The 56,044-nt window shown below is 62.9% G+C and carries 54 protein-coding genes and 1 pseudogene (1 of these 55 cut by a window edge); 36 read left to right on the top strand and 19 right to left on the bottom strand.

Annotated elements, in window-relative coordinates; genetic code table 11:
• The 3 genes from NKJ17_RS18395 to NKJ17_RS18385 form a co-directional block, all read right to left on the bottom strand.
• Positions 1 to 231: the start of an NADP-dependent oxidoreductase gene (locus NKJ17_RS18395; RefSeq protein WP_352507193.1), read on the bottom strand. Its footprint begins 696 nt before the window's first position; only the first 231 of its 927 coding nucleotides appear in the window; its start codon is at positions 229 to 231; its stop codon lies off the left edge, out of view.
• A 113-nt stretch (positions 232 to 344) separates the two neighbouring features.
• On the bottom strand, positions 345 to 782 hold the full coding sequence (locus tag NKJ17_RS18390) for a CBS domain-containing protein (RefSeq protein ID WP_352472517.1): 438 nt from the start codon (positions 780 to 782) through the stop codon (positions 345 to 347).
• A 495-nt stretch (positions 783 to 1,277) separates the two neighbouring features.
• Positions 1,278 to 2,075 carry an AraC family transcriptional regulator gene (locus tag NKJ17_RS18385; RefSeq protein WP_352507249.1) on the bottom strand — a complete coding sequence of 266 codons (798 nt, stop codon included), beginning with the start codon at positions 2,073 to 2,075 and terminating at the stop codon, positions 1,278 to 1,280.
• A gap of 277 nt (positions 2,076 to 2,352) precedes the next feature.
• Here NKJ17_RS18385 and NKJ17_RS18380 point away from each other — a divergent pair, with 277 nt between their 5' ends.
• The 6 genes from NKJ17_RS18380 to NKJ17_RS18355 all read left to right on the top strand — a co-directional run bounded on the left by NKJ17_RS18380 (position 2,353) and on the right by NKJ17_RS18355 (position 11,347).
• Complete coding sequence (locus NKJ17_RS18380) at positions 2,353 to 3,819, top strand: alpha-glucosidase/alpha-galactosidase (protein ID WP_352507192.1); 1,467 nt, start codon at positions 2,353 to 2,355, stop codon at positions 3,817 to 3,819.
• Between the two features lie 125 nt (positions 3,820 to 3,944).
• Positions 3,945 to 6,029, top strand: coding sequence for an ABC transporter substrate-binding protein (locus NKJ17_RS18375; RefSeq protein ID WP_352689621.1), 2,085 nt, complete (start codon positions 3,945 to 3,947; stop codon positions 6,027 to 6,029).
• Positions 6,030 to 6,134: 105 nt separating this feature from the next.
• On the top strand, positions 6,135 to 7,142 hold the full coding sequence (locus NKJ17_RS18370) for an ABC transporter permease (protein ID WP_352507190.1): 1,008 nt from the start codon (positions 6,135 to 6,137) through the stop codon (positions 7,140 to 7,142).
• A 1-nt stretch (position 7,143) separates the two neighbouring features.
• Positions 7,144 to 8,277 (top strand): ABC transporter permease, encoded by a 1,134-nt coding sequence (locus NKJ17_RS18365; protein ID WP_352507189.1) that lies wholly within the window; start codon positions 7,144 to 7,146, stop codon positions 8,275 to 8,277.
• 10 nt (positions 8,278 to 8,287) lie between these two features.
• Entirely contained in the window at positions 8,288 to 9,955 is a 1,668-nt protein-coding gene (locus NKJ17_RS18360) for an ABC transporter ATP-binding protein (RefSeq protein WP_352689631.1), read from the top strand.
• Positions 9,956 to 9,976: 21 nt separating this feature from the next.
• Positions 9,977 to 11,347 (top strand): alpha-glucosidase/alpha-galactosidase, encoded by a 1,371-nt coding sequence (locus NKJ17_RS18355; RefSeq protein ID WP_352507188.1) that lies wholly within the window; start codon positions 9,977 to 9,979, stop codon positions 11,345 to 11,347.
• A 112-nt stretch (positions 11,348 to 11,459) separates the two neighbouring features.
• On the opposite strand, the gene ftsZ is transcribed toward NKJ17_RS18355, so the two are convergent.
• Both ftsZ and NKJ17_RS18345 read right to left on the bottom strand, forming a co-directional pair.
• Entirely contained in the window at positions 11,460 to 12,467 is a 1,008-nt protein-coding gene (gene ftsZ / locus NKJ17_RS18350; protein ID WP_023677189.1) for a cell division protein FtsZ, read from the bottom strand.
• Positions 12,468 to 12,687: 220 nt separating this feature from the next.
• Entirely contained in the window at positions 12,688 to 13,806 is a 1,119-nt protein-coding gene (locus tag NKJ17_RS18345; RefSeq protein WP_352507187.1) for an NAD(P)/FAD-dependent oxidoreductase, read from the bottom strand.
• A gap of 166 nt (positions 13,807 to 13,972) precedes the next feature.
• On the opposite strand from NKJ17_RS18345, the gene NKJ17_RS18340 reads away from it, so the two are divergent.
• Complete coding sequence (locus NKJ17_RS18340) at positions 13,973 to 15,349, top strand: aspartate aminotransferase family protein (RefSeq protein WP_352507186.1); 1,377 nt, start codon at positions 13,973 to 13,975, stop codon at positions 15,347 to 15,349.
• 9 nt (positions 15,350 to 15,358) lie between these two features.
• Here the strand turns inward: NKJ17_RS18340 and NKJ17_RS18335 are convergent, their stop codons facing one another.
• The 4 genes from NKJ17_RS18335 to NKJ17_RS18320 all read right to left on the bottom strand — a co-directional run bounded on the left by NKJ17_RS18335 (position 15,359) and on the right by NKJ17_RS18320 (position 19,989).
• Positions 15,359 to 16,453 carry an alcohol dehydrogenase family protein gene (locus NKJ17_RS18335; protein WP_352689620.1) on the bottom strand — a complete coding sequence of 365 codons (1,095 nt, stop codon included), beginning with the start codon at positions 16,451 to 16,453 and terminating at the stop codon, positions 15,359 to 15,361.
• 9 nt (positions 16,454 to 16,462) lie between these two features.
• Positions 16,463 to 17,842, bottom strand: a complete 1,380-nt coding sequence (locus NKJ17_RS18330; protein ID WP_352689619.1) for an aspartate aminotransferase family protein — start codon at positions 17,840 to 17,842, stop codon at positions 16,463 to 16,465.
• A gap of 34 nt (positions 17,843 to 17,876) precedes the next feature.
• Positions 17,877 to 19,370 carry an NAD-dependent succinate-semialdehyde dehydrogenase gene (locus NKJ17_RS18325; protein ID WP_352689618.1) on the bottom strand — a complete coding sequence of 498 codons (1,494 nt, stop codon included), beginning with the start codon at positions 19,368 to 19,370 and terminating at the stop codon, positions 17,877 to 17,879.
• A gap of 127 nt (positions 19,371 to 19,497) precedes the next feature.
• Positions 19,498 to 19,989 carry an Lrp/AsnC family transcriptional regulator gene (locus tag NKJ17_RS18320; protein ID WP_352507182.1) on the bottom strand — a complete coding sequence of 164 codons (492 nt, stop codon included), beginning with the start codon at positions 19,987 to 19,989 and terminating at the stop codon, positions 19,498 to 19,500.
• 81 nt (positions 19,990 to 20,070) lie between these two features.
• On the opposite strand from NKJ17_RS18320, the gene ehuR reads away from it, so the two are divergent.
• The 10 genes from ehuR to doeB all read left to right on the top strand — a co-directional run bounded on the left by ehuR (position 20,071) and on the right by doeB (position 29,790).
• Positions 20,071 to 21,456, top strand: a complete 1,386-nt coding sequence (gene ehuR, locus NKJ17_RS18315; protein ID WP_352507181.1) for a MocR-like ectoine utilization transcription factor EhuR — start codon at positions 20,071 to 20,073, stop codon at positions 21,454 to 21,456.
• Between the two features lie 122 nt (positions 21,457 to 21,578).
• Positions 21,579 to 22,364 carry an ectoine/hydroxyectoine ABC transporter ATP-binding protein EhuA gene (gene ehuA, locus NKJ17_RS18310; RefSeq protein ID WP_023677199.1) on the top strand — a complete coding sequence of 262 codons (786 nt, stop codon included), beginning with the start codon at positions 21,579 to 21,581 and terminating at the stop codon, positions 22,362 to 22,364.
• Positions 22,365 to 22,429: 65 nt separating this feature from the next.
• A complete protein-coding gene (ehuB, locus tag NKJ17_RS18305; RefSeq protein WP_254819482.1) occupies positions 22,430 to 23,281 on the top strand; it encodes an ectoine/hydroxyectoine ABC transporter substrate-binding protein EhuB in 852 nt (283 codons plus the stop codon).
• A gap of 187 nt (positions 23,282 to 23,468) precedes the next feature.
• Complete coding sequence (ehuC, locus tag NKJ17_RS18300) at positions 23,469 to 24,128, top strand: ectoine/hydroxyectoine ABC transporter permease subunit EhuC (protein WP_352507092.1); 660 nt, start codon at positions 23,469 to 23,471, stop codon at positions 24,126 to 24,128.
• A gap of 16 nt (positions 24,129 to 24,144) precedes the next feature.
• Complete coding sequence (gene ehuD / locus NKJ17_RS18295) at positions 24,145 to 24,804, top strand: ectoine/hydroxyectoine ABC transporter permease subunit EhuD (RefSeq protein WP_254819480.1); 660 nt, start codon at positions 24,145 to 24,147, stop codon at positions 24,802 to 24,804.
• A complete protein-coding gene (gene eutA, locus NKJ17_RS18290; protein ID WP_352507093.1) occupies positions 24,801 to 25,574 on the top strand; it encodes an ectoine utilization protein EutA in 774 nt (257 codons plus the stop codon). Before ehuD ends, eutA begins: the two co-directional genes overlap by 4 nt.
• 10 nt (positions 25,575 to 25,584) lie before the next feature.
• The gene (eutB, locus tag NKJ17_RS18285; RefSeq protein ID WP_352507094.1) at positions 25,585 to 26,577 is read left to right on the top strand and encodes a hydroxyectoine utilization dehydratase EutB; all 993 of its coding nucleotides are present in this window, start codon (positions 25,585 to 25,587) and stop codon (positions 26,575 to 26,577) included.
• Positions 26,574 to 27,566 carry an ectoine utilization protein EutC gene (gene eutC / locus NKJ17_RS18280; RefSeq protein WP_352689617.1) on the top strand — a complete coding sequence of 331 codons (993 nt, stop codon included), beginning with the start codon at positions 26,574 to 26,576 and terminating at the stop codon, positions 27,564 to 27,566. The genes eutB and eutC overlap by 4 nt, the downstream gene beginning before the upstream one ends.
• Positions 27,567 to 27,604: 38 nt before the next feature.
• Positions 27,605 to 28,783 carry an ectoine hydrolase DoeA gene (doeA, locus tag NKJ17_RS18275; protein WP_352507096.1) on the top strand — a complete coding sequence of 393 codons (1,179 nt, stop codon included), beginning with the start codon at positions 27,605 to 27,607 and terminating at the stop codon, positions 28,781 to 28,783.
• Positions 28,784 to 28,788: 5 nt separating this feature from the next.
• On the top strand, positions 28,789 to 29,790 hold the full coding sequence (doeB, locus tag NKJ17_RS18270; RefSeq protein WP_352507097.1) for a N(2)-acetyl-L-2,4-diaminobutanoate deacetylase DoeB: 1,002 nt from the start codon (positions 28,789 to 28,791) through the stop codon (positions 29,788 to 29,790).
• 97 nt (positions 29,791 to 29,887) lie between these two features.
• Here the strand turns inward: doeB and NKJ17_RS18265 are convergent, their stop codons facing one another.
• Complete coding sequence (locus tag NKJ17_RS18265) at positions 29,888 to 30,547, bottom strand: GntR family transcriptional regulator (protein ID WP_352507174.1); 660 nt, start codon at positions 30,545 to 30,547, stop codon at positions 29,888 to 29,890.
• A gap of 322 nt (positions 30,548 to 30,869) precedes the next feature.
• Between NKJ17_RS18265 and NKJ17_RS18260 the strand changes: the two genes are divergently transcribed.
• Genes NKJ17_RS18260 through atzF form a run of 8 tightly spaced genes read left to right on the top strand, consistent with a single transcriptional unit; the run spans position 30,870 to position 39,137 of the window.
• Positions 30,870 to 31,997 carry a BMP family ABC transporter substrate-binding protein gene (locus NKJ17_RS18260; protein ID WP_352507098.1) on the top strand — a complete coding sequence of 376 codons (1,128 nt, stop codon included), beginning with the start codon at positions 30,870 to 30,872 and terminating at the stop codon, positions 31,995 to 31,997.
• Between the two features lie 20 nt (positions 31,998 to 32,017).
• Positions 32,018 to 33,142: an ABC transporter permease gene (locus NKJ17_RS18255; RefSeq protein WP_352507099.1), complete on the top strand. Its 1,125-nt coding sequence runs from the start codon at positions 32,018 to 32,020 to the stop codon at positions 33,140 to 33,142.
• Entirely contained in the window at positions 33,142 to 34,068 is a 927-nt protein-coding gene (locus NKJ17_RS18250) for an ABC transporter permease (RefSeq protein ID WP_352507100.1), read from the top strand. Before NKJ17_RS18255 ends, NKJ17_RS18250 begins: the two co-directional genes overlap by 1 nt.
• A 14-nt stretch (positions 34,069 to 34,082) precedes the next feature.
• A complete protein-coding gene (gene biuH / locus NKJ17_RS18245; RefSeq protein WP_254819471.1) occupies positions 34,083 to 34,784 on the top strand; it encodes a biuret amidohydrolase in 702 nt (233 codons plus the stop codon).
• 52 nt (positions 34,785 to 34,836) lie between these two features.
• Positions 34,837 to 36,321 (top strand): ABC transporter ATP-binding protein, encoded by a 1,485-nt coding sequence (locus NKJ17_RS18240; RefSeq protein WP_352689630.1) that lies wholly within the window; start codon positions 34,837 to 34,839, stop codon positions 36,319 to 36,321.
• The gene (locus NKJ17_RS18235; RefSeq protein WP_352507101.1) at positions 36,321 to 36,989 is read left to right on the top strand and encodes a cysteine hydrolase family protein; all 669 of its coding nucleotides are present in this window, start codon (positions 36,321 to 36,323) and stop codon (positions 36,987 to 36,989) included. The genes NKJ17_RS18240 and NKJ17_RS18235 overlap by 1 nt, the downstream gene beginning before the upstream one ends.
• Positions 36,982 to 37,332: a cupin domain-containing protein gene (locus NKJ17_RS18230; protein ID WP_352475666.1), complete on the top strand. Its 351-nt coding sequence runs from the start codon at positions 36,982 to 36,984 to the stop codon at positions 37,330 to 37,332. The genes NKJ17_RS18235 and NKJ17_RS18230 overlap by 8 nt, the downstream gene beginning before the upstream one ends.
• Positions 37,329 to 39,137 (top strand): allophanate hydrolase, encoded by a 1,809-nt coding sequence (atzF, locus tag NKJ17_RS18225; RefSeq protein ID WP_352507102.1) that lies wholly within the window; start codon positions 37,329 to 37,331, stop codon positions 39,135 to 39,137. Before NKJ17_RS18230 ends, atzF begins: the two co-directional genes overlap by 4 nt.
• Here atzF and NKJ17_RS18220 read toward each other — a convergent pair.
• Together NKJ17_RS18220 and NKJ17_RS18215 are read right to left on the bottom strand one after the other, a co-directional pair.
• Positions 39,109 to 39,699, bottom strand: coding sequence for a cytochrome c (locus NKJ17_RS18220; RefSeq protein WP_352689616.1), 591 nt, complete (start codon positions 39,697 to 39,699; stop codon positions 39,109 to 39,111). The genes atzF and NKJ17_RS18220 overlap by 29 nt on opposite strands.
• Before the next feature lie 17 nt (positions 39,700 to 39,716).
• Positions 39,717 to 40,259 (bottom strand): phosphatase PAP2 family protein, encoded by a 543-nt coding sequence (locus NKJ17_RS18215; RefSeq protein WP_352507104.1) that lies wholly within the window; start codon positions 40,257 to 40,259, stop codon positions 39,717 to 39,719.
• A gap of 41 nt (positions 40,260 to 40,300) precedes the next feature.
• On the opposite strand from NKJ17_RS18215, the gene NKJ17_RS18210 reads away from it, so the two are divergent.
• A complete protein-coding gene (locus tag NKJ17_RS18210; protein WP_352452336.1) occupies positions 40,301 to 40,783 on the top strand; it encodes a DUF2127 domain-containing protein in 483 nt (160 codons plus the stop codon).
• Between the two features lie 42 nt (positions 40,784 to 40,825).
• Here the strand turns inward: NKJ17_RS18210 and cueR are convergent, their stop codons facing one another.
• Entirely contained in the window at positions 40,826 to 41,224 is a 399-nt protein-coding gene (gene cueR, locus NKJ17_RS18205; RefSeq protein WP_352452335.1) for a Cu(I)-responsive transcriptional regulator, read from the bottom strand.
• Positions 41,225 to 41,478: 254 nt separating this feature from the next.
• Between cueR and NKJ17_RS18200 the strand changes: the two genes are divergently transcribed.
• The 4 genes from NKJ17_RS18200 (at position 41,479) to NKJ17_RS18185 (ending at position 45,249) form a co-directional block, all read left to right on the top strand.
• Entirely contained in the window at positions 41,479 to 42,546 is a 1,068-nt protein-coding gene (locus NKJ17_RS18200) for a type III polyketide synthase (RefSeq protein ID WP_352507106.1), read from the top strand.
• Entirely contained in the window at positions 42,543 to 43,256 is a 714-nt protein-coding gene (locus NKJ17_RS18195; RefSeq protein WP_352507107.1) for a methyltransferase domain-containing protein, read from the top strand. The genes NKJ17_RS18200 and NKJ17_RS18195 overlap by 4 nt, the downstream gene beginning before the upstream one ends.
• Positions 43,253 to 44,473, top strand: a complete 1,221-nt coding sequence (locus NKJ17_RS18190; protein ID WP_352689615.1) for an NAD(P)/FAD-dependent oxidoreductase — start codon at positions 43,253 to 43,255, stop codon at positions 44,471 to 44,473. The genes NKJ17_RS18195 and NKJ17_RS18190 overlap by 4 nt, the downstream gene beginning before the upstream one ends.
• A gap of 179 nt (positions 44,474 to 44,652) precedes the next feature.
• Entirely contained in the window at positions 44,653 to 45,249 is a 597-nt protein-coding gene (locus NKJ17_RS18185) for a cation efflux transmembrane domain-containing protein (protein WP_352507109.1), read from the top strand.
• Between the two features lie 301 nt (positions 45,250 to 45,550).
• On the opposite strand, the gene NKJ17_RS18180 is transcribed toward NKJ17_RS18185, so the two are convergent.
• Positions 45,551 to 45,973 carry a hypothetical protein gene (locus NKJ17_RS18180; protein WP_352507110.1) on the bottom strand — a complete coding sequence of 141 codons (423 nt, stop codon included), beginning with the start codon at positions 45,971 to 45,973 and terminating at the stop codon, positions 45,551 to 45,553.
• Between the two features lie 189 nt (positions 45,974 to 46,162).
• On the opposite strand from NKJ17_RS18180, the gene NKJ17_RS18175 reads away from it, so the two are divergent.
• The 6 genes from NKJ17_RS18175 (at position 46,163) to NKJ17_RS18150 (ending at position 52,563) form a co-directional block, all read left to right on the top strand.
• Positions 46,163 to 46,975 carry a class I SAM-dependent methyltransferase gene (locus tag NKJ17_RS18175; RefSeq protein ID WP_352507111.1) on the top strand — a complete coding sequence of 271 codons (813 nt, stop codon included), beginning with the start codon at positions 46,163 to 46,165 and terminating at the stop codon, positions 46,973 to 46,975.
• A 570-nt stretch (positions 46,976 to 47,545) separates the two neighbouring features.
• Positions 47,546 to 49,060: a tlde1 domain-containing protein gene (locus NKJ17_RS18170; protein ID WP_352507112.1), complete on the top strand. Its 1,515-nt coding sequence runs from the start codon at positions 47,546 to 47,548 to the stop codon at positions 49,058 to 49,060.
• A 363-nt stretch (positions 49,061 to 49,423) separates the two neighbouring features.
• Positions 49,424 to 50,209: a ThuA domain-containing protein gene (locus NKJ17_RS18165; RefSeq protein WP_352489914.1), complete on the top strand. Its 786-nt coding sequence runs from the start codon at positions 49,424 to 49,426 to the stop codon at positions 50,207 to 50,209.
• 53 nt (positions 50,210 to 50,262) lie between these two features.
• Positions 50,263 to 51,321: a Gfo/Idh/MocA family protein gene (locus NKJ17_RS18160; RefSeq protein WP_352507113.1), complete on the top strand. Its 1,059-nt coding sequence runs from the start codon at positions 50,263 to 50,265 to the stop codon at positions 51,319 to 51,321.
• Positions 51,322 to 51,528: 207 nt separating this feature from the next.
• Complete coding sequence (locus NKJ17_RS18155; RefSeq protein ID WP_352507114.1) at positions 51,529 to 51,885, top strand: hypothetical protein; 357 nt, start codon at positions 51,529 to 51,531, stop codon at positions 51,883 to 51,885.
• A 246-nt stretch (positions 51,886 to 52,131) separates the two neighbouring features.
• Positions 52,132 to 52,563 (top strand): DUF6841 family protein, encoded by a 432-nt coding sequence (locus tag NKJ17_RS18150; protein WP_352507115.1) that lies wholly within the window; start codon positions 52,132 to 52,134, stop codon positions 52,561 to 52,563.
• Positions 52,564 to 52,587: 24 nt separating this feature from the next.
• Here NKJ17_RS18150 and NKJ17_RS18145 read toward each other — a convergent pair whose 3' ends face one another.
• From NKJ17_RS18145 to NKJ17_RS18125, 5 genes and pseudogenes are all read right to left on the bottom strand, one after another.
• Entirely contained in the window at positions 52,588 to 53,316 is a 729-nt protein-coding gene (locus NKJ17_RS18145) for an amino acid ABC transporter ATP-binding protein (RefSeq protein ID WP_352507116.1), read from the bottom strand.
• Positions 53,317 to 53,345: 29 nt separating this feature from the next.
• Entirely contained in the window at positions 53,346 to 54,020 is a 675-nt protein-coding gene (locus tag NKJ17_RS18140; protein WP_352455417.1) for an amino acid ABC transporter permease, read from the bottom strand.
• The gene (locus tag NKJ17_RS18135; protein ID WP_352689629.1) at positions 54,017 to 54,688 is read right to left on the bottom strand and encodes an amino acid ABC transporter permease; all 672 of its coding nucleotides are present in this window, start codon (positions 54,686 to 54,688) and stop codon (positions 54,017 to 54,019) included. Before NKJ17_RS18135 ends, NKJ17_RS18140 begins: the two co-directional genes overlap by 4 nt.
• Before the next feature lie 152 nt (positions 54,689 to 54,840).
• The gene (locus NKJ17_RS18130) at positions 54,841 to 55,629 is read right to left on the bottom strand and encodes an ABC transporter substrate-binding protein (RefSeq protein ID WP_352507117.1); all 789 of its coding nucleotides are present in this window, start codon (positions 55,627 to 55,629) and stop codon (positions 54,841 to 54,843) included.
• Positions 55,630 to 55,738: 109 nt separating this feature from the next.
• Positions 55,739 to 56,044, bottom strand: a pseudogene (locus NKJ17_RS18125) (saccharopine dehydrogenase C-terminal domain-containing protein); the annotation flags it as partial.

Raw genomic sequence — 56,044 nt, 5'->3', positions numbered from 1 at the left:
GGCCCGCGTGCCGCACAGTTCCACCACGCCGGACACGTCGCGGCCGAGCGTGACGGGCAGATCCGCGCCCGAAGAGCCCTTGCGAACCTTGTAGTCGACGGGATTGACGCTTGCCGCGTAGACCTTGAGCGTGACCTCGTCGTCATGGGGCTGAGGCAACGGAACCGCGTCCAGCGAAAGAACCTCCGGTCCACCAAAATCGTGGATACGGACGGCCTTCATAGTAATCATGGCTTGCTCCTCGTCGGGTTGAGTCCAATTCGCCTCTGAACTGTTTCGCCGGCAGGCCGGCGTCTATCAAGCCGGCGGTTCGGTCGTGGCAAAGGCCGGCCGGTGGCGCGCCGTCAGTGTATCGTTTGCGAATGCTCGCCGCCGGGTTGCGAGATGCCGCTCAGCGCTTCACCTGCTGTCGCGGTCTCGCTGTTGGTGGCGAGGTCGCCCAGCGAAACGATGCCGACCAGGCGCTTGTCACGGTTTAGCACTGGCAAGCGGCGCACTTTCAGGTCAGCCATGTTGCGCAGAACATCCTCCGCGTCTTCGTCTTCGAAGCAATACCTGACCTCGGTGCTCATCACTTCCCGTACCTTGGCGTCAGGTGTCTTGCCTTGGGCGACGCCGCGGATTGCGATGTCGCGATCGGTTACCATGCCGACAAGCCGATCGTTCTCGCCCACCGGCATCGCGCCGGCGTCGAGGCGACCCATCATTTCTGCCGCATCGCGCAGGGTTTGCTGCGGACTGGCGATCTCGACGTCCTTTGTCATGCAGTTGCCAACTTTCATTTTAACCTCCGTTGGTTGCAGGGCCCGCCGCCGAATTGCGTGATGGAAGGGTGAATGAGCGCCAGCGCAAAACGTTCCATGGCAAGACCCGTTTCGAGCGCTCCGCCAAATCACCCTTGCCATCCCCCACTCCGACCGCCTTCAGGCGGTCGGCCCGGGAAAGGTCGGCTCCGAAGGAATTTCGGAAGGCGTGCCAGGAGGAACTCCAAGTGGCTCCTGGTCCGGCGTCGGAATTGGATCCGGCGAGGGCGGGGGTACGCCTGGAGGTTCTCCCGGCGGAGTCTCCGGCGGGGCAGGCGGCCGGGCCGGCTCCGGATTGGGATTGTCCGGCAGTGGATTCGGGTTATTCGGATCGGGGTTGTTCATCGATCACTCCCCTGACATCTGTGGCCTGATCTCCGCCAGAGCGGAGTGCGGCCGCGGCGAGCGGGCTCTCTTGTCCTAAACCGAGGGGAAGCAAAAGCGTTCCCTCACCTGGTGCCAAGCGGGGCCAATCTATCGGGCGGTTCCCAGGCTGGCATACATTCCGTTGGTGCGGAATTGCGTCGGGTTGATGCCGTAGAGGCGGCGGAAGACCTTGGAAAAATAATTGGCATCCTCGAAGCCGCACATGATGGCGACCTCCTTGACCGGCAGGAAATCGGCCTTGGTCAGCAACTTCGCCGCGCGCTGCAGTCGCTGCTGCAGCACGAATTCGGCGGGCGGAAGTCCCTCGCTCTCGGCGAAGCAGCGCGAGAAATGCGCGCGGCTCAGGCCGCTGATCTCGGCGAGATCGGCAACGCGGAGCGGCCCGTCGAGATTGGCCCTGACGTGGTCGATGACCGGCTGCATGGCGCTCTTGTCGTCGGTGACGGCATGCGAGCCGAAGACATCGTCGTAGAGCGCCATGGCGGCTTCATAGGCGACGGCCGAGGCGGCTCCCGGCGAGACCGCGCCCGTGATCAGGCGTACGCTGCAATCCGCGAGATGATCGATCGTCGAGGGCTGCAGCCGCAGCACCGGACCGACGGCGGCAAGGATCGACTTGTGGATGCGCAGTGCCTCCTCGCCGTTCATCGATATCCAGAAGAACTCCCAGCGTTCGCCCTTGGCCAGCCAGTAACGGTGGTTGTGCGGCACGAGAACCAGCAACGTATCGCCCTTTTGCAGACGGTAGTTCCGGTTCTCGTAGCGCAATCGGCCGGTGCCGCTGATCGTATGCTGGAGCACGGTAAACGGCGTCTGGCCGCGCTTGCGCCCATCCCAGTCGTAGACCTCGTTCTCGCGCACTTCATAGCCGGTGCTTGTCGGCATGGTGTGTAGGCGCTGGCGCCCGCGCGGCAGCGATACCGTCCTGCCCGCCGGCCCGATGTCGATCAAGTTCCGCAGCACAAAATTACCCCTAAAAGCATAATCCTTCTCTGGTCGCGTGCCGAATTAGGCGCATAATCCCTCGAGAAAAGCAAAAGAAACCGCGGTCAACGAGCGGATGGGAGGAAGTGCCGGATTCCAGCCTGCATAATGTGGCAGGCGGGCCAGGCCTCTTTTCGCCGCCTTTGCCCTAGCGTTCGATCAGGTCGAGGTGAGGCTGATGAGTTTCAAGATCGCTATTATCGGTGCGGGAAGCGTCGGGTTCACCAAGAAGCTCTTCACCGACATTTTGTGCGTTCCTGAATTCAGGGATGTCGAATTCGCACTGACCGATCTCAGCGAACGCAACCTCCAGATGATCAGGTCGATCCTCGACAGGGTCGTCGAATTCAACAGGCTGCCGACCAAGGTTACGGCAACGACCGACCGCCGTGCCGCCCTCGAGGGTGCCCGCTACATTATCAGCTGCGTTCGCGTCGGCGGTCTCGAAGCCTATGCGGACGACATCCGCATTCCCTTGAAGTATGGCATCGACCAGTGCGTCGGCGACACGATCTGCGCCGGCGGCATCCTCTATGGCCAGCGCAACATTCCGGTAATCCTCGATTTCTGCAAGGATATCCTCGAAGTCGCCGAGCCTGGGGCGAAATTCCTAAACTACGCCAATCCGATGGCCATGAACACCTGGGCGGCGATCGAATATGGCAAGGTCGATACCGTCGGCCTTTGCCACGGCGTCCAGCATGGCGCCGACCAGATCGCCGAAGTGCTCGGCGCCAAGTCGCGCACCGAGCTCGACTACATCTGCTCCGGCATCAATCATCAGACCTGGTTCATCGACCTGCGTCTCAACGGCCGCAAGATCGGTAAGGACGAACTGGTTGCCGCCTTCGAGGCGCATCCGGTCTATTCGCAGCAGGAAAAGCTGCGCATCGATGTCCTGAAGCGCTTCGGCGTCTATTCGACCGAAAGCAACGGCCATCTTTCCGAATACCTGCCCTGGTATCGCAAGCGGCCGGACGAAATCACCCGCTGGATAGACATGTCCGACTGGATCCACGGCGAGACCGGCGGCTACCTTCGTTATTCGACCGAAACACGCAACTGGTTCGAAACGGAGTTCCCGCAATTTCTGGAATCCGCCGCCAGGCCGATAGACCCCGCCAAGCGCTCCAACGAGCATGCCAGCCACATTCTCGAGGCGCTGGAGACGAACCGCGTTTATCGCGGCCATTTCAACGTCAAGAACAACGGCATCGTCACCAACCTGCCGCAGGACGCCATCATCGAGTCGCCCGGCTTCGTCGATCGCTTCGGCATCAACATGGCTGCAGGCATCACGCTGCCGGAGGCCTGCGCCGCCACTTGCACTTCCTCGATCAACGTCCAGCGCATGTCGGTTCATGCGGCGATCTCAGGCGATATCGACCTGCTGAAGCTCGCCGTCCTGCACGATCCGCTGGTCGGCGCGGTTTCGACGCCGGAAGAGGTTTGGCAGATGGTGGACGAAATGGTCGTCGCCCAGGCCCGCTGGCTGCCTCAATATGCCGATGCGGTGCCGGCCGCGAAGGAGCGGCTTTCCAAATCCAGGATCAAGACCCGTGAATGGGCCGGAGCGGCACGGCGCGACGTCCGTTCGATCGAGGAACTACGTGCGGAAAAAACAGCTCTCAAGCAGGCCGTCTGAATTTCGCCAGGACGGATCGCGGCAAGCTTTCGGGAGGAATTTTCGGCACCGCACCCGGAAGTACATTCGTTCGAGGAGAAATGGAGCGGCGTCAACGCGCTCCTGAACAACAGAGAGGAGAGACGATGAGGAATTTCCGAAACATTGGCATTCTCGCCGGGCTGGCGCTTAGCGTCTCGGCCTCGGCCCTGAACGCGTATGCATCCGAGCCGACCGTGCCGCCGGTGCCCGCGCAATTTCCGGCCGAGGGAAAGATCAAGTACGTCGCGCGCGACTCCATCCTGGAGTTCAAGGCACTTCCGGAATACCAGGAACCCGATTGGGTCACCGACAAATACGTCAAGGCAGGCAAGCTGCCGCCGGTCAAGGACCGGTTACCGAAGGAGCCGCTGGTCTTCAAGACCGGCAATATGCCGGACGGCGTCGGTGTCTACGGTGATACGATGCGTCATGTCATCGGCGGCCGGCCGGAGGGCTGGAACTATGGTGCCGGCCAGACGCAGGGCTGGGGCGGCATCGACATCGGCCTTTCCGAATGCCTGACGCGCACCGCGCCGCTGTTCCAGGTCGAGGCCAAGGACACGGAGCCGCTGCCGAACCTCGCCAGGAGCTGGGACTGGTCCAAGGACGGCCACACGCTGACGATGCATCTGGTCGAGGGCGCGAAATGGTCGGACGGCGTTCCGTTCAACGCCGACGATGTGATGTTCTACTGGGACGACGAGGTGATCGACCCTAATGTGTCGCCGCTGAACGGTGCCACGCAGGAGACCTTCGGCGCCGGCACGACGCTGAAGAAAATCGACGACTACACCGTCGAGTGGACGTTCAAGGACGCCTTTCCGAAACAATACCTTTACGCCATGGCTTACGGCACCTTCTGTCCGGGCCCGTCGCATATCCTCAAGCCGCAGCATCCGAAATATTCGAAGAACACCTACGAGCAGTTCAAGAACGCCTTCCCGCCGGAATATATGAACATGCCGGTGATGGGTGCCTGGGTGCCGGTGGCATACCGCCCCGACGACATCATCGTCATGCGTCGCAATCCGTACTATTGGAAGGTCGACGAGAAGGGCAACCAGCTGCCGTATCTCAACGAGTTGCACTACAAATTGTCGACCTGGGCCGACCGCGACGTTCAGGCGGTATCGGGGGCGGGAGACTTCTCCAATCTGGAGCAGCCGGAGAACTTCGTCGCCTCGCTGAAGCGCGCGGCACAAAAGGACGCGCCGGCACGGCTTGCGTTCGGTCCGCGGCTGATCGGCTATAATCTGCGCATGAATTTCTCAGCCAATGGCTGGGGTAACCCCGACGAGCGCGGACAGGCGATACGCGAGCTGAACCGCAACGAGGATTTCCGCAAGGGCGTCACCATGGCGCTCGACCGCAAGGCGCTCGGCGACTCGCTGGTCAAGGGTCCGTTCACTGCCATCTATCCCGGCGGCTTCTCCTCGGGCACGAGCTTCTACGACCGGAAGTCGACGGTCTACTACCCCTTCGATCTCGAAGGCGCCAAGGCGGAACTCGCCAAGGCAGGCCTAAAGGACACGGACGGCGACGGCTTCGTCAATTTTCCTGCCGGCACCGCCGGCGGCAAGAATGTCGAGATCGTGATGCTCGTCAACAACGATTACACCACCGACAAGAGCCTCGCGGAGGGCGTCGTCGGTCAGATGGAGAAGTTAGGTATTCGCGTTGTCCTGAACGGGTTGAACGGTACCCAGCGCGATCAGGCCAATTACTCCGGTCGCTTCGACTGGCTGATAAGGCGCAACGAAACGGAACTCACCTCGGTCGTGCAGAACACCGAGCAACTGGCGCCGGTCGGCCCACGCACCAGCTGGAACCACCGCGCTCCGGAAAACGGCCAGGTAGATCTGATGCCCTTCGAGAAGGACCTTGTCGATATCGTCAACAAGTTTGTCTCGGCGCAGGACAATGACCAGAGGGCCAGCCTGATGAAGCAGTTCCAGAAGATCTCGACGGAACACGTCTATACCGTCGGGCTCACCGAATATCCCGGCGCGCTGATCATCAACAAACGTTTCTCCAATATCCCGCAGGGAACGCCAATCTTCATGTTCAACTGGGCCGAGGACTCGATCGTCCGCGAGCGGGTCTGGGTGGCCGCCGACAAGCAGCAGAAATATGAGCTGTTTCCCGAACAGCTTCCCGGAAAGCCCGGGGACAAGGGTCCGACGAACTGAGTTTCCTCCCCTGACTTGAAAATTCCCGGCCGCGCTGCTGGCGCGGCCGGGACAAAGCCAGCGGTGAGGGATAACTGAGAATCTGAGCGAGGAGCAAAACGGTCGATGCTGCGATTTCTGCTTATGCGCATAGCATGCGCAATACCGGTTCTCGCCATTTTGAGCGTGGTTACCTTCGCGATCATCCAGGCACCGCCGGGTAACTATGCCGACTATATCCGCTTGCAGCTCATCAACCAGGGTGGAGCCTCCTTTGCCGAGGCCGATGCTCAGGCGAAGGCTTACAGCGTGGAGCACGGCCTCGATAAGCCGGTTCCGCTCCAATACCTGAACTGGATCGGCGGCATCATCACCCGCGGCGATTTCGGCCACAGCCTGTATTACAACAAGCCCGTCGCCGACGTGGTTGGCGAGCGGCTGCCGCGCACGCTGCTGCTTGCGCTTGTCTGCCACCTGTTGGCATCGGTGCTGGGCATCGGCTTCGGCATCTGGGCGGCGACCAGGCAGTACAGCTGGATCGACAGTACGCTGTCAGCGATTTCCTTCCTCGGAATGACGGTACCGCGCTTCCTGATGGCGCTGATCATCGTCTATCTGCTGGTCTTCCAGTTTAACGTCTCCGAGATCGGCAGCTTCTTTTCGCCGCAATTTGGCGGGGCGCCGTGGTCCTGGGCGAAGTTCGTCGATCTCGTCCGGCATGTCTGGCCGGTGGTCGCCATCGCGACCTTCGGCGGGCTCGCCTACAACATGCGGGTGATGCGCGGCAATCTGCTCGACACGCTGAACGCGCAATATGTCGAGACCGCTCGCGCCAAGGGCCTCAGCGGCGGTGCGGTCGTCATGCGCCATGCGGTGCCCAATGCGCTGCATCCGCTGGTTATGTATCAGGGCGTGGTGCTGCCCTATATGCTGACCGGCGAGATCGAGACGGCGATCATCTTTGCCCTGCCGACCGTTGGCCCGGCGATCGTCGGCTCGATGGCGGTCGGCGACGTCTATGTCACGGCGACCTTCATGATGGTGCTGTCGGCGACGCTGATCGTTGGCAACATCATCGCCGACATGCTGCTCGTTATGCTCGACCCGCGTGTGCGCCAATATGCAGGGTCCTGAGATGCTTGCCTTCGAGCCCTCGCTGCCGCCACTTGCCGAGGAACCGGCCAAGATCAAGCCGCGCGGCAATGAGAGCTACATCGCGCTCGTCTGGCGCCGCCTGAAACGGTCCTGGACCGGCATGGCCGGGCTCATCCTGGTCGCGTTTCTGGTGCTGCTGGCGGTGTTTGCCGACTTCTTCGCACCGATGGATCCCAAGGTGACCGATGTCGGCTTTGCCCCGCCGCAGATGATGAGCTTCCATGACAAGGATGGCAACTTCGTCTTCCAGCCACGCGTCTATGCCCTGGCGGATTCGGAAGACCTCGACCCGGTTACCTTCCAACCCGTCGTCGGGCCGGACTACGACCATCCGCGGCTGCTCGGCTTCTTCGTCAAGGGAGCGGAGTACAGACTGCTCGGCCTGCTTCCCGCAAACCGGCACTTTTTCGGCTCGACCGACGGCCAGCCGGTGCATTTCCTTGGCACCGACAAATTCGGCCGCGATGTGCTGGCTCGTGCGATCTATGGTTCGCGCATCTCGTTGATGATCGCATTGACGGTGGTCTTCATCGTCACCGTGATCGGTACGACAGTCGGCATGGTGTCGGGCTATTTCGGCGGCACATTCGATGTCTGGGTCCAGCGCTTCGTCGAACTGGTGCTCGCATTTCCGCAATTGCCGCTTTATCTGGCGCTGACGTCGCTTGTTCCGGTGACGGCGCCGACGAATGTCTTCCTGGCCTTCGTGATCGTCGTCATGTCGGCTCTCGGCTGGGCGCAGATGTCGCGCGAGGTGCGCGGCAAGACCTTGGCGCTGGCGCGGATCGACTACGTCCGTGCGGCGATGGCGGTCGGCGCCACCGACGGCCGCATCATCATGCAGCACATTTTCCCAAACGTGATGAGCCACGTCATCGTTGCCGTCACATTGGCGATCCCCAGCGTCGTCCTGCTCGAATCCTTCCTCGGTTTTCTCGGCTTCGCGGTGAAACCGCCGCTGATCTCCTGGGGCCTGATGCTGCAGGACACCGCGACCTATTCGGTCATCGGCACCTATCCCTGGATCCTCTCGCCGGTCGGCTTCGTGCTTATCACCGTCTTCGCGTTCAACGCGCTTGGCGATGGATTGCGCGATGCGGTCGATCCGTATTGAGCGTGACATGATGCAACACGCGCTCGTCAAATCCTTCGCACCTCCTGTCCGGCTCGACCATGACGGCCGTTCGGAAAAACCGGTCATCGATGCCCGCAACATCGCCGTCGATTTCAAGGTCGAGCACGGCATGGTCGAAGCCGTCAAGGACATCTCCTTCCAGCTCTATCGCGGCGAGACGATCGCCATAGTCGGCGAATCAGGATCGGGCAAGTCGGTGACGGCGCGCACCGTCATGGGACTGTTGTCGAAACGCGCGGTCGTGTCGCCGAAATCGACTGTCGAATACAACGGGGCGAACATCCTGAAATTTTCCGAGCGTGCGCGGCGCAAACTGCGCGGCGACCGCATCTCGATGATCTTTCAGGAGCCGATGAGTTCGCTCAACCCGATCTACACGATCGGCAGCCAGATCGTCGAGGCGATACGGGTGCATCGCAAGATGAGCCGCAGGCAGGCCGAAGCAAGAGCGCTCGAGCTGCTGCAGCAGGTACAGATTCCTGAGCCCCAGGCGCGGCTGAAGCAGTACCCGCACCAGCTTTCCGGAGGCCAGCGCCAGCGTGTGATGATCGCGATGGCGCTGGCCAACGATCCCGATGTGCTGATCGCCGATGAGCCGACGACGGCGCTCGACGTCACGGTTCAGGCGCAGATCCTCAATCTCATCCGAAACCTGCAGAAGAAACTGCGCATGGCGGTGATCCTGATCACGCACGACCTGACCGTGGTGCGGCAGTTCTCCGACTATGTCTACGTCATGCAGCATGGGGAGATGCGCGAGCACAATGTGACGGAGAGGCTGTTTGCCGATCCGCAGCATCCCTACACCTGTCACCTGCTTGCCTCCGAGCCGCGCGGCCAGGCAAATCCGTTGCCGGAAGGCGCCGACGTCATTCTTGAAGCCAAGGATGTGCGCGTCTCGTTCATGCTGCGGCATGGCACGTTCATGAGGCCGGATCTGCGCGAACTCGTCGCCGTCGACAGTCTCAGCCTGACCCTTCGGCGGCACGAGACGCTGGGTCTCGTCGGCGAATCCGGATCGGGCAAGACCACCTTCGGCGAGGCGTTGCTCAGGCTCAACACCACGGACAGCGGCGAGATCTATTTCGATGGCCAGCCGATCCATGGCTGTTCACGTTCGCAGATGCGGCCGTTGCGGTCGCGCATGCAGGTCGTCTTCCAGGATCCGTTCTCGTCGCTCAACCCACGCATGACGATCGGCCAGATCATCGAGGAAGGGCTGGTCGTCAACCGAATCGGCGCCACCAGGAACGATCGGATAGAGCGGGTGCGCGAGGCGCTGATCAGCGCCGGCATGCCCGGCGATATCCTGTCGCGCTTCCCGCACGAGTTTTCCGGCGGCCAGCGCCAGCGTATTGCGATTGCCCGCGCCGTCGCGCTCGAACCGGAATTCATCGTACTCGACGAGCCGACATCGGCACTGGATCTCTCCGTCCAGGCGCAGATCATCGAATTGCTGCGCAAGCTGCAGCGCGAACGGGGCCTGAGCTACATCTTCATCTCGCACGACCTCAAGGTCGTTCGGGCGCTGTGCCACCGCGTCATCGTCATGCAGCACGGCAAGATCGTCGAAGAGGGGCCGGTCGACGAAGTCCTGTCCCATCCCAAAACCGCTTACACCGAACGGCTGGTCAAGGCCGCTTTCGAGGTAGCCTGATTGCTTAAGCCGGAGGTCGTTGTGGCAAGAAATCCCAAGGTCGCTTTCATCGGAGCTGGCTCGACGGTGTTCATGAGGAACATCGTCGGCGACATATTGCAGCGTCCGGCCTTATCCGGCGCGACGATCGCACTGATGGACATCAATCCGCAACGGCTCGAGGAAAGCGCAATCGTGGTCGGCAAGCTGATCTCGACGCTCGGCGTGAGGGCCAAAGCCGAAACCTATTCGGACCAGCGCAAGGCGCTGGCGGGCGCCGATTTCGTCGTCGTCGCCTTCCAGATCGGCGGCTACGAGCCCTGCACCGTCACCGACTTCGAAGTTCCGAAGAAATACGGTCTGCGCCAGACCATCGCCGATACGCTCGGTGTCGGCGGCATCATGCGCGGCTTGAGAACCGTGCCGCATCTCTGGAAGATCTGCGAGGACATGCTTGCAGTCTGCCCGCAGGCGATCATGCTGCAATATGTCAACCCGATGGCGATCAACACCTGGGCGATCGCTGAGAAATACCCTGACATCAAGCAGGTGGGCCTCTGCCATTCGGTGCAAGGCACGGCGATGGAACTGGCGCATGACCTCGACATTCCCTACGAGGAGATTCGCTACCGCTCGGCCGGCATCAATCACATGGCCTTCTACCTGAAGTTCGAGCACCGCCAGCTGGATGGCTCCTATCGCAACCTCTACCCGGATCTGCTGCGCGCCTACAGCGAAGGGCGGGCGCCGAAGCCGGGATGGAATCCGCGCTGCCCGAACAGAGTGCGCTACGAGATGCTGAAGCGCCTCGGTTACTTCGTCACCGAGAGCTCCGAACATTTCGCGGAATACACGCCCTATTTCATCAAGGACGGGCGCGACGACCTGATCGAGAAATTCGGTATCCCGCTCGACGAATACCCGAAGCGCTGCATCGAGCAGATCGAACGCTGGAAGGGGCAAGCGGAAGCCTATCGCTCGGCTGACAAGATCGAAGTGGAGCAGTCGAAGGAATATGCGTCCTCGATCATGAACTCGGTCTGGACCGGCGAGCCGTCGGTGATCTACGGCAACGTCCGCAACAACGGCTGCATCACGTCATTGCCATATAATTGCGCGGCCGAGGTGCCATGCCTCGTCGACGCCTCCGGCATTCAACCCACCCTCATCGGCGACCTACCGGTGCAGCTCACCGCGCTGATCCGCACCAATATCAACGTCCAGGAGCTGACGGTCCAGGCGCTGATGACCGAGAATCGCGAGCACATCTATCACGCGGCGATGATGGACCCGCACACGGCGGCCGAGCTCGACCTCGACCAGATATGGTCGCTGGTCGATGATTTGCTGGTTGCGCATGGCAATTGGCTGCCGGCCTGGGCGCGTGGAGCGCGCAGCGTTCGGGCGGCCTGAGTATCGGATACAGCTCGCGAGCAACCGTCGGCTGATAGGAAGTCATCGACGGCGCGCGGCCCTGGTGACGCGAGGCTGGCAGTCGGCTGAGCGAGTTGCACGCGATACGCGTTCAGTTCATGCGAACTTCCGGTTCGGCCAGCAGCGGAATCTCCAGGCCACGCCGCAAGCCGGTCGCTACGACCGATACCCTGAATTTTCCGGCGAGTGCCTTGTCGAAGATGGCGCCGACGATGATGTCGGCATCGTTGTCGACCTCCTCGCGGATGCGGGTAGCGGCTTCGTCGACCTCGAACAGCGTCATGTCCATGCCGCCCGATATCGAGACAAGGACGCCCTTGGCGCCCATCATCGAAGCTTCGTCGAGCAGCGGGTTGGCGATTGCCGCTTCCGCCGCCTTCTTGGCGCGGCCTTCTCCTGCGGCTTCTCCGGTTCCCATCATGGCGCGGCCCATGTCGCGCATCACCGACTTTACATCGGCGAAGTCGAGATTGATCAGGCCTTCCTTGACGATCAGATCGGTGATGCAGCCGACACCCGCATAAAGAACCCGGTCGGCCATGGCGAAGGCGTCGGCGAACGTGGTTCTGGCGTCGGCGATCCTGAACAGGTTCTGGTTGGGGATGACGATGACGGTATCGGCGCTTTCGCGCAGGCGCTCGATGCCCTCGTCGGCAGCGTACATGCGGCGCCTGCCTTCGAAGACAAATGGCTTGGTAACGACGGCGACGGTCAGTATTCCGGCTGCCCGTGCTGCCTGCGCTATGACAGGCGCGGCACCGGTGCCGGTTCCGCCTCCCATGCCGGCGGTCACGAAGCACATATGCGTTCCAGCAAGGTGATCCATGATCTCGTCGATGGATTCCACGGCCGCGGCACGGCCGACCTCGGGCAGGGACCCGGCGCCGAGACCTTCGGTGATATGAGCGCCCAACTGGATCAGCCTCGTTGCCTTCGACATGGCAAGGGCCTGGGCATCGGTGTTGGCGACGATGAACTCCGCGCCCTGCAGGCCTTCGGCGATCATGTTGTTGACGGCGTTGCCGCCGCCGCCGCCGACCCCGACGACGGTGATCTTGGGCCTCATCTCCGAGATTACCGGCCTCGTCGCGGTGTTCATTGCCGTTCTCCCTGGATACGCCGAGTGGTCGCTGGAAGCTTGTTCCGGGCGCACTGCGAAAACTTTGAACCGGGCAGTGCGAATCAGGACAGCCCAGAATGCAGGGAATCAGAGCGCGGAGCGGGCTGCAAGTGCGCGATGTGCCTCATAGGCGACTTGCGCCTGAAAGTTCACGCAATGCGCCTTGATACAGTGCAGATCGTTGCGCGGGCGCCGCACGCTACAAGTTCGGCGCGAGGCACTGCGCGACATGGTCGGCAATCGCCAGGCAGGAGGTCAGGCCGGGGCTTTCGATGCCGAACAGGTTGACCAGGCTATCCACGCCGTGCACCGCCACGTCCTGGATGAAGAAGTCGGCATTGGCCTCACCGGGACCGGACAGTTTTGGCCGGATGCCGCTGTAAGCGGGCTGCAGGCTGTCATCGGCCAGGTCCGGCCAGTATTTGCGGATCTCGCTGTAGAAGCGCTCGCCACGAGCCGGGTCGACGCGATAGTCGAGTTGATCGATCCATTCGACGTCCGGCCCGAAGCGGGTGACGCCGTCGAGATCGACCGTCAGATGAACACCGAGCCCGCCGGGTTCGGGCACCGGATAGACCAATCGCGAGAACGGTGCCCGGCCGATCACCGAAAAATAATTGCCCTTGGCATAATGGAGCTTTGGCACGAATTGCTGATTGAGCCCTTCTAGCGAACCTGCAAGTGCTGCCGCGCCAAGCCCGGCGGCATTGACGAAACGCGGAGTGGTGATTTCGAAGCGCTCGCCGCCTGCAGCGTCCACCGTCTCGAGCACGACGCGGCCCGCTTCGATGCGGCCGGAGGCGATGCGCGTGTTGAGACTAAGTGCCCCCCCGTGCGCTTCGGCATCAGCCAGCAAGGCGAGCATCAGGGCATGGCTGTCGATGATCCCGGTGGCCGGCGACAGCAACGCTGCCGTACACCTAAGGCTGGGCTCCAGCGCATGCGCCTCGGCTTCGCGCAACGGCACCAGGTCGCCGGCGCCGCAAGCGCGTGCATTGGCCCGGATTGAGGCGAGCACCGGCTCCTGTTCGGCATTTGTGGCAACGATGAGCTTGCCGCAGCGCGCGTGCGGGATCGCCCGCTCCTCGCAATAGCGATAGAGTCTTTCCCGGCCGGCCACGCAGAACAGGGCTTTCAGCGATCCAACCGGATAGTGGAGGCCGGCATGGATGACCTCGGAGTTGCGCGAACTTGTCCCGGTGCCGATAGCGTTCTCGGCTTCCAGGACCAGCGTATCGATGCCGCGCTGCGCCATCTCTCGCGCGATCGCCAGGCCTACAACACCGGCGCCGGCGACAATGCAGTCGACATGGTCCACGGTTAGGTCAAGCCGAAGTTCTGCATGCGTCCACCCATCCGCTGGCCCTGTCGAAAGCGCTTGACACTATACCGTTCGAGAAAGATGCATCAAACGGCATAACGCACGGGGACCTGCCGAGCCGGACCGGGGGCAGGACTGTTCCGCGTGCAGCACAGGAGCCGTCATGGACGCACGACCGAATTCACCCGAAGCCCGCGACATAAGCTTTCACATGCATGGCTATACGAATGCGCGCAAGCATCAGGAGTCGGGGCCGCTCGTCATCGAGAAGGGCGACGGCATCTATGTCGAGGACCTTGCCGGCAACCGCTATATCGAGGCGATGGCGGGGCTCTGGAGCGTCGCGGTCGGTTTTTCGGAGAAGCGGCTGGTCGATGCGGCAGTACGGCAAATGTCGAAGCTGCCTTACTATCACGATTTCGGCTCCAAATCGCATTCGCCGCTGATCGATCTCGCCGAGAGACTGGTGCAGATGGCGCCGGTGCCGATGAGCAAGGCGTATTTCACCAATTCCGGTTCCGAGGCCAACGATACGGCCATGAAGATGATCTGGTACCGGTCGAATGCGCTCGGCCAGGCGGCGCGCAAGAAGATCATCAGCCGCAAGAAGGGCTATCACGGCGTCACCATCGCCTCGGCAAGCCTGACCGGACTGCCCAACAACCACACCTCCTTTGACCTGCCGATTGCCAATGTGCTGCATACCTCGACGCCGCACCATTGGCGCGAGGCGCTGCCGGGTGAAAGCGAAGAGCTGTTTTCGACGCGGCTTGCCGACGAGCTGGAAACGCTGATCCTCGCCGAAGGACCGGAAACCATCGCCGCCTTTTTCGGCGAACCGATCATGGGCGCCGGCGGCGTCATCGTTCCGCCTTCCGGCTACTGGGAGAAGATACAGGCGGTGCTGTCGAGATACGACATCCTGCTGGTCGCCGACGAGGTGATCTGCGGCTTCGGCAGAACAGGTGAGATGTTCGGCTCGCAGACCTTCGGCATCAGGCCCGACATCATGGTGCTGTCGAAGCAGATCTCTTCGTCCTATCTGCCGATCTCAGCCCTGCTGATCAACGACAAGGTGTTCGAGCCGATTGCCGACGAAAGCAATCGTATCGGCACCTTCGGCCACGGCTTCACCGGCGGCGGCCATCCTGTTGCGGCAGCGGTCGCGCTCGAGAACCTGAAGCTGATCGAGGAGCGCGACCTTGTCGGCAATGCGCGTGCGGTCGGCGCGCATATGCAGAAGCGGCTGCGCACGCTCGCTTCGCACCCGCTTGTCGGCGAGGTGCGTGGCATCGGCCTGATCGCGGCGGTCGAACTGGTCGGCGACAAGGCGAACAAGGCGCCGTGGGGGAAGACCGGTGAACTGGGCGGGCTCGTCAACGGCTTCATGCAGCAGAACGGCGTCATCTCGCGCAATATGGGCGATGCGCTGGCTTTCTGCCCGCCGCTGATCATCACCGAGCCGCAGGTCGACCAGGTGATCGACGCGTTTGAACGGTCGCTCGAGGCCGCCGCCAAGCAGGTGCGACCACAAAGCTGATCAGGCTATTCAGCGGCCGATGGCATCCGGTACGACCACCAGCTTGCCGACGAAATCCTTGGCGATGAAATCGGCCTGGGCGCGATGGAAATCGGAGAGCTTGTAGACGCCGCCGACCAGCGGCCGGATCTTCTTCTCCTCGATGTAGCGCACGATGCGGCGGAAATCCGCCCGTGTGCCCTGGCTCGAGCCATGCAGTTGGAGCTGTTTCAGATACATGGTGCGCAGATCGAGCTGCACGACCGGGCCGGCAATCGCGCCCGCCGTCGTGTAGCGGCCTTCGGGCCTGAGGATGCGCAGCAGGTCGTTGAAGATCGCGCCGCCGACGAGGTCGGCCACCACGTCGATCGGCCGGCCGCCGGTCGCCTCGTTGACGGCGGCCGGCAGATCGGCAACGCCGCGGGTGATCACCGCCTCGGCGCCGATGTCACGCACGGCCTGTTCCTTGCCCTTGCCGGCAACCGCATAGGGAATGGCGCCGCGTGCCCGCGCCAGCTGCACGATGCCTGAGCCGACGCCGCCCGAGGCGCCGGTGACCAGCACGCGCTCGCCGGCTTTCAATGCGGCGCGTTCCAGCATCTGCTCGCCGGTGAGATAGGCGCAGCAGAAAGTGGCAAGTTCGACGTCGCTCAGATCGGTGCTGACGACATGGGCGTTCTCGGCCGGCACTGTCTGGTACTCGGCATAGCCGCCGTCGCGGCCGTGGCCCATATAGTCGATGTCGGCGAGTGAATCGTCGTCGCGATTGTAGATGGAGAAATCGACCATCACCCGCTCGCCGATGCGGGCCGGCGACACGCCGTCGCCGACGGCAACGATGTTGCCGACCGTGTCGGTGCCCTGGATGCGCGGGAAGGTCAGTGTGTTGCCTTGCCGCCGCCATGTCGAGACGGCGGCTGCATCCTCCTCAGTGCCATAGGCGCCCTGGCGCACCCAGACATCGGTGTTGTTCATGCCGCAAGCGGTGACCTTGACCAGCACCTCGCCCGGAGCGGGCGAGGGCACTTGGACGTCGGTGCGGTAGACGAGCTTTTCCGGCCCGCCGTGCCCGATCAGCTGCACGGCGGCCATGGTGGTGGGGAGGGTTTTGGTCATGGCATTCATGTCGGTTCTTCAGATGCTGGCAAACACGCTCTTCACCGCGTCGGCCGTCTTGGAGACGACGATGTCGGCCTCTTGCCGTGTCAGGCAGAGCGGCGGCGCGAAACCGAGAATGTCGCCCTGCGGCATGGCGCGGCCGATGACGCCGCTTGCCGCAAGGGTGGTCGCGACCTGCGGTCCGATCTTTTGCGAGGCGTCGAAGAACACGCGGTCGTCCCGGTCGGCGACGAACTCGATTGCCGCCAGCATGCCGTCGCCGCGCACCTCGCCAACGTTTTTGTGGCCGCCGACGGCTTTCGTCAGCTCGGCGCGGAAATAGGCGCCGGTCTCGCCGGCGTTCCGCACCAGGTCCATCTCGTCGATCAGTTCCAGGTTGGCGACGCCGGCGGCCACGCAGATCGGATGCGCCGAATAGGTCCAGCCATGGCCGAGCGAGCCGAGCTTGTCGGAGCCTTGGACGAGCACCTGCCACACCTTGTCGGAGACGATGACGCCGGAGAGCGGCGCATAGGCCGAGGTCAGGCCCTTGGCGATGGTGATCAGGTCGGGCTTGATGCCGTAGTGGTCGGAGCCGAACATGGTGCCAAGCCGGCCAAAGCCGGTGACGACCTCGTCGGCGACCAGCAGCACGTCGTATTTCTTCAGCACCGCCTGGATTTTTTCCCAATAGCCGGCCGGCGGCGGCACGATGCCGCCGGTGCCGAGGATCGGCTCGCCGATGAAGGCGGCGACCGTTTCCGGCCCTTCGGCGAGGATCATCTCCTCGAGCTTGTCGGCGCAGTATTGCGAAAACTGCTCTTCACTCAGCGAGCGGTCGGCGCGGCGGAAATAGTAGGGCGCCTCGGTGTGCATGACCGGCGCACGCGGCAGGTCGAAGGCGTTATGGAACAGGTCGAGGCCGGTCAGCGATCCGGTCATGATGCCGGAGCCGTGATAACCGCGCCAGCGCGAGATGATCTTCTTCTTCTCGGACCGGCCGAGCACGTTGTTGTAGTACCAGATCAGCTTGATGTTGGTTTCATTGGCGTCTGAACCGGAGAGCCCGAAATAGACCCTCGACATGCCTTGCGGCGCTCGGTCGATGATCATCTTGGAGAGCGTGATCGACGCCTCGGTGCCGTGCCCGACATAGGCATGGTAATAAGCGAGATTCTTGGCCTGCGCGGCGATGGCGTCGGCGATCTTCTGGCGGCCATAACCGACATTGACGCAGTAGAGTCCGGCGAAGGCATCGATGCTCTTGCGCCCGTTGTTGTCCCAGATGGTGACGCCTTCGCCGCCGGCGATCACACGGGTCGGGCTCTCGCCACGCGCGTGGGTGCCCATATGGGTCGAGGGATGGAAGAAGTGATCGCGGTCCCAGGCGGCGAGTTCGTTTGACTGGTCGAGCATTTTTCTACTCCTGAGGGAAAGTGTCGGGCGCGGCTCACGCCACGTCGAGGCAGAGATATTTGAGATCGGTAAAGGCTTCGAGCCCGTGACGCGAGCCCTCGCGGCCGATGCCGGACTGCTTGACGCCGCCGAAAGGGATCGGCGCGCCGGTGATCTTGACGCGGTTGATGGCGACCATGCCATAGTCGAGCGCGCGGCCCATGCGCAATTGCCTACCGCCGTTTTCGGTGACGACATAGGCGACGAGGCCGTACTCGGTGGCATTGGCGCGGGCGATGACTTCCTCTTCGCTGTCGAAGGGCGTCACGGCAGCAACCGGACCGAAGGTTTCCTCGCGCATGATCAGGGCGTCGTCTCTCACGTCGGCAAGCAGGGTCGCCTGGTAGAACAGCGGCCCGGCGGAATGGCGCTTGCCACCGGTCAGGCAGCGCGCGCCTTTGGCGAGCGCATCGGCCACCTGCTCCTCGACCTTCTTGACGGCGCGTTCGTGCATCAAGGGTCCGATTTCGGTGTCGTCAGCCAGGCCATTGCCGGTCCGCAATGCCTCGACGCGTTTGGCGAAAGCAGCGCAGAACCGATCGTAGAGCGGACGCTGGACATAGATGCGGTTGGCGGCGAGGCAGTCCTGGCCGGAGGTCGCGAATTTGGCGTCGACCGCAATGGCGACAGCCTTGTCGAGATCGGCGTCGGCGAAGACGATCAGCGGCGCATGACCGCCGAGTTCCATCACCAGACGCTTCATCGTCGGCGCAGTCTGCGCGGCGATCAGCCTGCCGATCTCGGTCGAGCCGGTGAAGCTCATGGCGCGAACGCGCGGGTCTTCGCACATCCGCCCAACGATAGTCGAAGCCCTGCCGGTGAGGACGTTGAAAACGCCAGCCGGCAGGCCGGCGCGTTCGCCAAGCTCGGCCAGCGCCAGTGCCGACAGCGGCGTTTCCGAGGAAGGATGCGCGACGATGGTGCAACCGGCGGCAAGGGCGGCAGCCGCCTTGCGGGTCAGCATGGCCGCTGGAAAATTCCACGGCGTGACGACGCCGACGACGCCAAGCGGCTCGCGCCGCACCATCATCTCGGTATCAGGCAGATGGCTGGTGACGCTTTCGGCGTTGAGACGTTTGGCCTCCTCGGCATACCATTCGACAAAAGAGGCGGCATAGTCGATCTCGCCGAGCGATTCCTTCAGCGGCTTGCCTTGTTCGAGCGTCATCAGCAGAGCCAGGTCATTCTTGGCGGCGACGATCAGATCGAACCATTTTCGCAAGATTTTCGACCTTTCCTGCGGCAGCAATGCGCGCCAAGCAGGAAAGGCGCGCGATGCCGCATCGATCGCCAATGTCGTCTGCCGGGCATCGAGCGCGGCAACAAAAGCGACGGTAGATCCGGTGGCCGGATCGGTCACCTCGAAACTCTCCGCGGTCTCGCTCGCGGTCCAGTGGCCAGCGACATAGGCGAGTTCGCGCAGCAGCCGTCGGTCGGCGAGGCGATCAAGTGCTTCATGGCGGTGCGAGCGGGCAAAATGTGCGGACATCATCGGGCTCCCGGTTCGGGTGATGCCGCAAGACTATCTCTGCCGCGCAAACAGAGAGGCTGTTTGCGTGCCTGCACGTAGAGAGATTGTCTCTATTGCCCTGCCCAGCCAGACGATCTCTCCGGCATCAGGAAGATGCCGGCAACAGATCCGCCACTGGCAGCACGCTCTCCTCCTTTACTGTCTTGGTGACGATGTAGGTGAAATAGCGGTCGATGCCGATCTCGCGATCGAGCAGAGTGTCGACCAGTCGCTGATAGGCGTCGATGTCGCGCGCCATCACCTTCAGCAGGTAATCGACGCCGCCGCCAACTGACCAGCAGGCGACGATCTCGGGGATGTCGCGGATGACGCGCTCGAAACGGTCGAAATCGGCCTGGCGGTGGCTAGCCAGCGTCACCTCCATCAGCACGGTAGCGACCGGCGAGATGGCGCGCATGGCGATCCTGGCATGGTAGCCCGAGACAATGCCGGCCTTTTCCAGCTTGCGCAGCCGCATCCAGCACGGCGTCGGCGACAGGCCGACTTTCTCGGCCAGCGCCAGCTTGGTGATGCGCCCGTCGCGCTGGATGGCGTCGAGGATCTTGAGATCGATCGGATCGAGTTTCGCTGCAGCCATGATCGCCCACTTCCAGTGCCCGACACATGACGGCGCATTATTTCGATTGTCAATTGCACTGATTTCGATCTCTAATAAGTCATGACATTTTGGCGACCAGATCCCGCTCTTATCCGGCGGCCGGCATATCAATCGCTCGCCGACCAGTTCGCGCGGGCCATTCATGACGGGCGTCTGGCCAATGGGGCGCGCTTGCCGACGCACCGGCAACTGGCCGACGATCTGAAACTTTCCGTGCAGACGGTCAGCCGCGCCTACGAGGAATTGATCCGCCGCGGGCTGGTTTCCGGCGAGGTCGGCCGCGGCAGCTTCGTGCAGACGCAGCGCCGCGAGCCGGAGCCGCCCTATCTGCCGGAGCGGCTGGGCGAGGTCATCGACCTCTCCATCCTGAAGCCGGTCTGTGAACCGATGCATCTGGAGCGGCTGAGGCAGGCACTGGGCTGGCTCGCGGAAAACCTGCCGTCGAGCTCGGCGCTGTCGTTCAGGCCGAACATGGTGTTCCCGCGCCACCGCGCGGTGGGTGTCGAGTGGCTGCGGCTCTGCGGCCTCGACGCGTCGCCGCAGAACATCAGCCTGACCAACGGCGCCACCGCCGGTATGACGGTAGCGCTGATGAGCGTGGCGCCGCCCGGTTCGACCGTCGCCACCGAAGCGATCGGCCATCACACGCTAATCCCGCTGGCGCGCTATCTCGGCTTCAATCTCGAGGGTCTGCCGATCGACGACAATGGGCTGATCCCGGAAGCGCTCGACGAGGCCTGCCGGCTGTCCGACATCCGCGCCGTGTTCGTGCAGCCCTCGGTGATCAACCCGACGGCAACGCTGATGGATGCCGCCCGGCGCGAGCAGATCGCGGCGGTGGCGCGCAGGCACGACATCGCCATCATCGAGAACGATGTGCTCGGCCCGCTGGTCGAGGACCGGCCGCCGCCGGTCGCGGCGTTTGCCCCCGAGCGCACCCTCTACGTCACCTCCTTCACCAAGATCGTGGTGCCCGGCCTGCGCATCGGCTATCTCGCGGCACCCGATCGTTATGTCGCCGCGGTTGCCAACCGCCACCTGGTCTCGAACTGGATGGCGACCCCGATGGTGGCCGAGATCGCCAGCAAATGGGTGACCGACGGCACCGCGATGGAACTCGTTCGATGGCAGCGCCTGGCTTTGCGGCGGCGTCTGGACATCGCCGCCGAGGTGCTTGCCGGAGTGGATTATCGCGCTCATCGCGACGGGCTTCACGTCTGGCTGCGGCTGCCCGAGGATCGCGGCGAGGAAAGCTTTGTGTCCCAGGCGCGCCTGCAGGGCGTGGCGATTGCGCCCGGCACGTCGTTTCGCATTTCGCAGATGCCTTGGCATCCAGCTGTCCGGATTTCGCTGGGCTCGACCACGGAGGGGGAACTGCGTGCCGGTCTCGGCGTTGTCACAAAGCTTCTGCTCGGCGATCCCGAGCATCTCCTGCTTGCCATCTAGGCAGCAAATGGCGGGGAATTGTGCGGAGTTCGAAATATTGTCATGATATTATTTTCTTGATTGACATGATTTGCCGTGATCCGCATCGTTAAAGGCATAGCTTCTCCAGCACGGGAAATTCATTGTCGGCGCCCATCATCAAGATCGACGGCATTTCGAAAAGCTTCGGCACCTTCAAGGTGCTGGACGGCCTCTCAATGCAAGTCATGCCCGGCGAGAAGCTGGCGCTGATCGGCCCATCGGGTTCGGGCAAGACGACGATCCTGCGTATCCTGATGACGCTTGAGCGCATCGACAGCGGCCACATCCAGGTCGATGGCGAACAGCTGTACCACATGGAGCGTAACGGCCGGCTGCTGACGGCCGATGAACGGCATTTGGCAAAGATGCGCCAGAAGATCGGCATGGTCTTCCAACTGTTCAATCTGTTTCCGCACAAATGCGTCATCGACAATGTGACGCTGGCACCGATGCTGACCAAAGGCGTGCCGCGGGCCGCCGCCGAAAAGCGGGCGATGGAACTGCTCGACATGGTCGGCATGGTCGACAAGGCCAAAGCGATGCCGGCGCAGCTTTCCGGCGGACAGAAGCAGCGCGTCGCGATTGCCCGGGCGTTGGCGCTGTCGCCGAAGATCATGCTGTTCGACGAGGTCACCTCGGCGCTCGACCCGGAGCTCGTCGACGAGGTCCTCAACGTCATGCGCAAGCTCGCCGCCGAGACCGACATGACCATGCTGCTGGTCACCCACGAGATGGGTTTCGCCCATGACTTCGCCGACCGGGTGCTGTTCTTCGATCGCGGCAGAATAGTCGAGGAAGGCAAGCCCGACGAGATTTTCCGCCATCCCAAACAGGAGCGTACGCAAGGTTTCCTGAAGAAGATCATTGCGGCCGGACATCGGGTCTGACTGCCATGCGAGGCGGCGACGCCTCAAGCAAGCCAAGAAGACAGACAAACAAGGAGTTGGGAACAATGAAGAAATTTGCCATTTTGGCCGGCGTCGCCGGTATTGCGCTGGCGGCGGTGCTGGCCGCCTCGACGGCCGGCTCGGCCGATGACAGCAAGCTCGAAGAGCTCAAGGCGCAAGGCTTTGCCCGCGTCGCCATTGCCAACGAGCCGCCCTATACGGCGGTCGCTGCCGACGGCAAGGTTTCGGGTGCGGCGCCTGACGTTGCCCGTGAAATCTTCAAGCGTCTTGGCGTCAACGATATCGTCGCCTCGATCTCGGAATATGGCGCCATGATCCCGGGTCTGCAGGCCGGCCGTTTCGACGTCGTCACCGCCGGCCTGTTCATGAAGCCGGAACGTTGTGCTGCGGTCGCCTATTCGGAACCGGTGCTGTGCGATGCCGAGGCGATGCTGGTGAAGAAGGGCAACCCGAAGGGCTTCAAGAGCTACGAGGACGTCGCCAAGGACACCAGCGCGACGATCGGCGCACCGGGTGGCGGCACCGAGGAAAAGCTGGCGCTCACCGCAGGTGTGCCGCGCGAGCGCGTCATCGTCGTGCCGGACGGCCAGAGCGGCCTGAAGATGCTGCAGGACGGCCGCATCGATGCTTATTCACTGCCCGTGCTGTCGATCAACGACCTGGTCAAGAAAGCCAATGATCCGAACCTCGAAGTCATCGCGCCGGTGGTCGGTGCGCCGGTCTATTGCGACGGCGCAGCCTTCAAGAAGGGCGACGAAGCGCTGCGCGACGCCTATGATGTCGAGCTGGCGAAACTGAAGAAGTCCGGCGAGTTCGCCAAGATCATCGAGCCTTACGGCTTCTCGGCGGCGGCGGCAATGTCGACGAGCCGCGACAAGCTCTGCTCGGCGAAGTAGGCGGGTCTTCCTTCTCCCCGTTCACGGAGAGAAGGAGGCCCGAAAGGGCCGGAGGAGGGGCAGCACAAAGTTCTGCCAAACGGGCTCTGCCCCTCATCTGCCTGCCGGCTTCTTCTCCCCGTGAACGGGGAGAGGGAGGCTGAAGCCAACGTCTCGCTGGACATTCAACGCGGAAACTCTCGACCCAATGACCCAATGGTCCGGCTATTTCGGCCTGATATTGCAAGGAGCACTCGTCACCATCGAGTTGACGCTGATGGGGTCAGTGCTGGCCTTGGTCATGGCCTTTCTTGCCGGGCTAGGGCGGCTGTCGCGGTTTTTCGTGCTGCGCGCGCTGGCCACCGCCTATATCGAGTTCTTCCGCGGCACCTCGATCTTCGTGCAGCTGTTCTGGGCCTATTTCGTGCTGCCTTTCGCCGGCATTTCGCTGACGCCGCTGCAGGCCGGCGTGCTGGCGCTGGGCCTCAATGTCGGCGCTTATGCGGCGGAAGTCGTGCGCGGCGCCATCAAGTCGATCGGCCGCGAACAATATGAGGCCTGCACCGCGCTCAATCTCGGCCGCTGGCAAGCCATGCGCCATATCATCCTGCCGCAAGCGCTTTTGGTGATGCTGCCGACCTTCGGCAACAACGCCATCGAGCTGCTCAAGGCCACCGCCGTCGTTTCGTTGATCTCGCTTGCAGACCTGACCTTCCAGGCGCAGGTGGTTCGCTCGCAAACCGGCAATACACTGGTGCCGTTCAGCACCATCCTCGTCATCTATTTCGTTCTGGCGCTGCTCATCTCCTGGGGCGTGCGGTCGCTGGAACGCCGTATGGCTCGTGGCCTGGACGGGGTCCGCCTATGATGGATCGGGCCTGCTAATGGAATGGGATTGGGATTTTGTCCGGCAGATCCTGCCGACGCTGATCGAGGGAGTGAAGATCACCATCCTGGCGACGCTGCTCGGCTCGGTGCTGGCGGCCGTCGTCGGGCTGGGCATTGCGTTGGCGCGCCGTTCGCCGAACCGGGCCCTGTCGCGCACCGTCGGTTTCGTTGCCGAATTCATCCGTGGCACGCCGCTGTTGGTGCAGCTCTATTTCATCTTCTACGTGCTGCCGGATTTCGGCGTCCTGTTGCCGCCGTTGGTGGCGGGCGTCATCGGTCTCGGACTGCACTACGGCACTTACACCGCCGAGGTCTACCGCGCCGGCATCGACAATGTGCCGCGCGGCCAATGGGAAGCGGCCAAGGCCTGCAATCTGAATGCCACGCAGACCTGGACGCACATCATCATTCCGCAGGCGATCCCGCCGATGATCCCGGCGCTTGCCAATTATTTCATCGCCATGTTCAAAGAGACGCCGCTGCTGTCGGCGATCACCGTGCTGGAACTGATGAACCAGGCCAAGAGCGTCGCCAACACCTATTATCGGTATATCGAACCGATCACCTTGGTCGGCGCTTTCTTCCTCGCCATCAGCCTGTTCTCGGTGGTGTTGCTGCGCTGGCTGGAACACCGTTATGGGCGGATCGAACGATGAGCGCTGCACCCGATATCCGCCTGCGCTCGGTCCGGCCGCCGCTCGATGCGCGTCCGCTGGAAAAGCGGGTCGGCCTGATCATCCTTGCCACCGACCATACCAGCGAACCGGATTTTCACCGCATGGTGGCAAGCGATCGTATCGGCGTCTATGTCGCGCGCATCCCCTACGCCAATCCGACGACGCCGGACAATTTGCGCAAGATGCAGCCGTCACTGACGGCGGGGGCGGCCCTCATCCTGCCCGACGAGCCGCTCGATGCGATCTGCTATTCCTGCACCTCGGCCTCCGTCGTGATCGGCGATGCCGAAATCGAGGCGGCGGTGCAGGCCGCCAAGCCCGGCGTGCCGGTGGTCACGCCGCCGATGGCCGGCGTGCGCGGCCTGAAGGCGCTGGGCGCCAGGACGGTCAGCATCCTCACCCCTTACACGGTCGAGACCAGCCGGCCGATGGCGACCTATTTCACCGAGCATGGATTCGAGATCGCCAGTTTTACTTGCCTCGGCTTCGAGGATGATCGCGAGATGGCGCGGATTGCGCCGAAATCCTTGGTCGATCTGGCCCGTGATGCGATGGCCTCGCAGGCCGACGCGCTGTTCGTGTCCTGCACGGCGCTGCGGTCGGCGGCGGCAGTTGTCGGCATGGAAGAGGCTATCGGCCGCCCCGTCGTCACCAGCAACCAGGCAACGGCCTGGAATTGCCTGCGCCTTTGCGACGACGACGAGCCGCGCCCTGAATTCGGCCGTCTGATGACGCTGCCGCTGAACTGATTGATGAGCCATGACCGCTTCCCAGATAAGCCTCCCCGATATCCGCGCCGCGCGCGAGCGCATCGCAGGCAAGATCGAGCGTACGCCGACCGTTCCTTCCCGGAGTCTTTCTCAGCACTTGGACGCTCCTGTTTATCTCAAGCTCGAACATCGGCAGACCACCGGCGCCTTCAAGCTGCGCGGTGCCTCGAACGCTATCGCTTCGCTGACAGAAGAGGAGAAGGCGCGTGGCGTCGTCGCCGCCTCGACCGGCAACCACGGTCGGGCGCTTGCCTATGCCGCACAACTGCAAGGCATCCACGCGACGATCTGCATGTCGCGGCTGGTGCCGCAGAACAAGCTCGACGAGATCCGCCGGCTCGGCGCCGAGATCCGCATCGTCGGCAACAGCCAGGACGATGCGCAGCGGGAGGTCGAACGGCTGGTCGCGGAAGACGGGCTGATCATGCTGCCGCCCTTCGACCATCCTGCCATTGTCGCCGGGCAAGGCACGCTCGGGCTGGAGATCATCGAACAGGTTCCTGATGCCGCCCTTGTGCTGGTGCCGCTGTCTGGCGGTGGGCTGGCGGCTGGCGTTGCCGCTGCCGTCAAGGGCGTCAGCCCGGCGACGAAGGTCGTCGGCATCTCGATGGCGCGCGGTGCGGCGATGAAGGCGAGCCTCGACGCCGGGCACCCGGTGCTGGTCGAGGAACTGCCGACGCTGGCGGACTCGCTCGGCGGCGGCATCGGCCTCGACAACCGGCTGACCTTCTCGATGTGTCGTGACCTGCTCGATGATGTGATCCTGCTCAGCGAGGACGAGATCGCCACCGGCATCCGCCATGCCTATGAACAGGAGCGCGAGATCGTCGAAGGCGCCGGCGCGGTCGGCATCGCAGCCGTGCTTGCCGGCAAGGTCAGGGTGAGCGGCCCGACGGTGCTCATTCTGTCCGGCCGCAACATCGACATGGCACTGCACCGCAAGATCATCTGCGGCGAAGCAATTGCGGAGAGCGCAGCATGAGCCGTATGACGATCCTCACCGAAGCTGAATTGCGCAAAATCGTGAAGCTCGATCTTGATGCCGTCGCCTGCGTCGAGAACGCGTTTCGGGCGCTCGCTACCTTGCCGGTGGCGATGCCGTCTATCTTGCGGCTGGACATTCCAGAGCATCGCGGCGAGGTCGACGTCAAGACCGCCTATGTGCCGGGCATCGACGGTTTTGCGATCAAGATCAGCCCAGGTTTCTTCGACAATCCGAAGCTCGGCCTGCCCAGCGTCAACGGCATGATGGTGCTGCTGTCGTCCAAAACCGGATTGATCGAGGCGCTGCTGCTCGACAATGGCTATCTCACCGACATCCGCACCGCCGCCGCCGGTGCGGTCGCCGCCAAACATCTGTCGCGGGCGGACTCCTCCGTCGCCGCGATCTTCGGCGCCGGTGTTCAGGCCGGACTGCAGCTCGAGGCGCTGATGCTGGTGCGGCCGATCACGGAAGCCCGCATCTGGGCAAGGGATGCCGCCAAGGCCGAAGCCGCGGCAGACGCATTGTCCGAAAGACTGGGCATCGCCGTTCACGCCGAGCCCGACGCGGCAAAGGCTGCGGCCGATGCCGACATCATCGTCACCACGACGCCGTCGACCGAGCCGCTGATCAAGCCCGGCTTCGTCTCCGCCGGCCAGCATATCACTGCCATGGGCTCGGATGCCGAGCACAAGAACGAGATCGCGCCGGCGATCCTGCGCATGGCCGATCTCTACGTTGCTGACAGCGCCAAGCAGACGCGGCGCCTGGGCGAACTGCACCATGCCATCGCGGCGGGCGTGATGGCGGCCGATGCCGAGATCACCGAGCTTGGCCATATCATCGCCGGCGAAAGGTATGGCCGGCGCTCGGACAGCGACATCACCATTGCCGATCTGACGGGCACAGGCGTGCAGGACACGGCAATCGCCACGCTCGCCCGCGACCGGGCGCGTGCGGCCAAGACCGGTACGATTTTCGAAAGCTGATGCTGGCCGCAAGGCCCAACAAACGAGGACCAAGAACAATGCAGCCAAATTTGAAATTCTCGCGCGGCGAATATGCGGAGCGCCTCGCCAAGACGCGGAAGGCGATGGAGGCCAAGGGCGTCGATCTGCTGATTGTCAGCGATCCGTCCAACATGGCCTGGCTGACCGGCTATGACGGCTGGTCGTTCTATGTGCACCAGGCCGTCATCGTGCCGCCGTCGGGCGAGCCGGTGTGGTACGGGCGCGGCCAGGACGCCAACGGCGCCAAGCGCACCGCCTATCTCGCGCACGACAACATCGTCGGCTATGCCGACAACTACGTGCAGTCGACCGAGCGCCATCCGATGGATTTTCTGTCCGGCGTGCTTTCCGATCGCGGCTGGGGGAAGCTCCGCATCGGTGTCGAGATGGATAATTACTGGTTCTCCGCCGCTGCCTTCGCATCGCTGCAGAAGCACTTGCCCAATGCCCGCTTCGTCGATGCCACGGCGCTGGTCAACTGGCAGCGCGCGGTGAAGAGCCCGACCGAAATCGATTACATGCGCAAAGCCGCCCGCATCGTCGAAGCGATGCACCAGCGCATCGTCGACAAGATCGAAGTCGGCATGCGCAAATGCGACCTGGTCGCCGAGATCTACGATGCCGGCACGCGCGGCGTCGACGGCGTCGGCGGCGACTATCCGGCGATCGTGCCGCTGCTGCCGTCGGGCGCCGACGCATCGGCGCCGCACCTGACCTGGGACGACCGGCCGATGAAATCGGGCGAGGGTACCTTCTTCGAGATCGCCGGCTGCTACAACCGCTATCACTGCCCGCTGTCGCGCACCGTTTTCCTCGGCAAGCCGACGCAGGAGTTCCTCGACGCCGAAAAGGCGACGCTGGAAGGCATGGAGGCGGGACTTGCCGCCGCCAAGCCCGGCAACACATGCGAGGACATCGCCAACGCCTTCTTCGCGGTGCTGAAGAGATACGGCATCGTCAAGGACAACCGCACCGGCTACCCGATCGGGCTTTCCTATCCGCCTGACTGGGGCGAGCGCACGATGAGCCTGCGTCCGGGCGACCGCACCGAGTTGAAGCCCGGTATGACCTTCCATTTCATGACCGGCTTGTGGCTCGAGACGATGGGCTTGGAAATCACCGAATCCATCCTGATCACCGAGACGGGCGTCGAGTGCCTGGCAAATGTGCCGCGCAAACTGGTGGTGAAGAATTGAGCCCGATGTCCAGCCTTCGCCCGTCACCGATCACGCCGACCGTCGATTTCGAGCGCGACGGGGTTCAGCACGGTTTCCTGCGCCTGCCTTACAGCCGCGACGATTCCGCCTGGGGATCGGTCATGATCCCGATCTGCGTCATCCGCAACGGCAAGGGGCCGAGCGCATTGCTGACCGGCGGCAATCATGGCGACGAGTACGAGGGGCCGCTGGCGCTCTATGACCTCGCCCGTACGCTCGACCCGAAGCAAGTCAGCGGCACGGTCATCATCGTGCCGGCGATGAATTATCCGGCGTTCCGCGCCGGCACCCGCACCTCGCCGATCGACAAGGGCAATCTAAACCGCAGCTTTCCCGGCCGGCCCGACGGCACGGTGACCGAGAAGATCGCCGATTATTTCCAGCGCGAGCTTCTGCCCCGCACCGACATCGCGCTCGATTTCCACTCCGGCGGCAAGACGCTCGACTTCGTGCCGTTCTGCGCTGCCCACATCCGGCCTGACAAGGTGCTGGAAGCGAAGGGGTTCGCGGCGGTCGAAGCGTTCTCCGCGCCTTGGTCGATGAAGATGCTGGAGATCGATGCGGTCGGCATGTTCGACACTGCCGCCGAAGAGATGGGCAAGCTGTTCATCACCACCGAGCTCGGCGGCGGTGGGACTTCGCGCGCCGAAACGGTGCGGATCGCGCGGCGCGGCGTGCTCAACGTGCTGCGCCATGCCGGCATCGTCGCCGGCGCGGTCGAGATGCAGCCAACCCGCTGGCTCGACATGCCGTCCGGCGATTGCTTCTCGTTCGCCGAGGACGACGGGATGATCGAAACGATGATCGATCTCGGCGAGCCGGTGGTAGAAAACCAGGTGATGGCACGCATCCATTCCATAGGCCGCACCGGCGGCGCTCCGCAGGAGATCCGGGCCAAAATGTCCGGTCTGTTGGCCGCGCGGCATTTTCCGGGGCTGGTCAAGGCCGGCGACTGCGCTGCCGTGGTCGCCGTGCTGGTCGATTGAGGGCTAGAGCGGGATGCGTTCAACGGCCATCCCGCTCTATCTGTTTGTTTAGCCGCATTTCTGCGACGCCAAGTGATTCACTTGGCTGCAAAATGCTCTAGGAAGCCGATGTCGGGACCGGCTCGGCCTTGCCTTTGGGGCGATCGCCGATGGCAAAGACGGCGCTCGCCTCGCTGACGATCGAGACATGATCCTTGGCGGCTATTCCGGCGGCCGTACTGTCGCCGCGCATGATTGCGGTGACGATGGCGTCATGCTCCTGCCACGACTGGGCCAGCCGGCCGGGCAGCATGAATTGCGCGCGCCGGAACGGCGCCAGGCGGCCGCGCGTCATGACGGTCAGTTCATAAATGTGCTTGCTGTGGGCGCCGCGATAGAGCCGGGTGTGGAATTGGGTGTTGAAAAGCTCATACTCTTCTTCGGCTCCGAGCTGCACCAAGCGCGCCGAGGCCTGGTGCTCGGCCTCCAGCGTGTGGCGCTCGCCCGCCGTCATGCGCTCGGCCGAGAAGCGCGCGCAGATCGCTTCAAGCTCGGCCATGCTCTCGAACATCGAGGCGAGGTGCTCCTGCGTCACCACGGCGACGGTGGCGCCGCGGTTCGGCCGCCTTTCGACCAGTCCCATAGCACTGAGCCGGCTTAGCGCTTCCCTGATCGGCGTGCGTGAAACGTCGAAGCGGGCGGCGAGCGAGGCTTCGTCGAGTTTTTCGCCGGGACGCAGGAAACCGGTGACGATCCGGTCGCTGATCGCCCTCACCATCTGATCGACGGTCGTGCCCGACCTGATCAAATTGCGCTTTCCCGACACGTCTCCTCCGTCCAGTCTTTTCGCTAGAGCCGTGAGCCACTCACCGGCTTCGATTCCTCGCTGCTCTGTATGCCTATGTTTTAGCCTTCATGTCAAATTGACGACTTTGGAGGCAAAAAGTGTATGCAATTGCTCTGGCTTTGTGCAGTCCACATCCATGCACTCATTGATATTGCTGAATAAATCCAATTTCTGAAACTGGCACGCTGATTGCATACACTTCTCTCATTGAGGTGTTAACCGGCCCCAAAAGGCCCCATAGAGGGAGCATTCAATGTCCGAGAGATTCATGCTTAGCCGTCGCGAGCTGCTCAAGACGTCCGCCGTCGGAGCGGCGCTCGGCCTTGCGTCCGCATCGTTTCCGATCAGCAGGGCCTTCGCCGCGACGGCCACCGTCGGCTTCATCTATGTCGGGCCAAAGGACGATTACGGCTATAACCAGGCGCATGCCGAAGGCGCCGCCACGCTGAAGAGGATTGAAGGCATTTCCGTGGTCGAAGAGGAGAACGTGCCTGAGACCGTCGACGTCCAGAAGACGATGGAATCGATGATCAATCTCGACGGTGCGTCGCTGATCTTCCCGACCTCGTTCGGCTATTTCGATCCGCACATGCTGGCCATGTGCGCGAAATTCCCCGACGTGCAGTTCCGCCATTGCGGAGGCATGTGGAGCAAGGACAAGCATCCGATGAATGCCGGCTCCTATTTCGGCTATATCGGCATGGGCCAGTATCTGAACGGCGTCGTCGCCGGCCACACCAGCAAGACCAAGAAGCTCGGCTTCGTCGCGGCAAAGCCGATCCCGCAGGTGCTGCTCAACATCAATTCCTTCCTGCTCGGCGCGCGCTCGGTCGACCCGACCATCACCTGCCAGGTGATCTTCACCGGCGAGTGGTCGCTGGCGGTCAAGGAGGCGGAGGCCGCCAATGCGCTGGTCGACCAGGGTGCCGACGTCATCACCTGTCATGTCGACAGCCCCAAGGTGGTGGTCGAGACGGCGGCCGGGCGTGGCGCCTTCGTCTGCGGCTATCATGCCAACCAGAGCCCGCTGGCGCCGGAAAAATACCTGACCGGCGCGGAATGGAACTGGGCCAAGGTCTACAAGATGTTCGTCGACGATCTGGTGGCCGGCACGCCGCTGCCCAATTTCACGCGCGGCGGCCTGGCCGACGGCTTCGTCAAGATGAGCCCGCTCGGCCCCGCCGTCGGTGACGCCGCCCGCAAGCAGTTCGACGGCACGCTGGCCGAAATGATGAAAGGCGGATTTTCCGTCATCAAGGGTCCGCTGAAGAGCAACAAGGGCGTCGTCGTCGCGACCGAGGGCCAAGCCTTCGTCGAGACCGCGCTCGAACTCGAAAGCATGGACTACCTGGTCGAGGGCGTCGTCGGTTCGACCGCCTGAACCGGATCGGAGACGGGGCTATGGCAGACACGGTCGGCACTGCGGGCGCACCGGCGCTGTTTGGCGCCAGGAATTATCCGGCGGCGCTCGAATGGGCGGCGCGGCGGGCGGAAGCCTTCGTCATACCGCTCGCGGCGCTGATCGTCGGCATGGCGCTGTTCAGCGTGTTCATCGCGCTGGTCGGCAAATCGCCGGTGCAACTCTTCGAGACGATGTGGCGTGGCGGCTTCGGCTCGTGGTTCTCGATCCAGAACTCGCTGTCGCGGGCAGCACCGCTTTTATTGGCAGCGCTCTGCGTGGCGCTGCCGGCACGACTTGGCCTTGTCGTCATCGGCGGCGAAGGCGCGATCGTGCTGGGCGGTGTTGCCGCCGCCGCCATCGGCGTGGCAGTGAATGGCGCGCCGGCTTTTCTGGTCATCCTGCTGATGGGCGCGGCGGGCGTGGTCGCCGGCGGCATCTGGGTCGGTGCCGTCGGCGCACTCCGCCACTACCGCGCCGTCAACGAAACCATCTCCAGCCTGCTGATGGCCTATATCGCCATCGCGGTGATGAACCATCTGGTCGAAGGGCCGCTGCGCGATCCGGCCTCGCTCAACAAACCCTCGACCGAGCCGCTGGCGGATGCCTACCGCATCGGCAACATTCCAGGCATGGACGTGCACTGGGGCCTTATGCTCGGTATCGTCGCCTGCGTCCTGTCCTGGCTGCTGATCGAAAAGACGCGCTGGGGATTTGCCGCCCGCATTGCCGGCGGCAATGTCAGGGCGGCCCAGGTGCAGGGGCTTGCCGTCGGGCCGCTGATCGTCGGCTTCACCGGGCTCGCCGGCGGCTTTGCCGGGCTGGCCGGCATGCTGGAGGTCGGCGCCGCGCAAGGCAGCGCCAACGCCTCGCTCGCCGCCGGCTATGGTTATACCGGCATCCTCGTCGCCTTCCTCGCCCGCCACAATCCGCTCGCCATCATCCCGGTCGCTTTCCTGCTCGGCGGCATCGGCGCTTCCGGCGGGCTGATCCAGCGCCGCATGGACCTGCCCGACGCCACCGTGCTGGTGCTGCAAGGCATGCTCTTCGTCGTCATCCTGTTCAGTGAAACTTTTTACGGCCGCTTCAAGGTCTTCAATCCCGATCTGTGGAAGAGGGGCTCCTGATGGACGCGACCGAGATCGGCCTGTGGGGCGTGCCGCTCGCCATTCTCGGCGGCGCCATCCGCGTTTCGACGCCCTTCGTCTTCGTCTCGCTTGGCGAAGCCATCACCGAGCGCTCCGGCCGCATCAATCTCGGCCTCGAAGGCACGCTGGTCTTCGGTGCCATGACCGCCTACGCCGTCGCGGTGATGACCGGCTCGCCATGGCTCGGCCTGTTGGCCGCCGCAGGTGCCGGTCTTTGCTTCGGCTTGTTCCACGGCTGGATCTGCAAATTCCGCGGGGTGAACGACATCGCCATCGGTATCGCGCTGATGCTGTTCGGCTCCGGTCTCGCCTTCTTCTTCGGCAAGCCGTTCATCCAGCCCTCGGCACCAGACCTGCCGGCCATCGCCTTCGGTGGCTGGTCGGATATTCCGCAGGTGCAGGCGGCGCTCAACGTCAACATCCTGTTCCTGATCGGTGCGGCACTTGCCGTGTTCCTGTGGTGGGCCTTCCGCAACACGCGTGCCGGCCTGATCGTGCGCGTCGTCGGCGACAGCTCCGATGCGGCGCGCGCCATGGGCCTCAATCCCAACACCGTGCGCCTGCTTGCGACAGGTGTCGGCGGTGCGCTCGCCGGCATCGGCGGCGCCTATCTGTCGCTCTACTATCCCGGCAGCTGGACCGAACGCATCTCGTCGGGGCAGGGGCTGATGGCGGTGGCGCTGGTCATCTTCGCGCGCTGGAATCCGCTCGGCTGCTTTGCCGCGGCACTATTGTTCGGCGGTGCGGGCGCGCTGGGCCCGGCACTGCAATCGGTCGGGGTGACGCAGGGCTACTATCTCTTCTACGCCGCGCCTTACATCCTCACGCTCATCATCATGATCGCCACCTCGTCGCCGAGCCGCTCGCTTGCCGGCGCGCCGGGCGAATTGTCGATCACCAAATAACTGGAGTTTTTCCGATGAACGCCAGAGCCGAGATCACCCAGCGCTACATCGATGCCGATCCCTATCCATGGCCCTATAATGGCGAGCTGCGGCCAGACAATACGGCGCTGATCATCATCGACATGCAGACCGATTTCTGCGGGCCGGGCGGCTATGTCGATCATATGGGCTACGATCTTTCGCTGGTGCGGGCGCCGATCGAGCCGATCAAGTCGGTGCTCGCAGCCATGCGGGCCAAGGGCTACACCATCATCCACACGCGCGAGGGCCACCGGCCCGATCTCGCCGACCTGCCGGCCAACAAGCGCTGGCGCTCGCGCCGCATCAATGCCGGCATCGGCGACCCCGGACCATGCGGGCGCATCCTGGTGCGCGGCGAACCCGGCTGGGACATCATCCCCGACCTCTATCCGGCGGTGGGCGAACCGATCATCGACAAGCCGGGCAAGGGCTCGTTCTGCGCCACCGACCTCGAACTGATCCTGCACCAGCGCGGCATCGAAAACATCGTGCTGACCGGCATCACCACCGATGTCTGCGTCCACACGACGATGCGCGAGGCCAACGATCGCGGCTTCGAATGCGTGATGCTGGAGGATTGCTGCGGCGCGACCGATTACGGCAACCATCTTGCCGCGATCAAGATGATCAAGATGCAGGGCGGCGTGTTCGGCGCGGTGTCGAACTCGGCATCCTTCGTCGCGCAGCTGCCGTGAGGACACGATCTTGAGCGGAGCCAAGAAAGCCGTCGGCGTCGAGACCATCGGCATGACCATGCGCTTCGGCGCCTTCACCGCGCTGGACGACGTCTCGATAAAGGTGCCGGCGGGATCGTTCCATGCGCTGCTCGGCGAAAACGGCGCCGGCAAGTCGACGCTGGTCAAATGCATGATGGGTTTTTATCACCCGACCGCCGGCGACATGCTGGTCGAAGGCCGCGAGGTCGCGATCGCCAGTCCCAAGGACGCTTCGGCGCTAGGGCTCGGCATGGTCTATCAGCATTTCACGCTCGTCCCGTCGCTGACCGGCGCGGAGAATCTGGTTATTTCGCGCGAGAAGGTGCCCGGGGTCATCGACTGGCGCAAAGAGCGCGCCGCACTTGCGCAATTCATGCAGCGTATGCCGTTCAAGCTGCCGCTCGACGTCAAGGTGGCCGAACTCGCGGCCGGCGAGAAGCAGAAGCTCGAAATCATCAAGCAGCTCTATCTCGGCCGCAGTTTCCTGGTGCTCGACGAGCCGACCTCGGTGCTCACTCCCGGCGAAGCGCAGGAGGTGCTTGGGCTGGTGCGCGACATGACAAGGAGCGGCGACCTTACGGTGCTGATGATCTCGCATAAATTCCACGAGGTGACGGCGTTTGCCGACGACATCACAGTGCTGCGCAAGGGCAGACTGACCGGAACCGGGAAGGTCTCCGACCTTTCCCACAAGCAGATGGCGGCGATGATGATCGGCGACCAGCCGATTTCAGCGCTCGACAGTCGTGCTCCGGTGCCGGCTGGAGCCCGGCAGGTGCTTACGGTGAAGTCGCTAAAGGCGCCCGACCGCACCGGCTTGAAAACCATCGACATCGGCGAACTCGATGTTAAGTCCGGCGAGATCGTCGGCGTTGCCGGCATTTCCGGCAACGGCCAGAAGGAGTTTCTCGAAGTCCTTGCCGGACAGCGGGCGCGCAATGCCGGCGACATTCTGGTGAAGGGCTCGCCCTATGGCGCCAGCCGCAGCGAGGCGCGCACGCTCAATGTCCGCTTCATTCCGGAGGAACCGTTGCGCAATGCCTGCGCACCGAAGATGACGGTCGCGGAAAACATGGCCTTCCGGACCTTCGACCTCGACGAGGCCGGCAAGCCGGTCAGCTGGATCAGGATGAGCGCGATCAGGGACTACGCGGCGCGTCTGGTTGAACAGTTCAAGGTCAAGACCGCCTCGCTCGCTTCGCCGATTTCGTCGCTGTCGGGCGGCAATGTGCAGCGCGCGGTGCTGGCGCGCGAGCTGACCGGCGAAGTCGATCTTCTGATCGTCTCCAACCCGTGTTTCGGCCTCGACTTCTCCGCCGTGGCCGAAATCCGCGCCCGTATCATGAAGGCGCGCAATGCCGGCGCCGCGGTGCTTCTGATGTCGGAGGACCTCGACGAACTGCTTGAACTTTCGGACCGCATCTTCGTCATGTCCGACGGTGCGCTGGTCTACGAGACGCCGATCGCGCAGGCGAGCGTGCAGACGATTGGCGAGCACATGGCGGGACATCATTGATGGCGGAGATCGAGGCGCTGCCGTTTCCGTTTGCCTTCAAGCCTGAGACGATGGCGCTGGTCGTCATCGACATGCAGCGCGATTTCGCCGAGCCGGGCGGCTTCGGCGCCAGCCTCGGCAACGACGTCAGCCGGGTCACGGCGATTGTGCCGACGGTGAAGAGGCTGATCGAGGGGTTCCGCACCGCCGGCCTGCCGGTGATCCACACGATGGAGTGCCACAAGGCAGACCTTTCGGATCTGCCGCCGGCCAAGCGCAACCGCGGCAACCCATCGATACGGATCGGCGACGTCGGGCCGATGGGTCGCCTGCTGATCGTGGGCGAGCCGGGAACGGCGATCCTCGATGAACTTGCGCCACTGCCTGGCGAGATCGTCATCGAAAAACCCGGCAAGGGCGCATTCTATGCCACCACCTTCGGCGACGACCTAAAGCGGCTCGGCGCACAGCAATTGGTCTTTGCCGGAGTGACGACGGAGGTCTGCGTGCAGACGACGATGCGCGAGGCCAACGACCGCGGCTATGATTGCCTGCTCGCCGACGATGCGACGGAGAGCTATTTTCCCGAGTTCAAGGCGGCAGCGCTGGCCATGATCAGGGCGCAGGGCGCCATCGTCGGCTGGACCGCAACGACCGATCAGGTGCTCGAGGGAATTTCCAATGCCTAACATTGCATACCGGGCTCTCATTCAAGGGGGCTGGCGCGACCTGCCGTTCGAGCATTTCCGCGATGGCATTACGGTGCATTGGCTGCTCAAGGGCGGACCGACGGAACCGTCGGTGGCGATCCTGAACTACCGGGCGGGCGCCGGCGTGCCGCGTCATCGCCATGCCGGGCTGGAAACGATCATCGTGCTGGAAGGCACACAGAGCGACGAGAACGGCGATTATGCCGCGGGCAGCGTGATCCTGAACCCGGTCGGAACCGAGCATTCGGTGTGGACAAAAGACGGCTGCGTCGTACTCATCCAGTGGAACCTGCCGGTAGTCATTCTGGACGAGGCCAAATGAGCGACATCCGCTTCGATATAGCGAGCTTGCACGCCGCCTATCAGGCCGGCGCCGCCGTCGGCGAGGTGATCGATACGATCCATGCGCGGCTCGCGACAGCCGACGATCCGGGCATCTTCATTCATCTGGCGAGCAGGGCGGAGATGCTTGCCGAAGCAGAAAAGCTCGGCCCGTTCGACCCCGTGTCAAAGCCGCTGTGGGGCGTACCATTCGCGGTCAAGGACAACATCGATGTCGCCGGCATGCCGACGACGGCAGCATGTGCGGAATATGCCTACTTGCCGGTAAGAGACGCCAACGTCGTCGCACGCCTCAAGGCCGCCGGCGCGCTGGTCGTCGGCAAGAGCAATCTCGACCAGTTCGCCACCGGCCTCGTCGGCGTGCGCACGCCCTATCCGATCCCGAGGAACGCGATTGATCCAAAACTGGTGCCAGGCGGCTCGTCTTGCGGCTCGGCCGTGGCGACGGCACGCGGCATCGTCTCGTTCGCGCTCGGCACCGACACCGCCGGCTCGGGGCGCATACCCGCCGGCCTCAACAACATTATCGGGCTGAAGCCGAGCGTCGGCGCGCTGTCGGCCGCCGGCGTCGTGCCGGCCTGCCGGACACTAGACTGCGTCTCGGTGTTCGCGCTCACCGTCGACGACGCCTACAGGGTGTTCGAGATCGCGGCGGCAAAGGACAACGCCGATCCCTATTCGCGCGACTTCGCCATTCAGGCCCTTGCCGCGCGCCCGCCGGTGCTGACGGTCGGCGTGCCGGCCGGGGCCGACTGGACGTTCTTCGGCGACCAGGCGATGCAGGCGGGCTTCGAGGCCGCTCTTGCCGCGCTGGAAGAGCTGGGCTGCAGGCTGGTCGAAATCCCGTTCGGCGATTTCTACGCCACCGCCAATCTGCTTTACGAGGGCGCCTGGGTGGCGGAGCGTTACGCCGCGATCAAGGACTTCATGGAAGCCAACGAGGCGGCCATGCATCCGGTGACGCGGCAGATCATCGGCGGTGCGCGAAAACTTTCCGCCGCGGACGCCTTCAACGGGCTCTATGCCTTGCAAGGCTACAAGGCCAGGCTTGCGCCGGTCATCGCCTCGGTCGACCTATTCTGTGTGCCGACCGCGCCGACCCACTACACAGTCGAGGCGGTTCTCGCCGATCCGATCGTCACCAACAGCCGGCTCGGCACCTACACCAACTTCGTCAATCTGCTCGACATGTGCGGCATCGCCGTGCCGACCGGAACACGCAGCGACGGTTTGCCGATGAGCGTCACCTTGCTTGCCGCGGCGGGCAAGGACCATCTGACGGCGTCGCTTGCGCAGGATGTCCATGCGGCAAGCGGCCTTGCGCTGGGCGCTACAGGCTGGCCGCTGCCGCCGCGTGGCGATGTTCGCGTCGACGTGGACGAGGGCACGATCGAGCTGGCCGTGGTCGGCGCGCATCTATCGGGGATGGCGCTGAACGGCCAGTTGCAGCAGCTCGGCGCGATTTTCGCCCGGGGGGCAAGAACGGCGCCGCTCTACCGGCTTTACGCGCTTGCCGGCCAGTCGGTGCCGCGACCGGGGCTCGAACGGATCTGCAATGGCAAGGGGGCAGCGATCGAGGTCGAAGTCTGGCGGCTCTCGCCACAAGCGTTCGGGCGCTTCGTCGCCGCGATCCCGCCGCCGCTCGGCATCGGGACGCTTCTGCTTGATGACGGAACTTCGCCGAAAGGCTTCCTCGTCGAAAGTGCCGGCCTCACCGATGCAAAGGAGATTTCGCATTTCGGCGGCTGGCGCAATTTCATGGCGGGTCAGCTGCAGCGGAGCTGACGCTATCACTCGACCTTTTGCCGGAATTTCGAATGGCAGCTCGAGCAATCCTGCAAGATGAGATGCAGGAGGTGCTCCGCCGGCAATTTAGTGGGATCGCTTCCGCGAGTGATGGTCGCTTGCCAAGCAGGCTGCCACCGCCCATCGCCAGGCCGGAACCCATTCTCATGTCGTCGGTGATGCGCGGCGGCGCCCGCTCGGCGTCGGAGGCCAAGGCGCTGGCCAGCGTCCCGATGTGGCGAGCCAGCTCTTCGAACTCCGCGCGGGCGGGGTCGATATCCGGCTTGGCGCCTGAAGGCGCGCCCAATGTCGCGCTGGGGAATTCGGCAATCAGGGCACGGCCGGTGCGGGCGCGGATGGTCTCGGCCGCCGCCTTGAAGGCTGCGGCGTCGTACGCCTGCTTGCCGTCGAACATCCCAGCGATCGCCTTTGCCGCCGCGGCCATTTCCTTCATCGAGGCCTGGCGAGCCTCGATGACCGCATCACGACCCGAATGGGCGGCGGCGAGCACGACAGAGACGCAGGCAAGCGACAGGACCGCTATGATAGCTGCTCGTCTCATCGTTGGCACATAAGGAGCTAGAGAATTCTTGTGACCAGACTGTCCAGTCGGGAGTTCTCGCGATAGGCCAATCGGACCACAACGGCACCTAAGACGCCAGTGATGGCACCGCCTATCACGTCGGTGAGATAGTGGGTGCCGATATAAATTCTCGACCAGCAGATCAGCAATGCCATGATGGAGAGGGCCAGCGTCCGGCGCGGCAGACCTTGCATTGCAAGAGCCGCAACAACCGCAAAGCTGGCTGTCGCGTGGTCGGAGGGAAACGACCAGTCGGCGCTGGGCGCAATCAGCAGATGCGTCACGCCGGCATCGTAGGGCCGCAGCCGGTGGACGAATAGCAAAATGAACTGATTGATCGCCAGACCGAGCAGGAACGCCAAGCCGGCGGACAAGGCAGCATGGCGCACATGGTAGCGGTCGGCCTTTGCCCACCATTGCAGGGCAACAGCCAGCACCATCAGCGGAACGCCGATTTGTGAGACGGCGATCATTGCCTTATCAAGAAAAGGGCTGATCCCGGCTGCCGCGTTGATCCAGTGGGTTAGGGCTGCATCCATCGTTTCTCGTTTCCGCTGTTGTCGATCGCAAGGTGAATTTTGTGAAAGCAGTAGACGAACGCCGCATCCATCAGATTTTCGAGCTCAGCATCTGGCTTAAAGGGGCGCATGCCCTGATCGAATGCGTGGGCGGGATCCTGCTTTATGTCGTCACCACCGACGCCATTGCCTCCTGGGTCAATACATTCACCCAAGAGGAATTGATCGAAGATCCGAACGATTTCATAGCTGGCTATCTGTCGCAGATGGCAAGCCACTTTTCCGTCGCCAGCAAGGAGTTTTATGCCTTCTACCTGCTTAGCCACGGCCTGATAAAACTGCTGCTCGTTGTCGGGCTTTTGAGAGGCAAGCTGTGGTCGTATCCGGCATCGCTTGCGGCGCTGGGCGCATTTATGTTCTATCAAGTCTACCGCTACTCCTACACCCATTCGTTCGGCCTGCTTGTCCTGACCGTATTCGATGCTGTCGTCATGGTGCTGATCTGGCATGAATGGAAGGTCGTGCGGCAGCACAAGCCGGCATGACAGCGAAGTTCGCACGTCAGCCGCTCCGATTTTCAATCCACCTCACTGGGCGACGCCTTGTCCTGCCAGCTCGTCGATGATCGGGCAATCCGGCCGCTCGTCGCCGTGGCAGTGACTGACCAGATGGTGGAGCAAGCCGCGCAATCCGACCAGTTCGGCGATCTTCCTGTCGATCTCCACCAGCTTGGCTTTCGCGATCGCCTTCACGTCGGCGCTGTCACGTTCCCTGTCCTGGTACAGCGAGAGCAACTGGCGGCATTCGTCGACCGAAAACCCCAGGCTTCGCGAGCGCTGCAGGAAGCGCAGCCGGTGAATATCGGCCGTCGAGTAATCGCGATAGCCATTGTCTGTCCGGGCCGGATGCAAGAGCCCGATGTCCTCGTAATAACGGATCGTCTTGGACGGCAGGCCGGATTTTTCGGATGCGATACCGATGTTCATGGCGGAAATCTCCTTTGTCAGAGGAAATAGACCTTCCAGTAGATGGAAGGTCAACATGATGTGGCGATTTTGGATGCCCGACGCAACCGCCCACCGGCTCCAACCGTTTGCCTGCCAACAGCACGTGCTGAACCTTCGGGAAGAAATCAGTTTTCGGAAACGTTTATCGAACAGCTCAATCCGGTGTTCGACATCGGTGTCAATAACCAAAGACCCTCCGGCGGCACACCGTGCATACGCCGAGGAGACAGAATATGTCCGTCAAAGCCTATATCAACCGGATCGCGACAGCGGTGCCGGAGCACGAGGTTCATCAATTCTACCTGCGTTTTGCGGCCTCGATGCTCGCGGCCGATCGCCGGAGGATCTTCGAACGCATGGCCGATCTTGCCGGCATCGAGCACCGCTATTCCTGCTTTGCGCCGGCGTCCGACCCCGAGGGACCGTCCGCCGACCTAGCGGGGACGTTCATCCGCGGTGCGTTTCCCGGAACGGCGATGAGAATGGCAATGTTCGACGATGCAGCACCTGTTCTGGCGCAAAAGGGCATCGACGGATTGCAGCTTGGCGACGACGCCTCCCGCATCACCCATTTGATCGTCACCACCTGCACCGGTTTTTCGGCGCCGGGCATCGATCTCGAACTGGTTGCCCGGTGTGGGCTGCCGGATAGTGTCGAACGCACGATGATCGGGTTCATGGGTTGCTACGCGGCAATCAACGGCCTCAAGCTGGCCCACCACATCGTCCGCTCCGACCCACAGGCCAAGGTCCTGCTGGTCAATATCGAGCTCTGCACGATGCATCTGCGCGAAACCACTGAACTCGAAAAACTGCTGTCGTTCTGCCTTTGGGGTGACGGCTGCGCGGCCGCGCTCGTGACCGCCGAGCCGGCCGGCATCGAGCTCGATAGCTTTCACTGTCTGGTGGCGAGGGAGCGGCGGGAGCTGATGCGCTGGAACATTCGCGACCACGGCTTCGAAATGGTTCTTTCCGGCCAGGTTCCGGCAGCCATTCATGAAGCGTTGCGGAGCAACCAGGCCGCCATCCTCGGCGGTCGATCGGCGGAAGACATCGACCTTTGGGCCGTGCACCCGGGTGGACGTTCGGTTCTCGACGCCGTCGAAAGGGCCCTGAAACTGGTGTCCACCGCGCTGGACCCATCGCGCGAGGTGTTGCGCCGGTATGGGAACATGTCGTCCGCGACCGTCATGTTCGTGATGAAGGAGATGTTGAAGGCGCCACCCGGCCTGCTCGGCTGCGGCATGTCGTTCGGACCAGGATTGACGGCGGAAACCATGCTCTTTCGAACGGTGTCATGAGCGGCCTGGAGCGTCGGCAGCTTGCGCCGGAAATCCTCGACGGACTTGCTGCCGACGATCCGCGAGCGCTTGTCGCGCGCCGCGACCTTCGTCGCATCAATATGCTGATGTTTCAGGCGCCGATCATGACGTCGTTGCTCAGGAGGTTCGTGCCAAAACCGCCACGCCGCATCCTGGAGATCGGCGCCGGCGATGGCTCCTTCATGCTGGCGGTGGCGCGGCGCATGGCCAGGCATTGGCCCGGGGTCGAACTGGTAATGCTCGACCGCGTCGACCTTGTCACGGCGCAACTGCGCGGTGATTTCGACAGGCTGGGATGGAAGGCCGAAGGCGTCACCGCCGATGTCTTCGACTGGGCAGGAAAGATCGAGGGCGTGCGGTTCGATGCCATGACCGTCAATCTGTTTCTGCATCATCTCGACGATGCGAAGCTCGTGCGTCTGTTTTCGCTGATCAGGCCGAAAGCCCCGTTGCTCATCGCGACAGAGCCGCTGCGGGCGAAACTGGCGCTGGCCGCGACCCGTCTTCTCCCGGCAATCGGCGCCAACGACGTCACACGAAACGACGCGGCTCAGAGCGTGCGTGCCGGCTTTCGCGGCAGCGAGCTTTCCGGCCTCTGGCTTGCGGCCAACGGCAAACCGGTCGAGGAACGGCGCGCTGGCCTGTTTTCCCATATCTTCGTCGGCGCCAGCGCCAGTAACGAGCCATGACGCGATTGTCGACCCATGATGCGATCATCATAGGCGCCGGCCCGGCGGGCACATCTGTCGCGCTCACGCTGGCCCGGCGCGGATGGGCCGCGGCCATTGTGGAGAAGACCGCATTTCCGCGCCGCAAGGTCTGCGGCGAATACATCTCGGCAAGCAATCTTGCGCTTCTCGACCAGCTGGAGATCGGCGATGCCTGGCGTGCCAATGCCGGCCCCGAAATCCGCCGCGTCGGTTTGTTTTCCGGTGAGACCTCCGTCGAGGCTGCAATGCCTGGTGCAGGAGCTGGGTCTCGTGCGAAACACGGCTTCGGCCGGGCGCTCGGCCGGGACATTCTCGACTCTCTGCTTCTACAGGCGGCGCGATCGGCGGGCGTCGAAATCTTCCAGCCCTGCCGCGCCGTCGCCATCGACCGGGATGGTGAGATGCAACGTGTACGAGTTCAGGCCGGGGATGAAGCGGTGATGTTGCGTGCGCCGGTGATTGTCGCCGCACACGGCTCCTGGGAGCCGGGACCATTACCCAGCCAGCTCGCAAAGACCAATCGGCCGTCGGACTTGCTCGGCTTCAAGGCGCATTTCACCGGGTCGTCGCTCGCACCGGATTTGATGCCTCTGCTGGCTTTTCCCGGCGGCTATGGCGGCATGGTCTCGGCGGATCATGGACGGTTGTCGATCTCGTGCTGCATTCGCCGCGATGTGCTCGCGCGGCTGCGTAAACAACATGACCCCGAACACCGGAGCCATGTGTCAGCCGCCGATGTGGTCTCGCGCCATCTCATGAATTCATGCCGGGGCGTGCGAGACGCCCTGGAACCGGCGCACCTCGACGGCCCGTGGCTTGCCGCGGGTCCGATCCGGCCGGGAATTCGCTCCTGCTACGAACAGGACATCTTCCGGGTCGGCAATGCAGCCGGAGAGTCTCATCCCGTTATCGCCGAGGGCATCTCGATGGCGCTTCAGTCCGGCTGGCTGCTGGCTAGCGAACTCGCATCCGCGCCAAGTGGCCAAGCGGGGCGCGAGGCCGCCGCCAGACGCTACGAGGCGGCCTGGAAAAGACTGTTTTCGACCCGGGTCTACGCTGCCGCTGCTATTGCCGGAATTGCCCTTCGCCCCGGCAGCGCCACCGCGATGGCGGCGATCGTCCGGAATTTCCCGCAGGCGCTGACATTGGGCGCGCAACTGAGCGGCAAGACCAAGCCGGTTCCCGGCTTTGCCTGACGAGCGGCGCGCATGAGGGCACGCCCAAAACAGGGTGACCATCCTGTTTTGGCTCGCAGGTGTTTTGGTGACAGACGTGCCATGTTCGGCCTAGGCTGGCCTCAAAGCCTGCGAGATCGAGACGGTCGAGGAACGGGACGCCCAGCAATAACATTAACGCCATCACATCGGGGCAGACTATGCAGCAAGCCATTACGTCGGACGGCCTTCGCCGGGTGGTGCTTGTCGTCGCGCTGCTGAACCTCGGTTACTTCGGCATCGAATTCGCCGTGGCGCTGGCGATCGGCTCGGTGTCGCTGTTCGCCGACAGCGTCGATTTTCTGGAAGATGCCTCGGTCAATCTCCTGATACTGCTCGCCATGGGCTGGTCGCTGCGTGCCCGCTCGCGGGTCGGCATGGCGCTGGCGCTTATCCTTCTGGTGCCCGGCCTGGCGACGCTGTGGACCGCGTGGGAAAAGTTCAACATGCCGGTGCCGCCGCAGCCGGCAGCGCTGACGCTGGCGGGGTTGGGCGCCTTGGCGGTCAACCTGTCGTGCGCCTACATGCTGGCGCGCTACCGCCGTCACAGCGGCAGTCTTACCAGGGCGGCATTCCTTTCGGCCCGCAACGACGCCGTCGCCAACATCGCGATCATACTGGCCGGGTTGATAACTGCCTTCCTATGGCGCTCGGCATGGCCGGATTTGATCGTCGGCCTCGGAATTGCGGCGCTGAACGCAGACGCGGCGCGCGAGGTCTGGGAGGCAGCGCGGGAGGAGCACCGAGCCGGTTCGTGAAGCCCAAACGCCCAGCGCGCTGCCGGATTGCCAATCCGCCAATGCGGGCCCCTATACCGGCCAGCAGTCAGCCAGAAACTTGCGCGATCTCTAATATAATCGCACCCTTTCAAAGCGGTCGGAGGGAGAACCGCTCATACGTAAAAATCGGGCGGAAAAACCATGAACAGCATGAGCCTCACCACACTTGGACGAAGTCGACCGGGTCGAAGCGGTGAAACGATGAACCGCTCTAGGCCACGCACGTCATCAAAAGGCCCGCGCTCCGAAAAGGACGCGGGCCGGTTTTCGTCGGCATGCGCTAGGCAGGTATCAAGACGGCGATGCGGTGGATGCCGACCACCTTGCTGGTGTTGGCTGCCGCGTCGGTCTTGCCCTTGGAGCAGGTATATACGTCACCTTCCTTGAGCTTGAATTCCTTGTCGGCTTTCTTGATCGTGAATTCACCGGCGGCAATGGTGCACACCATGTCGTTGTCCATCACCATTGCAGGGGCGGCTGCTCCCGGCTGGAAGACCACATCGACAATTGAGATGCTCTTGTAGGCGGGGATGTCGGAATTGCCGGTGCCGACCTCGACCACCCTGACGCCGGGGGCTATCTCCTTGCCTTCCTTCGGGCCGTATTTCTTGACCTTTGCAGCAGCCGCCAGCGTGAACAAAGGCGTTACCGCTGCCGCCGTCACGCCGAGCGCAATTGCAGACCTGCGATTTAGGGTTTTCATGGCATCCTCCCATTATATTGGCCACGCACCAATGCGCATGACCACAATACATTAGCACATATGCAGGTAATTGCAGCACGACGTTTCGGAGCTTCCGGGAGCGAGACCGCCCCTCGGTCGAATGCGACCGAATAGCAAACAATTCCATGCTATGCTGGCGAGCCATCAAACGGGCGACGGGGGATAGCTATGTTGGAAACGGACAAGGTGTTCGCTGGCTCAATTCCGGAAAACTACGACCGCTACATGGTGCCGTTGATTTTCGAGCCGTTCGCCGCAGATCTTGCACGACGAGCAGCGTCCTTGTCGCCAAGCGCCGTTCTGGAAACCGCTGCAGGTACCGGGGTTGTCACCCGCGCATTGGCGCCAACACTGTCCGCCGATGCAAGCTATGTCGTAACCGACCTCAACCAGCCGATGCTCGACTACGCCGCTTCGCGGCAAGCTCCCGACGATCGCATCAAATGGCGTCAGGCTGATGCTCTGGCGCTACCGTTCGAAAATGCGGCCTTCGATCTCGTTTGTTGTCAGTTCGGTGCGATGTTCTTTCCCAACCGCTCATCTGCCTACCGCGAAGCCCGGCGAGTCCTAAAGCCCGGAGGACATTTTCTATTCAGCGTATGGGATCGCATCGAAGAGAATGTATTTGCGAACGATGTGACGAATGCTCTGGCGAGGATTTTTCCGAACGATCCGCCGCGCTTTCTGGCACGCACGCCGCATGGCTACCACGATACGGCACTGATCCGTAGCGAGCTGGAGGACGCAGGTTTTTCCGGTGTGGTGATCGAGACGAGGGCCGAACAAAGCCGGGCCTCCTCGCCGCGCCTTCCGGCCGTTGCTTATTGCCAGGGCACTCTCCTTCGCAACGAAATCGAGGCCAGAGAGGCGGGGAAGCTGGACGCTGCAACCGACTATGCCGCAGCCGCCATTGCAGACAGGCATGGCAGCGGCAAGGTTGCTGCCAAAATTCAGGCTCACATAGTGATGGCAGTGGTCTAGGTGCTGGATATCCCGCTCCGGCACTTGGCGACATTCAGCTGCTGCGCGGCAAACATCTTGCCGCTGTCCCGAAATCTCAGACGGTAACCGTTCATTCGCCCGAGTGGCAGGTCGACAAGTGCCGGGTCGATAATCACCGGTCTGATCGATCGCCGGGGCTCGATGACGGTGGCTGCCGGCCGCAAGATTCTGGTCGGCCCGGCTTCACTTTCGCAGCCATGGCCGACTCCGCCCAGCAAGGTCTAGTCATTTCGCTTTCTTGACTCGGCCGACAAAAACGGGCAGCAAAGTCATCATTGGACGGCAGTTTTGCCAACTATGCAGGTTTTGGAGGGCGTTTTTTGGTGTGACCGTCGCCCAATCGGCGGTCGGTAGAGGGATTGGTTAACCAACTTTGTCCATCTTTTGAATCAATCGGCAACAGACGCGAAGCGTGCTGGGGGCACCAGGCGAACTGTGAATGTCACGGCTGCGAAATCCGCTAGCCGGCATCGGCCGATTGAGAGTGGTTGAATGGCGTTTGTAAGTGCGAAAACCCGGGGTGACAGTCCTGCAACTGGATTGACTTCGATGAGGCCCGGCCTGCGCTGGGTCGCGGTTCCGGCCGTCGGCGCAGCCATTGCTTTATGGTCGGTGGCGACCTTGGCCGGCCTTTATTCGATGGGAACCTCGCTCACCGCGGCCTCCAACGGTCTCCCGCAAAGCCTGCTCGCGCCGCGCACCATCGCGCTCGCCGATCCTCGCCGCAGCCTTGCAAAGGCGCAGGCCCCGACATGGGCCGCAGCAAACGCGGCGCTGTCGGCCAAGCTGCTGCAGCACGGGTGCGATGCCAACTGCCTGCTGTCAGCTTCGAACTTCGTTCACCAGGGAAAATCGGCGCGTCTCAAGCGCAATACGGTGCCGCTTGTCGCCGATGCATCGCGGCGATCGAGCTTCGACGACGTGGTGGCCAAAGCAGGGCTGTCGCCGCAAAAGCTTGCCGCCGCCTTTGCCCGTGCCGGCTCACCCGTCATGCTCGCAAGCCTGCCGGCCGCCGCCCGGTTCGCCGAGCCGGTACGCATACCCGACCCGAACGGCCCGGCATCCGTGCGCTTCGGGCCGGCGGTGGCGGAGATTGAACGTTCGTCGCGCCTGGCGCTGGCGCTGGCGAATACATTGCCCGAGCAGATGATCGACGTGCTTCCGGCAGCCGTCGTGGCAAGCGAGCCGGCAGCTTCGCAAGGGCCGCAAGAGCCTGAGGTCCAACTGGCCTCGCTGCCGCCGCAGGACGACATGCCCGACAGCGTTCCGCTGCCGACCCTGCGTCCGCAGGCGGACATCGATGAGCCGGCGCCCCAGGCTCAAGCCTCGAAAGACCGGGCGCCAAAGGATCAGGCATCAAAGGCCCAGGCATCAAAGGCCCAGGTAGCAAAAACGGAGCCGCCCCAGAAATCCAGGGCCCAGGCATCCAGGGCGAGCAAGGTCCAGACGGCCGACGCTCCGCCGGTCGAGACGCTACCCGGCAGCCTGTCGCCTCGCAATTCGTCACAAGCGGCAGTGCCGGCCGTGTCGGGCAAACGGTCGAAGACGCAGGGCGGCGACATGCTGGCCTATGCCAAGCCCGACATGCCTTCCGGCGGACTCGGCGGAGCCTTCAGGAACCTGTTCACCACGCCCAACATGGGCAGCGGCGTCGCCGTCTACGACATCTCGGCCAAGACCGTCTATATGCCCGACGGCTCACGGCTGGAGGCACATTCGGGACTGGGCGCGATGGTCGACCAGCCGCGCTACGTTCACAAGAAGAATGTCGGTCCGACGCCGCCCGACACCTACAATCTGACGATGCGCGAATCGCGCTTCCACGGTGTCGAGGCGATCCGTCTGACGCCGGCCAGCGGCAGCAACAAATATGGCCGCGACGGCCTGCTCGCCCACACCTACATGCTGCGCGGCGGGCGCGCCGAATCCAATGGCTGCGTCGTCTTCAAGGACTATGCCCGCTTCCTCGCCGCCTACAAGAAAGGCAAGATCAAGCGCCTTGTCGTCGTGCCGCGCCTGTCGAAGCCGCTGACACGCGTCGCCCAAGAGGGGCGAGGGGCTTAGGTCGTTCGCGGCAGTCCTTCATGGCTTCGTCATCCCAGGGCGGAGCGAACGCGAAGCGGAGCGCAGACCCTGGGATCCATGCCGTTACGTCAGCCGAAGAATGCAACGACGCAGATTGAAAGCCGTTCTGTAGCGATCCCTTTCACCTCCTGTCCTTCCCGCATCAAAAAGTCCCGCCCGTTGCACCGCGGAGAGGTCACGGCATGGATCCCAGGGTCTTCGCGACGTCGCTTCGCGCCTGCTCCGCCCTAGGATGACGAAGCTGGGGAGGTTTGGCCAATCTCGAAGGTTTTCAATCCCGTCCGATGACACTATGAATGACCGGCCGGGGCGGCTGCAGCTTCAAACAATCACGAGGACATCATGACAATACGCGCTGTCGTCTGGGGCGAGAATATCCATGAGCGGACCAATGAGGTGGTCGCCGGCATCTATCCTGAGGGCATGCACGCGACGATCGCCAATGCGCTGAAGCTCGACCCGGAGATTTCGGTGTCGTGGGCGACGCTGGAGCAGAAGGAGCATGGGCTGCCGGCCGACCGTCTGGCCGAGACCGATGTCTTGCTGTGGTGGGGGCACAAGGACCATGGCGCCGTCGCCGACGAAGTGGTCGAGCGCGTGGCGCGCCGCGTCTGGGAAGGCATGGGGCTGATCGTTCTCCATTCCGGCCATTTCTCGAAAATCTTCAAGAAGCTGATGGGCACGCCCTGCACGCTGAAATGGCGCGAGGCGGGCGAGCGCGAACGGCTTTGGGTGACCAGCCCCAACCACCCTATTGCTGCCGGGATCGGCGAGTATTTCGAGCTCGAGAACGAGGAGATGTATGGCGAGCAGTTCGCCGTGCCGGAGCCGCTCGAGACCGTGTTCATCTCCTGGTTCCAGGGCGGCGAAGTGTTCCGGTCGGGGCTGACCTATCGCCGCGGCGCCGGTAACATCTTCTATTTCAGGCCCGGCCACGAGACCTATCCGACCTATCACGACGCCAACGTCCACAAGGTGCTGCGCAATGCGGTGAGATGGGCGCACAACCCCCAAGGCTCCAATCCGGCCATCCTCGATGCGCCGAACGTGCCGGTGGAAAAGGCGCTCGAGCCGATCGTCGAGCGCGGCGGAAAACTTCATTCCGCGGGCGAAGCCGGCTTTCGCTAGACCAAATCCATGATCGAACAAGAAGATAAAGCCCTGTCCTAAGGATAAGAATCATGCGCCTCTTGATACTCGGCACCGGTTGGATGGCGGAGGAGCACGCCAGGCAGTTCGGCAAGATCGAGGGCGTCGAACTGATCGGCGCCGTCGATCTCGACCGCACGCGCGTCGACAAGTTTTCGGACATCTACGGTATCCCCAACCGGTTCGCGTCGCTGGACGAGGCGCTGGCATGGGGCAAGTTCGATGCGGTGGCGAACGTGACGCCTGATCGCATCCACCATCCGACCACCATGATGCTGATCGCGGCGGGCAAGCCGGTGCTGTGCGAGAAACCGCTGGCCGAAAACTTCGAGAAAGCCAGTGAGATGGCCGCTGCCGCCGAGCGGGCCGGCATCATCAACATGGTCAACCTGACCTATCGCAATGTCGCGCCGCTGCAGAGAGCGCGCGCCATGGTGCTGGCCGGCGACATCGGCACGGTCAGGCATGTCGAGGCGTCCTATCTGCAGAGCTGGCTGGTGTCCAAATTCTGGGGCGACTGGCGCACCGATTCGAAATGGCTGTGGCGGCTGTCGCGCGGCCATGGCTCCAACGGCGTGCTGGGCGACGTCGGTATCCACATCCTCGATTTCGCCAGCTATGGCGCGGCGCTCGACATCGACCATGTGTTCTGCCGCCTGAGATCCTTCGACAAGGCGCCCGAAAACCGCATCGGCGAATACGAGCTCGACGCCAATGACAGTTTCACCATGGCGCTGGATTTCAGCAATGGCGCTTTCGGTGTCGTTCATGCCAGCCGCTGGGCGACGGGCCATTTGAACGAACTCCGCCTGCGCATCTACGGCGACAAGGGTGGCATCGAAGTCGTGCACAATCTGACCAGCTCGGAGCTGAAAGCCTGCATCGGCGAGGACATCGAGAACGCCAAATGGCAGGTTCTGGACGCCGGAACGGTGGCGACCAACTACCAGCGCTTTGTCGATGCAGCCCGCAACGGCATCCAGGCCGAACCGTCTTTCCGCCATGCTGCTGAATTGCAGAAGGTGCTCGACCTCGCCGTGGTGTCGGATGAGAAGAGGGCAGAATTGAGCACTCACGCGGACGCGCAATAGGCTTGGGTTCCTCGCCGTAGGGCGGGGCGGTCGACCGATGCTGTTCAACGGCACAAGCAGCGGAAGCATCTGGCTGCATCGCTTGCATATGCCTCGACGCTGCTCATAATGTGCGGACAAGGCATCGCGACTCTATCGAATCGCTAGAAAACCGATGGATAAATGAGCAAACCAGATCGCTAAATTCTTCTTTGCATAGGTATTTAGATGATCCAATCTTCCCATAAATTTAAAGAACGCACGTCCTTTGAAAGCGCAGAATCGGTTTTAGCGGCTATTCTAGTTTTATGTCTCTTCGCTGCGATTCTCGCCTTCTTCCATTACAATCCTGAGCTCCGATCAGCCATTGCCGGGGCTTTTCGGCCGTCTGACAATTTCATCGCGACCGTGGAAAGTGACCCATTTGCTGTTCTTGGCGTCGTCAGCCTTTCCCTAGTTGCCTTTGTCGCAACGCTATTTTTTCTTATTACAACATGGTCTATTGCGACGAGATCCATTCACTTGTTATCTGCACGCTTCCTCGCGTCGGCCAACCGCAGTGTTGAGTCAGATAAAGGCAATTGAGCGCACGATCGGTCTCTCCAATAGGACGTCAAATCTTTGCCGATAGATCCGCACCTCCGGATAAGTCCAACCACCCATCTGGGCCATCGGTGGCAACCAACTGACTGAATCTAAGCCTCAATGCCGCAGGATCTTGCTCCGCCCTGGGACGAAGTCATGATTGGCTGAGGGGCAATCGCGGATGTCGGAGATCGGCGGAGCGTTTCCTGGTCCCACCCAACATAGCCGCACCTGGGAGATGAAACTATGGAGACCAGCGTAAGGAAGCTATTCGAGCGATATGAGCGCTTTTTCAACCAGTCCCTCGGCGGCGACATGGACATGGATGAGGTCGCATCGCTGTATGCTTCGGACTTCATAGCGGCTTCGCCCGCCGGGGTCATGACTGGAAAGAACGATAAGCAATTCAAGCAGGTCATGGCGCAAGGCCATGCGCACTATCGCGCGATAGGGACGAAGGAAATGCGGATACGCAATGTCCGGCTCTCGCCGATAGACGAACATCATTGCGTGGCTCATGTCGCCTGGACAGCAACCTATGCCCGCAAGGATCAATCGAAGGTGGCGATAGATTTTGACGTCCACTACCTCGTGCAGAAGTTGGACGGCGAGCCGAAGGTTTTCGGCTGGATATCGGACGACGAGCAGGCGCTGTTGAGAAAGCACGGCATCGTCTGAGGTCCGCTTTCTCCTGATGCCCCCCTAATGCCGCAGGATCTTGCTCAGAAAAGCGCGGCTGCGGTCGGTCTTCGGATGCGAGAAGAACTCGTCCGGCGTGCCGCTCTCGACGATGGCGCCGGCGTCCATGAACACCACCCGCTGCGCGACCTTGCGGGCAAAGCCCATCTCGTGCGTCACCACCATCATGGTCATGCCTTCCTCGGCCACCGCGACCATGACGTCGAGCACTTCCGAGATCATCTCGGGATCGAGGGCCGAGGTCGGCTCGTCGAACAGCATGATCTTGGGGCGCATGCCGAGGCAGCGGGCGATCGCCACGCGCTGCTGCTGGCCGCCTGAGAGCTGCGCCGGATAGGCGTCGATCTTGTCGGCAAGACCGACCTTGGCGAGCAATTCGCGCCCGGCCATTTCGGCCTCGGCGCGCGGGATCTTGCGGACATGGATCGGCGCCAGGGTGACGTTCTCGAGCGCCGTCTTGTGCGGATAGAGGTTGAACGACTGGAAGACGAAGCCGATCTCGGTGCGCAGCCGCGTCATGTTGGTGGCGGCGTCGCCGAGGCGCTGGCCGTCGACCGTCAGGTCGCCGTCGCGGATCGTCTCCAGCCCGTTGATGCAGCGGATCAGGGTGCTCTTGCCCGAGCCGCTCGGGCCGCAGACGACGACCACTTCGCGCGGCTCGACGCTCAGCGTGATATCCCTGAGCACGTTGAGCGTGCCGAACCATTTGTTGACGCCGCGAAATTCGATCATGCCAGTGCCATTTTTTTTAAGGTTCGACATCACAACTGCACCTCGCCATGCGCCGCGCCCATGCGTTGCTCCAGCCGGCGGGCCAGCATGATCAGGGGGTAGCAGACGATGAAGTAACCGAGCCCGACGAGGAAGAAGACCAGCAGGCCGTTGGGTACACGCTGCACCACCAGCCAGCCGACGCGGGTGAGGTCGGTGAGCCCGATGGCCGAAACGACGGAGGAATCCTTGATCAGCAGCACATATTGCCCGACCAGCGGCGGCAGCACGATGCGCATCGCCTGCGGCAGCACCACCTGGCGCATGCGCTGCCAGCGCGACAGGCCGGACGCAAGTGCTGCCTCGACCTGGCCGGTCGGCACCGAGCGGATGCCGGCGACGACGATCTCGCAGATGAAGCAGGCGGCCAGGTTGGTCAGCGCAATGATGCCGGCGGTGAAGGCGTCGAGCTCGATGCCGAGTTCCGGCAGGATGAAGAAGATCAGGAAGATCTGCACCAGGAACGGCGTGCCACGGATCAGGTCGACCCAGGCACCGATCGCGCCGCTGATCAGCCGGTTGCCGCCGGTGCGCAGGATGCCGAGGCCGAAGCCGAGCAGCGTGCCCAGCACCAGGCTGATCAGCGACAGCACCACGGTCATGCCGAGGCCGCGCAGCGCCAGGGGATAGCTGCCGGCGACGCTTTGCAGCTGCTGCCAGATCATATCCGTGCCCCCGCGAGGCCGAGCCAGCGCCCGGAGAGCGCCGCCAGTCCCTTCAGCCCGTAATAGAGCAGGAGGTAGAAGGCGGCGATGGTGATGAAACCTTCCGCCGGCATGAAGCGGTCGGAGGCGAGCAATTGTCCGGCGCGCGTCAGCTCGGCAACCGAGATCAGCGACAACAGGGCGGAATCCTTGACCAGCACGATCGCCTGGCCGAGCAGCGGCGGGATCGTCACCTTGAACGCCTGCGGCAGGATGACGAGACGCATGCGCTGGACATAGGTCATGCCCGAAGCGACGCCGGCCTCGACCTGGCCGCGCGGGATCGACAGGATGCCGGCACGGATGATCTCGGCGACATAGGCGCCGCTGTTCAGCGACAAAGCGAGGATGCCGACGACGAACTCGGGCAGGATAAAGCCGAGCCGCGGCAGGCCGAAATAGAGGAAATAGAGCTGCGCCAGTAATCGCGTGGCGCGCACCGCGTCGATATAGGCCTTGGCCGGGACGCGGAACAGCCGGCCGCGCTGCAAATTCATCGCGGCGAGCACGATGCCGACGGCGAGCGCGCCGGCAAAGGACAGGACACACAGCCACACGGTCGTGACGAGGCCCTGCCCGAACAGGGGCAGATATTGGACGATGGTGCGGAAGCTGAAGTTTTCGAGCATGGTGAGTGGGCAGTAGTGAGTAGGCAGTAGTGAGTAGTGAGTAGTGAGTAGTGAGTAGTGAGTAGTGAGTAGTGAGTAGTGAGTAGTGAAGGTGTCCGGAATGGCCATCCCTACTTCCTACTTCCTACTTCCTACTCCCTACTCCCTATCCGTTAGTGGTCTTTCTTCCAGGCGTCGGAATTCACCCAGTAATCGAGGTTCTTTTGCAGGCGGCCGTCGAGGCTGACCTGGTCGAGGAACAGGTTCATCCAGACCAGCAGGTCCTGCTCGTCATAGCGCGTGGCGAAGGCCAGCGGCTCCTTCGACAGCATATCCGGCATGATGGTGAAGCTGCCGGCTGGGTAAGCGGTCGACTGCCCCTTGACCGCCGAGACGTCGTTGACGCCGCAATCGGCCTGGCCGTTATTGACGGCGTCGAGCAGCAGCGGGCCGCCGCCCTTGTAGCTCTTGATGTCGGCATCGGGGAAGGCGGCCTTGGCTTCCTTCTCGCCGGTGGCGCCGAGCAGCACCGCGATCTTGGTGCCTTTGGCCTTGCAGTCCTCGGTGGACTTGAAGGCGGTCCCAGCCTTGGTGAAGACGGTGCTGCCCGTGTACATGTAAGGCTTGGTAAAGGCGACCTTCATGCCGCGCGCCAGCGTCGGCGTCATGTCGGCGACCAGAAGATCGGCCTTGCCCGACAGCAGCGCCGGGATCAGGCCGTCCCAGTCGAAGTCGAGGAAGGTGATCTTGACGCCCATTTCCTTGGCCATCAGTTCGGCGAGTTCGACCGAACTGCCGGTGCGTTCGCCGGCAGCACCCACCAGCGAAAAGGGCGGGCCTTGCGTCTGCACCGCAACGCGCAACTCACCGCGCTTGGTAATCTCGTCGAGGGTTCCGGCACTGGCGGCAGCGGTGAGGCCGACGAGCGCAAGTCCGGCGATGAAAAGCTTGGCAATCTTCATTTGGGCATTCCTCCTTGTTGTCGTTTGTTGTTCCACTTGTTGTTTCACCCCATCGGGTGCTTTTTGAGCGGCAGCGCCGTTGCCGGCGGCAACCACCGTTCGAAAATCTTCAATCCCAGCTCACCGTTTCGGCGACCTTGATGCCGCGCCTGGCCAGCTCGTCGAGGAAGCGGCCATCGGGCACATGCAGCAGTGGGTTGAGCAGGCCGGGCGTGGCGATCTCGCGCCGTGCCAGCATCTGCGCCACGATGCTGGCGGGATAGCCGACGCCAAGGCTCATGCCGAACAGGCCGGAGGCGAGGTCGCGTTCGATGACCAGCTCCGAGGTCCTGAGCGGCCCGAGACATAGGTGACGATTTGTACCGGACACATAGGTAACACTTTTCGGTTTTTGCCGGGAGGTGTTGATGCCGTG

Origin of the sequence: Mesorhizobium sp. M0208 (assembly GCF_040322015.1) — a bacterium.
GTDB lineage: Bacteria > Pseudomonadota > Alphaproteobacteria > Rhizobiales > Rhizobiaceae > Mesorhizobium.
This window is presented reverse-complemented; position numbering and strand designations above follow the sequence as displayed.

Bases quoted from the DNA above. Each gene is read 5' to 3' on its own strand.
- NKJ17_RS18260 (WP_352507098.1), top strand. From the start codon at position 30,870: ATGTCCGAGAGATTCATGCTTAGCCGTCGCGAGCTGCTCAAGACGTCC.
- NKJ17_RS18360 (WP_352689631.1), top strand. From the start codon at position 8,288: ATGCAACACGCGCTCGTCAAATCCTTCGCACCTCCTGTCCGGCTCGAC.
- NKJ17_RS18250 (WP_352507100.1), top strand. From the start codon at position 33,142: ATGGACGCGACCGAGATCGGCCTGTGGGGCGTGCCGCTCGCCATTCTC.
- NKJ17_RS18180 (WP_352507110.1), bottom strand. From the start codon at position 45,973: ATGAAAACCCTAAATCGCAGGTCTGCAATTGCGCTCGGCGTGACGGCG.
- NKJ17_RS18385 (WP_352507249.1), bottom strand. From the start codon at position 2,075: ATGCCGACAAGCACCGGCTATGAAGTGCGCGAGAACGAGGTCTACGAC.
- NKJ17_RS18335 (WP_352689620.1), bottom strand. From the start codon at position 16,453: ATGAATGCCATGACCAAAACCCTCCCCACCACCATGGCCGCCGTGCAG.
- NKJ17_RS18170 (WP_352507112.1), top strand. From the start codon at position 47,546: ATGAGGCCCGGCCTGCGCTGGGTCGCGGTTCCGGCCGTCGGCGCAGCC.
- NKJ17_RS18370 (WP_352507190.1), top strand. From the start codon at position 6,135: ATGCTGCGATTTCTGCTTATGCGCATAGCATGCGCAATACCGGTTCTC.
- NKJ17_RS18340 (WP_352507186.1), top strand. From the start codon at position 13,973: ATGGACGCACGACCGAATTCACCCGAAGCCCGCGACATAAGCTTTCAC.
- NKJ17_RS18155 (WP_352507114.1), top strand. From the start codon at position 51,529: ATGATCCAATCTTCCCATAAATTTAAAGAACGCACGTCCTTTGAAAGC.
- cueR (WP_352452335.1), bottom strand. From the start codon at position 41,224: ATGAACATCGGTATCGCATCCGAAAAATCCGGCCTGCCGTCCAAGACG.
- NKJ17_RS18230 (WP_352475666.1), top strand. From the start codon at position 36,982: ATGCCTAACATTGCATACCGGGCTCTCATTCAAGGGGGCTGGCGCGAC.
- NKJ17_RS18265 (WP_352507174.1), bottom strand. From the start codon at position 30,547: ATGGTGAGGGCGATCAGCGACCGGATCGTCACCGGTTTCCTGCGTCCC.
- biuH (WP_254819471.1), top strand. From the start codon at position 34,083: ATGAACGCCAGAGCCGAGATCACCCAGCGCTACATCGATGCCGATCCC.
- NKJ17_RS18175 (WP_352507111.1), top strand. From the start codon at position 46,163: ATGTTGGAAACGGACAAGGTGTTCGCTGGCTCAATTCCGGAAAACTAC.
- NKJ17_RS18255 (WP_352507099.1), top strand. From the start codon at position 32,018: ATGGCAGACACGGTCGGCACTGCGGGCGCACCGGCGCTGTTTGGCGCC.
- NKJ17_RS18320 (WP_352507182.1), bottom strand. From the start codon at position 19,989: ATGGCTGCAGCGAAACTCGATCCGATCGATCTCAAGATCCTCGACGCC.
- NKJ17_RS18215 (WP_352507104.1), bottom strand. From the start codon at position 40,259: ATGGATGCAGCCCTAACCCACTGGATCAACGCGGCAGCCGGGATCAGC.
- NKJ17_RS18220 (WP_352689616.1), bottom strand. From the start codon at position 39,699: ATGAGACGAGCAGCTATCATAGCGGTCCTGTCGCTTGCCTGCGTCTCT.
- eutB (WP_352507094.1), top strand. From the start codon at position 25,585: ATGACCGCTTCCCAGATAAGCCTCCCCGATATCCGCGCCGCGCGCGAG.
- doeA (WP_352507096.1), top strand. From the start codon at position 27,605: ATGCAGCCAAATTTGAAATTCTCGCGCGGCGAATATGCGGAGCGCCTC.
- ehuC (WP_352507092.1), top strand. From the start codon at position 23,469: ATGACCCAATGGTCCGGCTATTTCGGCCTGATATTGCAAGGAGCACTC.
- NKJ17_RS18390 (WP_352472517.1), bottom strand. From the start codon at position 782: ATGAAAGTTGGCAACTGCATGACAAAGGACGTCGAGATCGCCAGTCCG.
- eutC (WP_352689617.1), top strand. From the start codon at position 26,574: ATGAGCCGTATGACGATCCTCACCGAAGCTGAATTGCGCAAAATCGTG.
- NKJ17_RS18375 (WP_352689621.1), top strand. From the start codon at position 3,945: ATGAGGAATTTCCGAAACATTGGCATTCTCGCCGGGCTGGCGCTTAGC.
- NKJ17_RS18150 (WP_352507115.1), top strand. From the start codon at position 52,132: ATGGAGACCAGCGTAAGGAAGCTATTCGAGCGATATGAGCGCTTTTTC.
- NKJ17_RS18185 (WP_352507109.1), top strand. From the start codon at position 44,653: ATGCAGCAAGCCATTACGTCGGACGGCCTTCGCCGGGTGGTGCTTGTC.
- ftsZ (WP_023677189.1), bottom strand. From the start codon at position 12,467: ATGAACACCGCGACGAGGCCGGTAATCTCGGAGATGAGGCCCAAGATC.
- doeB (WP_352507097.1), top strand. From the start codon at position 28,789: ATGTCCAGCCTTCGCCCGTCACCGATCACGCCGACCGTCGATTTCGAG.
- NKJ17_RS18135 (WP_352689629.1), bottom strand. From the start codon at position 54,688: ATGCTCGAAAACTTCAGCTTCCGCACCATCGTCCAATATCTGCCCCTG.
- NKJ17_RS18200 (WP_352507106.1), top strand. From the start codon at position 41,479: ATGTCCGTCAAAGCCTATATCAACCGGATCGCGACAGCGGTGCCGGAG.
- NKJ17_RS18330 (WP_352689619.1), bottom strand. From the start codon at position 17,842: ATGCTCGACCAGTCAAACGAACTCGCCGCCTGGGACCGCGATCACTTC.
- NKJ17_RS18325 (WP_352689618.1), bottom strand. From the start codon at position 19,370: ATGTCCGCACATTTTGCCCGCTCGCACCGCCATGAAGCACTTGATCGC.
- NKJ17_RS18380 (WP_352507192.1), top strand. From the start codon at position 2,353: ATGAGTTTCAAGATCGCTATTATCGGTGCGGGAAGCGTCGGGTTCACC.
- NKJ17_RS18145 (WP_352507116.1), bottom strand. From the start codon at position 53,316: ATGATCGAATTTCGCGGCGTCAACAAATGGTTCGGCACGCTCAACGTG.
- ehuD (WP_254819480.1), top strand. From the start codon at position 24,145: ATGGAATGGGATTGGGATTTTGTCCGGCAGATCCTGCCGACGCTGATC.
- NKJ17_RS18240 (WP_352689630.1), top strand. From the start codon at position 34,837: ATGACCATGCGCTTCGGCGCCTTCACCGCGCTGGACGACGTCTCGATA.
- atzF (WP_352507102.1), top strand. From the start codon at position 37,329: ATGAGCGACATCCGCTTCGATATAGCGAGCTTGCACGCCGCCTATCAG.
- NKJ17_RS18195 (WP_352507107.1), top strand. From the start codon at position 42,543: ATGAGCGGCCTGGAGCGTCGGCAGCTTGCGCCGGAAATCCTCGACGGA.
- NKJ17_RS18140 (WP_352455417.1), bottom strand. From the start codon at position 54,020: ATGATCTGGCAGCAGCTGCAAAGCGTCGCCGGCAGCTATCCCCTGGCG.
- NKJ17_RS18160 (WP_352507113.1), top strand. From the start codon at position 50,263: ATGCGCCTCTTGATACTCGGCACCGGTTGGATGGCGGAGGAGCACGCC.
- ehuB (WP_254819482.1), top strand. From the start codon at position 22,430: ATGAAGAAATTTGCCATTTTGGCCGGCGTCGCCGGTATTGCGCTGGCG.
- eutA (WP_352507093.1), top strand. From the start codon at position 24,801: ATGAGCGCTGCACCCGATATCCGCCTGCGCTCGGTCCGGCCGCCGCTC.
- NKJ17_RS18165 (WP_352489914.1), top strand. From the start codon at position 49,424: ATGACAATACGCGCTGTCGTCTGGGGCGAGAATATCCATGAGCGGACC.
- NKJ17_RS18365 (WP_352507189.1), top strand. From the start codon at position 7,144: ATGCTTGCCTTCGAGCCCTCGCTGCCGCCACTTGCCGAGGAACCGGCC.
- NKJ17_RS18130 (WP_352507117.1), bottom strand. From the start codon at position 55,629: ATGAAGATTGCCAAGCTTTTCATCGCCGGACTTGCGCTCGTCGGCCTC.
- ehuR (WP_352507181.1), top strand. From the start codon at position 20,071: ATGACATTTTGGCGACCAGATCCCGCTCTTATCCGGCGGCCGGCATAT.
- NKJ17_RS18190 (WP_352689615.1), top strand. From the start codon at position 43,253: ATGACGCGATTGTCGACCCATGATGCGATCATCATAGGCGCCGGCCCG.
- NKJ17_RS18235 (WP_352507101.1), top strand. From the start codon at position 36,321: ATGGCGGAGATCGAGGCGCTGCCGTTTCCGTTTGCCTTCAAGCCTGAG.